The organism is Bacillus cereus group sp. RP32 (genome assembly GCF_040459735.1).
In the GTDB taxonomy this organism is placed as follows: Bacteria; Bacillota; Bacilli; order Bacillales; family Bacillaceae_G; genus Bacillus_A; species Bacillus_A wiedmannii.
The window spans coordinates 1,040,320-1,097,736 of record NZ_JARVHO010000001.1; the positions used below are offsets into that span (position 1 = coordinate 1,040,320).

Sequence of the window (57,417 nt, forward strand, 5' to 3'; positions counted from 1 at the left end):
GTTTTACAGGAATGAACATTGAACCGTTCCTTGTGAACTTAGATATAGCTGGCATTGCAGTGTCAAGTGGCTCGGCGTGTACAGCTGGTTCGATTGATCCATCACATGTATTAGTAGCGATGTTCGGAAAAGACTCCGATCAAATACGTTCATCCGTACGCTTTAGTTTTGGACTTGGAAATACGAAAGAGCAAATTGAGAAAGCGGCGTACGAAACAGTGAAAATCGTGAAGCGATTAACACAAAATTAGCATGGGAGGTGACATGATGAACAAACTACCTCAAGAAACACGCGTTGTCATCGGGATGTCCGGTGGCGTCGATTCATCTGTAGCAGCTCTTTTATTAAAAGAGCAAGGTTATGATGTAATCGGAATTTTTATGAAAAACTGGGATGATACAGATGAGAATGGTGTCTGCACAGCAACAGAAGATTACAATGATGTAATTGAAGTGTGTAACCAAATTGGCATTCCGTATTATGCAGTAAACTTTGAAAAACAATACTGGGATAAAGTATTTACGTACTTCTTAGATGAGTACCGAGCTGGTCGTACACCAAACCCAGATGTAATGTGTAACAAAGAAATTAAATTTAAAGCATTTTTAGAGCATGCGATTGCGCTTGGTGCTGATTATGTAGCGACAGGTCATTATGCACGCGTTGCTTATATGGACGGCGAATATAAAATGCTTCGCGGCGTTGATGATAATAAAGACCAAACGTATTTCTTGAATCAATTAAGCCAAGAGCAATTATCAAAAACAATGTTCCCATTAGGTGAATTAAAGAAACCGCAAATTCGTGAAATGGCGACAGAAGCTGGTTTAGCGACAGCGGCGAAGAAAGATAGTACTGGTATTTGCTTTATCGGTGAGCGTAACTTTAAAGATTTCTTAAGCAACTATTTACCAGCGCAACCAGGTGTGATGCAAACATTATCTGGTGAAGTGAAAGGGAAGCATGACGGTTTAATGTACTATACAATTGGACAACGTCATGGCCTTGGTATTGGTGGTAACGGTGATCCGTGGTTTGCTGTTGGAAAAAACTTAAAAGAAAACATTTTATATGTTGATCAAGGATTCCATAACGAACTTCTATATGGTGATGAAGTTATTGCTACGAATATCGGCTGGGTAAGTAATGAAGCGAAAGAAAAAGAATTTAAGTGCACAGCAAAATTCCGTTATCGTCAAGAAGACAATAAAGTAACGGTTCAAATCGTTGATGAAAATACAGTTCGTATTCTTTGTGACGAGCCAATTCGTGCAATTACACCAGGACAAGCAGTTGTTTTCTATGATGGAGATGAGTGCTTAGGCGGTGCTACAATTGATGAAGTATATCGTAGTGGTAAGAAATTGGATTATTTAGGATAAAATGAGAAGCCTCTGCCGATTAGCGGTTAGAGGTTTCTTTTACATAAAGCGAATTTTCGTTCGCTTGGAAAATACATTCTTTGTTATAATTTGTTGTAGAGGTGAAGGACATGTCAAACAAACTTGAAACAGGTATTCAATATATGCAAGAAGGAAACTGGGAAGAAGCTGCTAAAAATTTCACAGAAGCAATCGAAGAAAATCCGAAAGATGCGCTTGGATACATTAATTTTGCGAACTTATTAGATGCACTAGGTGATAGTGAAAGAGCAATTTTATTTTATAAACGTGCATTAGAATTAGATGATAAATCTGCGGCTGCTTATTATGGATTAGGAAATGTGTATTACGGTCAAGAGCAATTTGCAGAGGCAAAGGCTGTATTTGAACAAGCGATGCAAGCGGGATTACAATCAGCTGATGTAACATTTATGTTAGGTATTACACATGTGCAACTTGGAAATGATCGTCTTGCACTGCCGTTTTTACAAAGAGCAACAGAATTAGATGAAAACGATGTAGAAGCTGTGTTTCAGTGCGGACTTTGCTTTGCACGTTTAGAACATATTCAAGAGGCGAAACCTTATTTTGAAAAGGTATTAGAAATGGATGAAGAGCATGCAGATGCGTATTATAATTTAGGTGTTGCGTACGTATTTGAAGAAAATAACGAGAAGGCTCTTACTTTATTTAAGAAAGCAACTGAAATTCAGCCAGATCACTTTTTAGCTGGCAATGGTGTTCGTTTATTGGAGCAAGAAGCTGAATAAGATGAAAATATAGTTTAATGGGTAGTTATCCCTCATCTAAATAGGTGGGGGATGTACTGCTCATTAAAGTGAAACGAACCGGAAAGGAGAGGAAAGATGGGAAATCAACATGCAATGGATTTGTTTGAGGAAGAGAAAAAGTTTATAAAAGCGCAAGTTCTTCATACCATTTTCCACAACGAAGAAAACCTCTATTCCGTTGTCAGTATGAAAGTCATTGAGACGAATGAAACGTACGACGAAAAAAAAGTGATGATAAACGGTCATTTTCCCCGCATGCATGAAGATGAAGTGTTTACATTGACAGGGCATTTTAAAGACCATCCGAAGTATGGGAAACAATATTTAGTTGAAACGTTTAAGAAAGAATTGCCGCAAACAAAAGCAGGTATGGTGCAATATTTAGCGAGTGATTTATTTAAAGGGATAGGAAAGCGTACAGCTGAAAAAATTGTGGATCATCTTGGGGAACATGCCATTTCTAAAATTATGGATGATCCGGATGCGTTACATGGTGTTGTCAATAAGCAAAAAGCGCAAGAAATCTATGAGACAATTGTTGAACATCAAGGATTAGAGAAAGTAATGAGTTTTTTAAATGGTTACGGTTTTGGAACGAAGCTTTCTATTAAGATTTACCAGCAATATAAAGAGATGACATTAGAAGTGATTCGTAATAATCCATATAAGCTTATTGAAGAAGTGGACGGGATTGGATTTGGAAGAGCGGATGATATCGGACGGGCGTTAGGGATATCGGGTAATCATGATGACCGTGTACGTGCGGGTTGTTTTTATACGTTAGAGAATGTTTCACTGCAGCTCGGCCATGTTTATATGGGGAAAGATCAACTTGTAAGAGAAACGATGTCACTTTTAAATAATCAAGAAGGTAGAGTGACTGAGGAAGATATTATAGGTTGTGTTGAAATGATGCAAAGTGAAGGGAAAGTCATCATTGAAGAAGAACGAGTGTATTTAGCGTCGTTATTTTACTCTGAAAAAGGTGTTGTAAAGTCTATTCGCAGGCTTATGAATCAAGAGGAAACCCCTTCATTTCCTGAAGCAGAAGTGTTAAAGACGTTAGGTGAAATTGAAGAACAGCTGAAGGTGCAGTATGCACCGTTTCAGCAAGAAGCAATTCAAACGGCACTTCATAAGCCGATGATGTTATTGACAGGTGGACCAGGAACGGGGAAAACAACAGTTATTAAAGGAATTGTTGAAATGTACGCATCCTTGCATGGTGTATCATTAAATCCGAATGAATACAGTGATGATAATCCATTTCCGATATTATTAACGGCTCCAACAGGAAGAGCAGCGAAGCGAATGAGTGAATCTACCGGGCTCCCTGCTTGTACAATTCATCGTCTGCTTGGTTGGACGCCAGAAGGGTCTTTCCAGCGTAATGAAACCGATCCAGTTCAAGGGAAGTTACTCATTATTGATGAGTTTTCGATGGTAGATATTTGGCTTGCAAATCAGCTGTTTAAATCATTGCCGACTAATATTCAAGTTATCGTTGTAGGTGATGAAGATCAATTACCATCTGTAGGACCTGGACAAGTGTTGAAAGATTTATTGAATGCAGGTGCAGTTCCAACAGTAAAGCTTACTGAAATTTATCGTCAAGCGGAAGGCTCATCTGTTATTCAACTCGCTCATGCGATAAAAAATGGAACGCTCCCGCCAGATTTAGCGCAAAATCAAAAAGATCGTTCATTTATCGGCTGTACAGGAGCTCAAATTGTTGAGGTTGTTAAGAAGGTTTGTGAAAATGCTAAGACAAAAGGGTTTAGCGCAAGAGATGTACAAGTACTGGCCCCGATGTATCGTGGCCCTGCCGGTATTAATGTACTAAACGAAGCGTTGCAAGAAGTGTTTAATCCGAAAAGGGAAAAGAGTAAAGAAATTGCTTACGGTGATGTTGTATACCGAAGAGGCGATAAAGTACTGCAACTCGTTAATCAACCGGAGAGCCAAGTGTTTAATGGTGATATCGGAGAAATTGTTTCGGTGTTTTATGCGAAAGAGAACGTTGAACAACAAGATATGATTATCGTTTCATTTGATGGAATTGAGGTAACGTATACAAAGCCAGACTTAAATCAAATTACACATGCCTATTGCTGCTCGATTCATAAATCGCAAGGTAGTGAGTTTCCGATTGTGATTATGCCGATAGTGAAAAGTTACAATCGTATGTTACGTCGTAATTTAATTTACACTGGTATTACAAGAAGTAAAAAGTTCCTCATTATTTGCGGGGAGGAAGCAGCTTTCCAATCTGGTGTAAATCGCCTTGATGATGCAATGCGTCAAACGACTTTAGCTGGTCGTTTGCAAGAATCACAAGGAGAAGTACAGATGGTAACAGTTAATGGCGAAGAAATGGACGTGGAAAACATTTCACCGTATGATTTCATGTAACAAGGTGAAATTATATAGTGAAACTTTCAAACATATAACGTTGAAAGGCTCCAGCAATGTATAAATGAATGCGGTTTGGACATAATGGCGAATAGAATCTGGGAGACTGTAAGGAGATGAAAGCCATATGTTCATTTGTCCAAATTGCAAAGGGAAAGACATTGGGAAAATAGGTGTCAACCAATTTTATTGCTGGAATTGTTATATCGAATTATCGGTTTCAAAGGGGAAAATCCATACGCATCAAGTAGAGGAAGATGGTTCATTAAGCTCTCTTGATGATTTATTTGATGAGAACGAAAGAACGATTGGATAACGAAAAGGGGGATTTACTTTGAATCTACGCAATTCATTAATCGCATTAGGTGTTGGAGCTGCAGCATATCAATATGCTCGCAAGCAAGATGTATTTTCAAAACGCAATATGAAAAAAGCACGTAAGATGATTAAATCTTATTTATAAGCGTAAAAAACTCCCTTCATTATAAGGGAGTTTTTTTATGCACTTGTATGCAAATATAAAAGTCCGATTTCAGAGAAGAGATAAGATAGGCCGTAACATCCAACGCCAAGCATTCCGTAATGAAATAATTGCTTCGCCCTTTCTTTTCGTGAGGAATGAATAAAGAAACCTTTCCAAATACCAAATCCGATACAAACCCATTCAAGAATCATAAAAAGTGCTGATAATACGAGCATAAATAAAACCATTATGAGCCCTCCTGATTATATTGTTTCATGCTGCGTTCTCAGGGGTGGTTGTCCTTATTATGTTATGTATATGTACGTCTTTACAAAACAGTATGGTCTGCACGAAAAGATTTTAAAACTTTTGCACATAACCTAACCTATTTATTTTCAAAATAAAGGTGGAGGAGGTTTTTCGTGTGAAGAATCTTAAAATCATTTGGATATATCGTTTAGGGTTATTGTTACTTGTATTTCTTTGTTTGCTCGTCTTTTTAAAAATTAAGCCGCTATGGGCACCGATTATTTTTGTATTTAAAGTGGCAATTACACCGTTTCTTATTGCGTGTTTTATTGCGTATTTATTGCATCCTTTAATTGAAAAAATTCATAAAGAAGGGATGCCGCGCACACTCGCTATTTTGCTTATTTACATCCTTTTCTTTGGTGGGATTGGTTATGGAATTTATAAAGGAACGCCAATTGTTATTAAGCAATTACAAGAGATTAATGAACAATTTCCGCAGTTTACAAAAATGTATGATTCTTGGATGGATGGCGTTACGGAACAAACAGCGAACTTCCCGTCCTTTATTCATGAAAAGGTGAAACAAATTTTTGGTGGAGTAGAAACGAAGATACAATCACTTTTAAATAAAGTGATGAGCACAGCCCGTGGCGTATTGGACTCGTTGCTTATTATTTTCTTAATACCGTTCATTGTATTTTACATATTAAAAGATTACGGTGAGTTTTATAATATTTTTTGGAAACTAGTCCCGAGTAAGTGGCGTAGTACAGGGCAAATACTGGCGAAAGAAATTGATAAGTCACTCGGAAGTTATATTCGAGGACAGTTATTTGTTTGCTTAGTATTAGGGGGAGTATCTGTTCTTTCTTTTTGGTTTATCGGTATGAAATATCCATTATTACTCGGCATTATTATTGGGGTAACGGATATAATCCCGTACTTCGGTCCTATTTTAGGGGCGATTCCGACATTGATGATTGCGGCAACGGTATCAACGAGTTTACTCATTAAGGCGGGAATTACGATTGCTATTTTGCAATTTTTGGAAAGTAACATTTTATCACCTTACATCGTTGGTAAGTCACTTCGTATGCATCCGGTTATTATTATGCTTGCATTATTAGTTGGGGGAGAAGTGGCAGGAATTGTAGGGTTATTAATATCAGTTCCTGTTTTAGCGGTCATTCGTACGGTGATCGTTCATGTAAGGCCTCTTTGGAAAAAAGAAGATGTGTAATATGATAGCCCTCTGCTTATAAAAGTAGAGGGCTATCATTATTTAGAGAGTTGCTCGTGTATTTGTTGAACGAGAGAGCTTACATCATTTGTTTGAATATGTTTTATTTTTTTCCATTCATTATCGTACATAAATATAATTTGATTGCTGAAAAGACGCTTTTGCACTTTTAGATTAGAAATGTTTGCAAAAGAGTACTCTTCAAATATTGGGTTCTTACTTACATCTGGTCCATAAAAGAAGAGCCGTTTGTTTGTTAAAATTAACAGTCCTGGTCTTGCAACGGAACGATAAATAAATATATTTAATGAACATGCAGTGTAAAATAATATCGTTTCGTCAGTCGTTAATATGTTTTTAGCCTTGTTCAATAAAGTTGTCATTTTGCTCGCTTCTTTATTATTGATAATTTAATTATAACAAAAATATAATATTTCGAAAAAAATATAGAGGTAGTACAATTTATTAATAAATGCATAATATATTGAAAGGCTGTTAAGAATGAATAGTAGAATAACTATGGTTAATGCAATATAAATGATTATCTACATTGACAAACTTAAGAGAATTCTATTATATTTAGTCATATAATACATTAAATCAATGACGGAAAAAGTACGTTACAGTCCATTTATAGAGAGAAGCTTCCATATGGCTGAAAGAAGCTTTAAATGAAGGGTAACAGAAAGCTAATCCTGAGAGCAGCTAATCACTGCCGTCTTGCCACGTTACGGCACCATGAGGTGATGAATTGATTGTTATAATAATCAATTCATAATTAGGGTGGTATCGCGAGTTAACTCTCGTCCCTTTTATAGGGGCGGGAGTTTTTTATATTTAAGGAGGAAAATACAATGAAACAACTAACAGGCGCACAAATTCGTCAAATGTTTTTAGACTTTTTCCAAGAAAAAGGACATGCAGTAGAACCTAGTGCATCACTAGTTCCGCATGAAGATCCATCTCTGTTATGGATTAACAGTGGTGTAGCGACATTAAAAAAATATTTTGATGGACGTGTAATCCCGCAAAATCCACGTATTACAAATGCTCAAAAATCAATTCGTACAAACGATATTGAAAACGTAGGGAAAACAGCTCGTCACCATACATTCTTTGAAATGTTAGGAAACTTCTCAATCGGTGATTACTTTAAAGAAGAAGCAATTACTTGGGCTTGGGAATTCTTAACGAGCGACAAATGGATCGGATTCGATAAAGAATTACTATCAGTTACAATCCATCCAGAAGATGAAGAAGCATTCACAATTTGGAATGAAAAAATGGGTGTTCCAAAAGAGCGCATCATCCGTTTAGAAGAAAACTTCTGGGATATCGGTGAAGGACCAAGCGGACCGAATACAGAGATTTTCTATGACCGCGGAGAAGCTTACGGTAATGACTTTAGTGACCCAGAATTATATCCAGGCGGAGAAAACGAGCGTTACTTAGAAGTATGGAACCTTGTATTCTCTCAATTTAATCATAATCCAGACGGTTCATATACACCGCTTCCTAAGAAAAACATCGATACAGGGATGGGTCTAGAGCGTATGACATCTATCGTTCAAGATGTACCTACAAACTTTGACACAGACTTATTCATGCCGATGATTGGCGCAACAGAATCAATTTCTGGTGAGAAGTATCGTGATGGTGACTTAGAAAAAGATATGGCGTTTAAAGTAATTGCTGACCATATCCGTACAGTAACATTTGCTGTAGGTGACGGTGCTCTTCCATCTAACGAAGGCCGTGGTTATGTATTACGTCGTTTATTACGCCGCGCGGTTCGTTATTCGAAGAAATTAAACATCAACCGTCCATTCATGTTTGAATTAGTGCCGGTTGTTGGAGAAGTAATGAAAGACTTCTACCCAGAAGTACTTGAAAAGAAAGGTTTCATAGCAAAAGTTGTGAAAAACGAAGAAGAGCGTTTCCATGAAACACTTCATGATGGGGAAGCAATTTTAGCTGAAGTTATCACAAAAGCAAAAGAAGAGAAAACAACTGTTATCTCGGGAGTAGATGCGTTCCGTCTATATGACACATACGGTTTCCCGATTGAATTAACTGAAGAATATGCAGAAGAAGCTGGTATGACAGTTGATCAGGAAGGCTTTGAAAGTGAAATGGAAAAACAACGTGAGCGTGCACGTGCTGCTCGTCAAGACGTTGATTCTATGCAAGTTCAAGGCGGTGTCCTTGGAGAAGTGAAAGTAGCGAGCGAGTTCGTTGGTTACGGTACAGTTGCAACAGAAAGTAACGTTGTTGCACTTGTGAAAAACGGTGAATACACAGATAGCTTACAAGCTGGTGAAGAAGGGCAATTAATGCTTGATGTAACACCATTCTATGCTGAGAGCGGTGGACAAATTGCAGACCGTGGTTACCTTCTTGCTGACGGCTTGAAAGTACTTGTAAAAGACGTACAAAAAGCACCAAATGGTCAAAACTTACACAAAGTTGTTGTTGAAGAAGGTACATTAACGAAAGATTCGGCTGTGAAAGCTATTATCGACACGAAAAACCGCAGTAGCGTTGTGAAAAACCATACAGCAACTCACTTACTACACCAAGCATTAAAAGACGTACTTGGAACGCATGTTAACCAAGCAGGTTCTCTTGTAACTTCTGAACGTTTACGCTTTGATTTCTCTCACTTCGGTCAAGTACAAGCTGACGAATTAGAAAAAATTGAGCGTATGGTAAACGAGAAAATTTGGGAAAGTATTGATGTTGAGATTTCTCAAAAAGCAATTGAAGAAGCGAAAGAAATGGGCGCAATGGCATTATTCGGTGAAAAATATGGTGATGTTGTACGCGTTGTACAAGTAGGCGATTACAGCTTAGAGCTTTGCGGTGGTTGTCACGTTGATAACACAGCTTCAATCGGTATTTTCAAAATCGTTGCTGAGTCTGGTATCGGTGCAGGAACGCGTCGTATTGAAGCAGTAACTGGTAAATCTGCATACGAATTAATGAACGATCAAGTAGGTTTATTAAAAGAAGCAGCAGGAAAAATGAAAACAAATCCGAAAGATATTTTAACAAGAGTGGATGGTTTATTTGCTGAAGTAAAACAACTTCAAAAAGAAAACGAATCTCTTGCTGCAAAATTAAGCAATATTGAAGCTGGAAACTTAACTGATTCAGTAATGACAGTTGATGGAGTAAACGTATTAGCAGCGAAAGTAAACGTTGCAGATATGAACAACTTACGTACGATGATGGATGACCTGAAAAATAAATTAGAGTCTGCAGTTGTCGTATTAGCGTCTGTAAATGATGATAAAGTAAACATCTTAGCTGGCGTAACGAAAGATTTAATTAGCCAAGGTTACCATGCTGGTAAACTTGTGAAAGAAGTAGCTTCTCGTTGTGGCGGCGGCGGTGGTGGCCGTCCTGACATGGCTCAAGCAGGCGGTAAAAACCCAGCGCAAGTTGAGGAAGCTTTAGCATTTGTACAAGAGTACGTTAAATCTGTTTCAAAATAAAGAGATAGTAGTGTACAATGGTAGGGAGAGGAGAAGTTCTTCTCCCTATACTTACTATATAAGTGAGGTGCTTGAAATGGACGGTTTTGATAAAACAATGAAGTTTAGCATTCAAGATGAAAAACAGAGTGTCCATGTAAATGATGTACTTTTAACTGTGTATGATGCACTTCAAGAAAAAGGCTATAATCCGATTAACCAAATCGTCGGTTATTTATTAAGTGGAGACCCAGCATACATACCTCGCCATAAAGATGCACGAAGCATCATTCGCAAGCTTGAACGTGATGAGTTAATTGAAGAGCTTGTGAAGTCGTACTTGAAACATCATCGTGAGGAGTAGTTTATGCGGATATTAGGTTTAGATGTAGGTACAAAAACAGTCGGAGTTGCAATGAGCGACGAAATGGGCTGGACAGCGCAAGGGCTGGAAACAATCAGGATTAACGAAGAACGAGGCCACTTTGGTTTTGACCGTATTTCTGAGTTAGTAAAGCAGTACAATGTGGACAAAATAGTAGTAGGTTTACCTAAAAATATGAATGGTACAATTGGCCCACGTGGTGAAGCGTGCCAGCAATTTGCAGAAAACCTGCGAAATCTGTTACAATTAGAAGTTGTAATGTGGGACGAGCGTTTGTCAACGATGGCAGCGGAACGTCTGCTCATTTCAGCTGATGTGAGTCGTAAGAAGCGAAAACAGGTAATCGATAAGATGGCTGCAGTCGTAATCTTACAAGGGTTTTTAGATAGTAAATAAGAGGTGACCAAAATGGAAGAAAATCAAATTACAATTGTAGACGAAAAAGGTAACGAACATTTATGTGAAATTATTTTCACTTTTGATGCTGAAAAATTTGGAAAAAAATCATACGTAGTCTTCTCTCCAATCGGTGAAGTAGACGAAGATGGAGACCCAATTTATGATGCAATGGCTTATGAGCAAAATGAAGAAGAGGGCGGAAGTTTACTTCCAATCGAATCTGAAGAAGAGTGGGAAATGGTACAAGAAATGTTCAACACTCTAGCTGATGAGCAAGAAGCTGAATAATAAGTACTGAAAAGGTGGACGACATATAGTCCATCTTTTTTTATATGTAAAATGAAAGATTTTTTGTCGAAACTGTGTAATCCTTTGTAGTATAATGAGACGGATTGTAGAAAAATAAAGTGTCTATCTAAAAAAGATAAATAAATTTATTGTGTTTTTATATCGTGTTGTGTAGAAAGATATACATACGGTCTACAATTTAATTGAGGAGGAAGAGTGTTGATAGAGAATCAAGTGAAAAAAAAGCGTAGACGTCTTTTTTTATTTTCGATTATTGCACTGCTTTTAGTTTGTGGTTCAGTCTATGCGTATATTTCATCCGCATTAGGACCAGTTGATAGCGGGAATAAAAAAGAGGTTGAAGTAGAAATTCCAAAAGGATCATCTACTAGTAAAATTGGTGAGATTTTAGAAGAAAAAGGTGCTGTGAAAAACGGTACAGTTTTTAGTTTTTATACAAAGGCTAAATCGAAAAATTTACAAGCGGGTACATATTTATTAAATCCTTCAATGAGTGCCTCAGATGTTATTGAACAAATGTCATCTGGTAATGTACATCGTCCAGCTCTTTATAAAGTGACGATAAAAGAAGGTGCACAAGTAACTGAAATTGCAGAAACGGTTGCAAACGAATTAAAGTGGAATAAAGATGATGTCGTACGTCAATTGAACGATAAAGCATTTATTCAAAAAATGCAGCAAAAGTATCCGAAGTTGTTAACGGATAAAATCTTTGATAGCAATATTAAATATCCATTAGAAGGTTATTTATATCCTGCGACGTACTCTTTCTATAAAAAAGATACGACGTTAGAAGAAATTATAATTCCAATGCTTGAGAAAACGAATGCAATCATTGTTCAAAACGAGGCGAAAATGAAAGCGAAAAACTGGGATGTTCATCAGCTTTTAACATTGTCTGCACTTATTGAAGAAGAGGCAACAGGCTTTACAGATCGTCAAAAAATCTCTAGTGTCTTTTATAATCGTTTGGAAAAAGGTATGCCCCTGCAAACTGATCCAACGGTATTATATGCACTTGGAAAGCATAAACAACGTGTATTATACGAAGATTTAAAGATAAACTCACCGTACAATACGTATGTTGTGAAAGGATTGCCAGTTGGTCCGATTGCAAACTCTGGTAAACATTCAGTGGAGGCGGCGTTAGAACCTGCGCAAACAGATTATTATTATTTCTTAGCTGCACCAACTGGTGAAGTGTACTATGCGAAAACATTGGAAGAGCATAATGCATTAAAACAAAAATATATTACGAAAAAACAGTGAAATGGAGAGGGATAGCGAAAAAGGTCGCACATCCCTCTTTTTTGTGGTAAAATATATCGGGTTAAAAACTGGCAGAAGAATCGTTTTTAATATCAAAACGGGACGTACAAGCTAAAGGTGAAACTGGCTTGTATTTTTATTGCATTCTATGTGTGAAAAGACGTCATAGAGGCACTTCTCCATGTAAATAAGGAGGACTATTATGGAGGATGCAGTTAACGAGTACCTATTATCATTTATTGATCCAAAAGATAAATTAATTCTTGAAATGGAAGATTATGCGAAAGAAAATCATGTGCCGATTATGGATCGACTTGGAATGGAATTTATGTTGCAATTTTTACGTTTAATTGGACCAAAAAGCATTTTAGAGCTTGGTACAGCAATTGGTTATTCTAGTATTCGTATGATGCAAGCTATTCCAAATTCTCACATTGTGACAGTTGAACGCAATCGCGAGCGATATGAAAAAGCACTTGAATATATAGAATGTTCACCAGTTAAAGAGCGTATTTCCGTTATTTACGGTGATGCGTTAGAAACAGGCGAGCAAGTAGAAAAACATGGAACGTTTGACGTTATTTTTATTGATGCAGCAAAAGGACAATATCGTCGCTTTTTTGACTTATATGAACCGTTATTAAACCCTGGTGGTGTAATTATTTCAGATAATGTTATGTACCATGGCCTTGTAACGACAAAAGAGAAAATTGAAAACAGACGTACACGTGGTTTAATTCGTCGTATTAAGACGTACAATGAATGGCTTATGAACCATGAAGGATATGATACAACGATTTTCCCAATTGGTGATGGAGTAGCTGTTAGTAAAAAGAGAGGGTGACCAAGGTATGAAGAAACCTGAATTGTTAGTAACGCCAAAAGCAGTAGTGGATATCGAACCTCTTGCGAAAGCAGGAGCAGATGCGGTAATGATCGGTGAGCAAAAGTTTGGTTTACGTTTAGCAGGGGAATTTTCACGTGAAGATGTGAAACAAGCTGTGAAGATTGCGCATGAAAATGGTGTAAAAGTATACGTAGCAATGAACGCTATGTTCCACAATGATAAAGTAGACGAATTAACAGATTATGTTGCATTTTTAAACGAAGTAAGTGTAGATGCAATTGTTTTCGGAGACCCAGCAGTATTAATGGCGGTCCGAGAAGTAGCACCAAATATGCAATTGCACTGGAATACAGAAACAACAGCAACAAACTGGTTTACTTGTAACTACTGGGGACAAAGAGGAGCAAAACGAGCTGTATTAGCTCGTGAGCTTAGCTTAGATGAAATTGTTGAATTAAAAGAAAATGCTGAAGTGGAACTTGAAGTACAAATTCACGGTATGACTTGTATGTTCCAATCGAAGCGTTCCTTAGTAGGAAACTACTTTGAGTATCAAGGACGTAATCTTGACATTGAAAAGAAAAAATATGAAGAGAATATGTTCTTATATGACCCAGAGCGTAACAATAAATATCCAATTTATGAAGATGAAAATGGTACTCACATTATGAGTCCAAACGATATTTGTTTCATCGATGAGTTAGAAGAACTAATTGACGCTGAAGTCGCTAGCTTAAAAGTTGATGGTGTACTAAAAAGCTCTGCATACATTATTGAGGTAACGAAGAAATATCGTAAAGCAATTGATTTATGTGTAGAAGATCGTGATGCGTATTATGACGTGAAAGACGATTTATATAAAGAGATAGAAGAAATGCAACCAGTAAATCGTCCGTTAGATACAGGATTCTTCTTTAAAGAGACGGTTTACTAAACGAGGAGGGTGTAGGAAATGACTGTACAAGAAATTTCACGAGTGATCGATGGCAAACGCGTTATTGTGAAGAAACCTGAACTGTTAATCCCTGCGGGTAACTTAGAAAAATTAAAAGTAGCTATCCATTACGGGGCAGATGCTGTATATTTAGGTGGACAAGAATTTGGTCTTCGTTCGAATGCAGGTAACTTTACACTGGAAGATATGGCAGAAGGTGTTGAATTTGCAAAAAAATATGGAGCGAAAATATATGTAACAACAAATATCTTTGCACATAATGAAAATATGGACGGGCTAGAGGAATATTTAAAAGGGATTGAAAAAGCTGGCGTAACGGGAATTATCGTTGCTGATCCGCTTATTATTGAGACTTGTAAACGTGTAGCGCCTTCTGTTGAAGTGCATTTAAGTACACAACAATCACTATCCAACTGGAAAGCAGCACAGTATTGGAAAGAAGAAGGTTTACATCGTCTTGTATTAGCTCGTGAAGCAAGCTATGAAGAAATGAAAGAAATTAAAGAAAAAGTGGATATTGAAATTGAAGCATTCGTCCATGGTGCAATGTGTATCGCATATTCAGGCAGATGTACGTTAAGTAACCATATGACAGCACGTGACTCTAACCGTGGTGGTTGTTGTCAATCTTGCCGTTGGGACTATGATTTAGTTCAAACAGTATCACAACATAAAGATGCAAAAGAGCTTCCTCTATTCCAAGAAGAAGATGCTCACTTTGCAATGAGTCCAAAAGACTTAAATTTAATTTTATCAATTCCGAAAATGATTGAAATTGGAATTGATAGCTTAAAAGTTGAAGGACGTATGAAATCAATTCATTACGTAGCGACTGTAGCAACGGTATACCGTAAAGTAATTGATGCGTATTGTGCGGATCCGGATAATTTTGAGTTTAAACAAGAATGGTTAGATGAGCTTGATAAATGTGCAAATCGTGATACAGCTCCGGCATTCTTTGAAGGGGTTCCAGGACATCAAGAGCAAATGTTTGGAAATCATAGTAAGAAAACAACGTATGATTTCGCTGGTTTAGTGTTAGATTATAATGAAGAAACGGGCATTGTAACGATTGAGCAACGTAATCATTTCAAACCAGGACATGAAGTCGAGTTCTTTGGACCAGAAATAGAAAACTTTACGCAGACGGTGGAGAAAATTTGGGATGAGGATGGAAACGAATTAGATGCAGCGAGACATCCGTTGCAAATCGTGAAATTCAAAGTGGAACAACCAGTGTATGTGAATAATATGATGCGCAAAAGCATACTTCAATAAGAAAGAGTGATAGTCGAATGGGGACGAATAAGCCTGTTGTAATTGGAATTGCTGGTGGTTCGGGATCAGGTAAAACGAGTGTAACGAAAGCGATTTTTGACCATTTTAAAGGTCATTCTATTTTAATCTTAGAGCAAGATTATTATTACAAAGATCAAAGCCATTTACCAATGGAAGAGCGTTTAAAAACAAATTATGATCATCCGCTTGCGTTTGATAATGATCTGTTAATTGAACATTTGCAGCAGTTGCTTGCATATGAGCAAATTGATAAGCCTGTATATGACTATACATTGCATACGCGTTCAGAAGAAGTTATTCCAGTTGAGCCGAAAGATGTAATCATTTTAGAAGGAATTCTTATTTTAGAAGACCCACGTCTTTGTGAGTTAATGGACATTAAGCTATTCGTTGATACAGATGCAGATCTTCGTATTTTACGCCGCATGCAGCGTGATATTAAAGAGCGCGGTCGTACGATGGATTCAGTAGTTGATCAATACGTAAGTGTTGTACGTCCAATGCACAATCAATTTATTGAGCCTTCTAAGAAATTTGCGGATATTATTATCCCTGAAGGTGGACAAAATCATGTTGCAATTGATATTATGGTGACAAAAATTGCAACAATTCTTGAACAAAAAGTAAATTTGTAATAGCATAGTAAAAGATATACGATAGGAAGGGATTTTTTCCTTTCCTATCGAATACAATGAAACATGCAACCTCATCTATATATAGGTGAGGGCATATTTATATCAACTTTCCATACATATCTTCTTTATATAAAGAAGAATTGGGAATACGGGGTTGTATGTGACAACTCCGCTAGTACAGGCGTGCTAGAAACCTCCGCTATACATATAAGTGGGGGAGTTTTCATATGGAACTCCTCTTTTTTTTCGGGGGATTGGTATATAAAAGGAGTGGAAAATATGGCAACAGAAAAAACATACCCTATGACGCAAGAGGGTAAGCAAAAGCTAGAGAACGAACTTGAAGATTTAAAAACGGTAAAACGTAAAGAGGTTGTAGAGCGCATTAAGATTGCACGTAGCTTCGGAGATCTTTCTGAGAACTCTGAGTACGATGCAGCGAAAGATGAGCAAGCGTTCGTAGAAGGACGTATTACACAATTAGAAAACATGATTCGTAACGCAGTTATCATCACAGATAACGGCGAAGAATCTACAGTTGTTACATTAGGTAAAACAGTAACATTTAAAGAGTTGCCAGGTGGAGATGAAGAATCTTACACAATCGTAGGTAGCGCAGAAGCAGATCCATTTGAAGGAAGAATTTCTAACGATTCTCCAATTGCAAAAAGCTTATTAGGTAAGCAAATTGGTGAGAAGGTAGCAATCCAAACTCCAGGTGGAGAAATGCAAGTAGAGATTATCTCTGTAAAATAATAAAAAATCACTCGTGTAAAAGCGAGTGATTTTTTTATTTGTATAAAAGATGAAACACTCCGTCCAAACTATAATAGACGAGGTGTTTTTTTATGAAAATAAAACGGAGAATTACAATTGTTTTAATTTGTTTTATGTGTATCATGTTTATTTTACTTTGTCGTTTAATTCAAATACAAATTATAGATACAGAATCATTTACAGATCGTAAGATAAATTTAATTGAAAAAAGTGTTACACAACGGACGCAGTCCATTACGGTAGATGATGGAAGAGGCCATTTTATAGATCGGAACGGTAAGGAAATAGGTGAGAAAAAGTATCCTGTTTTAATTGTTTTTCCATTTCTACAAATAAAAAATGACATGTTAGAGAAAATTGCGCATATCATTGGTGTGTCGAGACAAGAGATTGAAAGTCAAATGAAAGACAAGAAAAGTGCATTTATCATGCAAAGGGGAAATGGTCCATTTCGATTGGCACGAGAGCAGATGGAGAAGGTAAATCAATTAAATGTATTAGGTATTGTAGCAGCTGAAGTTCGTTTACGGCAAACTGGCAGGGTGAATCATTTAATTGGCGATGTGGGGGAGAATGAACGAGAATTTCAAAAACGATACGGAGAAGTAAGAAAAATTTCAAGGCAAACGCCAATTGGCATTTCAGGATTGCAGCAATCATTTGATGAATTTCTTTTGACCGATGGAGAGGCAAAAGTATTGTATCAAGTGGACCGACAAGGAGAACCGATTTTTGGAAAACAAGCGAAATATACTGCGCCTGGAAATCCGTTTTATCCAGTGACGATTCAAACAACTTTACATAACAGGTTACAGCAAAAAGCAGAAGAAGTGGTTGAAGCAAGCGAAATAAAGAAGGGGGGATTAGTATTACTTGATGTAAAGAAAAATGAAATTTTAGCGATGGTCAGTAAACCATCTGTACAGGTGAAGGATGAGCGTTTATATACAACTACACTTGAAAATCAAATGTTAACACCACATTTTCCCGGTTCTGTTTTTAAAACAATAGTTGCAGCGGCAGTGATTGATCAAAATGAAAATGTGTTTAATCGTACATTTAATTGTAATCAAGATTTATATGGTGAAGACCATCCACAAGTTATGATGGGTACACTTAGTTTTAAAGAGAGCTTTGCTAGAAGCTGTAATAGGACATTTTCAGAGTTAGGTAATGAGCTAATACAAAAGGATAAGATGGTGTTAGAAACTTACGTAGCAGCGTTAGGAGGCGCTGGTAAGGTTGGATGGAAAGGTTCTGTATTTCATACAACTCATTTTGAGCAAATACCAGAGGAGAAGAGGGTTACGATTTGGGGTAGTGAAGGAAATAAGAATAGTAAAAAGGCGGTAGCGCAAACCGCGATTGGACAGAAAGATGTACGTATGTCACCTCTAGCGATTGCAAATATGATGGCGACGATCGCTAGGGATGGAGAAAAGATGGAAGTGAAAGCTGTGGAAAAAATAATGTATAAAAATGGAACGGACTTTTATACGTTTGAAGACCATACAATTGGCGGGAAACAGCTTTCGTATGAAGCGGTTAAAACATTACAAGAGTTATTAAGGAGCGTTGTAACAACGGAGAAAGGAACAGGAGCCGCATTCAGGTCGTTGCCACTAAGTGTTGCCGGAAAATCTGGGACAGCGCAAACAGGAAAAGGGACGAAAGTGAATCGTTGGTTTGCAGGTTATTTTCCATATGAAAATCCAAGATATGCTTTAGTTGTCGTGGATATAGAAACGAATAGTAATGTAAATGAAGTTACACCTATTTTCAAAGCTATCGTAGAATCAATCTATCGATTAGAGAATGAAAAGTAATCTTGCAATTCATATTGAAATGTTTTCATTTCGTGAAAATATTATTGTAAATGTTCAACCTTTCTAGATTTAATGTTACAATAGCAAGTATGAAAAACTGCATGGAGGTTTGAAGAATGGCAGGAGGATCTAGATTCCAACAGAAACAACAAAAACGTCGTCAAAACGGTGTTTTAAATATTGCAATTGCAATTGTATTAATATTAGTAGCTATTGTATCATATCAATTGTTTGTTCCTGAAAGAAAAGAGCAAGCGTCTTCTAGTGATAAAAAAGTAGCTCAGCAAACAACGAAAGAGAATAAAGCTGAGAAAGCTAAAGGCAAAGAAGAGCCGAAGAAGAACGAGCAAGATAAGACAGAGGCTAAGAAGCAGGAAGAAGAAGAGAAGCAAAAGGCTGAGGAAGAACAGAAAAAAGCTGAAGAAGAAGCGAAAGCTAACGAGAAAGCACCAGCTGAAAAAACACAGTCACAGGCAACAGATGCTTATACGAAATCTTCTTGGAAGCCAGTAGGTACAGAGCAAGGTGCAACACCTGCGATGACGTTTAAAAAAGGTACAGCAGATTGGAATGAGATGAATCAAGCTATTTCAGCTGCAATTGACGTTCCAGTAAATCAATTAGTTATCCATAGAATTGGAAATAACGGTAAGAATAAAGCTTACGGTAACGTACAAGATAAACAATCAGGTAAAAAATATTATGTGAATATTGATTGGGTAGACAATGAGGGCTGGAAACCAGTACTTGTTCAAACTCTAAACTAAAAAAGAGAGGCTCCTTAGGAGCTTCTCTTTTTTAGTTAGCGTAATTTCTTTAATTTAAAATGAACAACCGCGCTATAATATGGTCTTTTGCTTTCAGGATCCATAACCATTTGATGCGAGATGTGATGAACTTCAAGCATAAGTGCTTTATTATTATCGATTTGTTCGCTAATTTTTCGTTCCAAAGAAGCTAAGTCTCCTGCTTCGAAAAACTCTACTTTATCTTCTAACATTTCAAAGGTAAATGACACGAAGACGACCCCTCTCCTATGCAATCAACTATAGTGTAACAAAGAAAAGAATGAAATACCATGTACATTTCAATTGACATTTTTAGAAAGAGGGAATATCATACTGATAAAACCGATAAGAAAAAGGGGAATTTTTATGGGGACAGAATTTAATGGTTTATTTGATGAGTGGGCTCATACGTACGACTCATTTGTACAAGGCGAAGATATACAATATAAAGAAGTTTTCGCCCATTATGAGGACATTCTAGAGGATGTAGTTAACAAGTCATTTGGTAATGTATTAGAATTTGGTGTTGGTACTGGCAATTTAACAAATAAATTATTATTTGCTGGCCGCACAGTTTACGGTATAGAACCGTCACGTGAAATGCGCATGATTGCAAAAGAGAAATTGCCAAAAGAATTTTCTATTACAGAAGGTGATTTTCTTTCGTTTGAAGTCCCAAATTCAATTGATACCATAGTAAGCACCTACGCATTTCATCATTTAACAGATGCTGAAAAAAATGTAGCGATTGCGAAGTATAGTCAATTGCTAAACAAAGGTGGTAAAATAGTGTTTGCTGATACGATATTTGCAGATCAAGATGCATATGATAAAACTGTTGAAACAGCAAAACAAAGAGGTTTCCATCAGTTAGCAAACGATTTGCAAACGGAATATTATACACGTATTCCAGTCATGCAGTCTATTTTTGAAAACAATGGCTTCCATGTAACGTTTACGAGATTAAATCATTTCGTTTGGGTAATGGAGGCAACTAAGCAATAGAAAGAGGGATTAGATTGAGAATTGCTGTAATTGGAGCAATGGAAGAAGAAGTACGTATTTTACGTGACAAATTAGAACAAGCAGAAACAGAAACGGTTGCGGGTTGTGAATTTACGAAAGGACAATTAGCAGGACATGAAGTAATCTTGTTAAAGTCTGGTATTGGTAAAGTAAATGCAGCGATGTCAACGACAATTTTATTAGAAAGATATAAGCCTGAAAAAGTAATTAATACTGGTTCAGCTGGTGGCTTCCATCATTCTCTAAACGTTGGAGATGTAGTTATTTCAACAGAAGTTCGTCATCATGACGTAGATGTAACAGCATTTAACTATGAGTATGGTCAAGTACCAGGAATGCCTCCTGGATTCAAGGCTGATGAAGCATTAGTTGCATTAGCTGAGAAATGTATGCAGGCAGAAGAAAATATTCAAGTTGTAAAAGGTATGATTGCAACAGGTGATTCATTTATGAGTGATCCGAACCGCGTTGCAGCAATTCGTGATAAATTTGAAGACCTTTATGCAGTAGAAATGGAAGCAGCAGCTGTTGCACAAGTATGCCACCAATATGAAGTTCCGTTTGTTATTATTCGTGCACTTTCTGATATTGCTGGTAAAGAATCAAATGTTTCATTTGATCAATTTTTAGATCAAGCAGCTCTTCATTCTACAAACTTTATCGTAAAAGTACTAGAAGAGTTAAAGTAATGTAACAAAAAGGCAACTGTCTCATATAAAGAAAATACATACAGTTGCCTTTTCTTTATTGGCAAATAAGGGGGAGAACACGATGAATGTATATCGTGGAGTTCATGAGTTGATTGGTCATACACCAATTGTAGAAATTACTCGTTTTTCACTTCCAGAAGGGGTCCGTTTATTTGCAAAGCTTGAATTTTATAACCCAGGTGGAAGCGTTAAGGACCGTTTAGGAAGAGAATTAATCGAAGATGCGCTAGAAAAAGGGCTTGTTACCCAGGGTGGAACAATTATTGAGCCAACTGCTGGAAATACTGGTATTGGACTGGCACTTGCAGCGTTACAACATGATTTACGCGTTATTGTTTGTGTACCAGAGAAATTTAGTATTGAAAAACAAGAATTAATGAAAGCACTAGGCGCAACGGTCGTGCATACACCGACTGAGCAAGGAATGACCGGCGCAATTGCAAAAGCAAAAGAATTAGTAAATGAAATACCGAATTCATACTCTCCAAGTCAGTTTGCGAATGAAGCAAACCCGCGTGCTTATTTCAAAACACTAGGTCCTGAACTTTGGTCGGCACTTAACGGAGAGATTAACATATTTGTTGCAGGAGCAGGAACTGGTGGTACATTCATGGGGACTGCATCTTATTTGAAAGAAAAAAATGTAGATATAAAAACGGTTATTGTGGAACCAGAAGGATCCATTTTAAATGGTGGTAAAGCTGGTTCGCATGAAACAGAAGGGATTGGCCTTGAATTCATCCCGCCATTTTTGAAAACATCTTATTTTGATGAAATTCATACAATTTCTGATCGAAATGCATTTTTACGAGTAAAGGAATTAGCGCAAAAAGAAGGACTGCTTGTTGGGAGCTCTTCAGGAGCAGCATTTCATGCAAGTTTACTTGAAGCAGAGCAAGCGGCGCCAGGTACAAATATTGTAACGATTTTTCCTGATAGTAGTGAGCGTTATTTAAGTAAAGACATATACAAAGGATGGGAATAAAAAATGAGAGCAAAGACAAAGTTAATTCATGGTATTCGCATAGGAGAACCTTCAACTGGATCTGTAAATGTACCGATTTATCAAACAAGTACGTACAAACAAGAAGCAGTTGGTAAGCATCAAGGATATGAATATTCACGTACAGGCAACCCAACACGTGCAGCTTTAGAAGAAATGATTGCAGTATTAGAAAACGGTCATGCTGGTTTTGCATTTGGTTCAGGAATGGCAGCTATTACAGCTACAATTATGTTGTTCTCAAAAGGTGACCACGTTATTTTAACAGATGATGTGTATGGTGGAACGTACCGCGTTATCACGAAAGTATTAAATCGCTTCGGTATTGAGCATACATTTGTAGATACAACCAACTTAAAGGAAGTTGTAGAAGCAATTCGTCCAAACACGAAAGCGATTTATGTGGAAACACCAACGAACCCATTATTGAAAATTACTGATATTAAGAAAATATCTACTCTTGCTAAAGAGAAAGATTTATTAACAATTATCGATAACACATTCATGACGCCATATTGGCAGTCGCCGATTACTTTAGGAGCAGACATTGTACTTCATAGTGCAACGAAATATTTAGGAGGTCATAGTGACGTAGTTGCAGGCCTAGTAGTTGTAAATAGCCCGCAATTAGCAGAAGACCTTCACTTTGTACAAAACTCAACAGGAGGCATTCTTGGCCCACAAGATAGCTTCTTACTACTTCGTGGCTTAAAAACATTAGGAATTCGAATGGAAGAGCATGAAACGAATTCACGCGCAATTGCCGAGTTTTTAAATAACCATCCAAAAGTAAATAAAGTATATTACCCAGGTCTTGAGTCACATCAAAACCATGAACTTGCAACAGAACAAGCAAATGGATTTGGTGCTATTATCTCATTTGATGTAGATAGTGAAGAAACATTAAATAAAGTACTAGAGAAATTACAATACTTTACACTTGCTGAAAGTTTAGGGGCAGTAGAAAGTTTAATTTCTATCCCATCTCAAATGACACATGCATCAATCCCAGCAGATCGCCGCAAAGAATTAGGAATTACAGATACATTAATCCGTATTTCTGTCGGTATTGAAGACGGTGAAGATTTAATTGAAGATCTAGCACAAGCGTTAGCATAATAAAAATGCACTGCTAATATAAGGCAGTGCATTTTTATTACATCATCTTGTGAAATATTTCACAAAATAGACATACACAAATGAAATTATTTCATGTATATTAAGTTCATGAAATGTTACTCACGAACAATCTTGTGAAATGTTTCACAAACAATGAGGTTCATGTAGGAAAGCAACTCTATTTTTTTACGCTAATCGGGACTTATTATGACCTATAGGGTCTCATTTAGTCCATGATAGCAGAATAGGAGGAATTTACATGGTAGTCAAAGAGAAAGTTGTAAATGAAATGCAGGAAGTAAAAGAGATGATTGATACGTTAGTGAATAACGGTCGAAAGGCTTTACAAGCATTAGAAGGTTTTACACAAGAGCAAATTGACAACATTGTTCACGAAATGGCATTGGCAGGTGTGGATCAACATATGCCGCTTGCGAAGTTGGCTGTTGAAGAAACGGGTCGTGGTGTATATGAAGATAAATGTATTAAAAATATTTTTGCTACTGAATATATTTGGCATAGCATAAAAAAAGATAAAACAGTAGGGATTATTCACGAAGATCCTCATGAAGAAATAATAGAAATTGCAGAACCTGTCGGTGTAGTAGCTGGGGTAACGCCAGTAACGAATCCAACGTCGACAACAATGTTTAAAGCATTAATCGCGATAAAAACGAGAAATCCAATTATTTTCGCATTTCATCCTTCAGCACAAAACTGTTCCATTGCAGCGGCGAAAACAGTATATGATGCAGCGGTGAAGGCGGGGGCACCAAAACATTGTATTCAGTGGATTGAAAAACCTTCTGTCGAAGCAACGAAACAATTAATGAACCATGAAGGTGTTGCGCTTGTTTTGGCAACTGGAGGAGCAGGTATGGTGAAATCAGCTTATTCTACTGGAAAACCAGCGCTAGGTGTAGGTCCTGGTAATGTACCATGCTATATAGAGAAATCAGCGCATATAAAACGAGCTGTTAATGATTTAATTTTATCAAAAACATTTGATAACGGTATGATTTGTGCATCAGAACAAGCAATCATTGTAGACAAGGAAATTTATGATGATGTGAAAACAGAAATGATTGCAAACAATTGTTACTTTGTAGCAGAAGAAGAGAGAAGAAAATTAGAAAAGCTAGTTATTAATGAAAATACATGTGCAGTAAATAGTGATATTGTAGGGAAATCAGCGCAGTACATTGCCGCATTAGTTGGAATTACTGTGCCTGAAAATACAAAAATGCTTGTAGCTGAAATACAAGGTATCGGAGCAGCATATCCACTATCTCGTGAGAAACTGAGTCCAGTATTAGCGTGTGTAAAAGCAAATTCATTAGAAGAAGGATTTACATATTGCGAAGAAATGTTAAACCTTGGTGGTTTAGGACATTCAGCAGTCATTCATTCTACAAATAAAGAAGTACAAAAACAATTTGGATTACGTATGAAAGCTTGCCGTCTTATTGTAAACGCCCCTTCATCACAAGGTGGAATCGGTGACATATATAATGGATTTATTCCATCACTTACGCTTGGTTGCGGCTCGTATGGGAAAAACTCAGTTTCTCAAAACGTAACAGCGACGCATTTATTAAATATAAAAAGGTTGGCAAATAGAAAAAAGAATATGCAGTGGTTCAAATTACCACCAAAAATTTATTTTGAAAAACATGCGACAGCATATTTAGCAAATATGCCTAACATTTCACGTGCATTTATTGTAACGGATCCAGGAATGGTTGAGCACGGATATGTAGATACGGTTACGCATTATTTACGTAAACATGCAAATGATGTAAAAGTCGAAGTTTTCTTTGAGGTCGAGCCAGATCCATCAGATGAAACTGTGTTTAAAGGTGCGGAAATGATGAGAAGTTTCAAGCCAGATGTAATTATCGCACTTGGTGGTGGTTCAGCTATGGATGCAGCGAAAGGGATGTGGCTTTTCTATGAGCACCCAGAAACAACATTCTATGGAATTAAACAGAAGTTTTTAGATATAAGAAAACGTACATGTAAATATCCGGAATTAGGAAGTAAGGCGCAGTTTGTTGCCATTCCAACAACATCAGGAACAGGATCAGAAGTGACACCATTTGCGGTTATTACAGATAAGAAAAATAATATAAAGTATCCGCTCGCGGATTATGAATTAACACCAGATGTAGCAATTGTTGATCCACAGTTTGTAATGACAGTACCACCACATGTAACAGCAGACACTGGTATGGACGTATTAACGCATGCAATCGAGGCGTATGTGTCTGTTCTAGCAAATGACTATACAGATGGATTAGCATTAAAGGCCATTGATCTCGTATTTAAATATTTACCAAGAGCATTTAAAGATGGAAATGACGAAGAAGCGCGAGAAAAAATGCATAATGCTTCTGCAATCGCTGGGATGGCATTCGCAAATGCTTTCTTAGGTATTAATCACAGCTTAGCACATAAAATTGGACCGGAATTTCATATTCCGCATGGGCGTGCGAATGCAATTCTTATGCCGCACGTAGTTCGCTATAATGCTATTAAGCCAAGAAAACACGCGTTGTTCCCAAAATATGAGCACTTTGTAGCTGATGAACGTTATGCACATATTGCGAGAATGCTTGGGCTTCCAGCAGGCTCGACAGTAGAAGGTGTGGAATCGCTCGTCCAAGCAATTATTGAGCTTGGAAAAAGCTTAAATATAAATATGAGTATTGCAGGACAAGGAGTTGCTAAAGACCAATTTGAAGAGGTTGTTGGATTATTAGCAGAAAGAGCTTTTGAAGATCAATGTACAACAGCTAATCCAAAATTACCTCTCATTTCAGAGTTGAAAGAAATTTATATGGAAGCATATAAAGGGGAGTAATGGTTATGAAAGAGTCGCAATAAAGCGGCTCTTTTTCATTTGGAAAACATCTCCCAGAATGGCTGTATTTACTGGTCTTTAAGTTTAATAGAATATGATACAGTGAAATAGGGGAGTGAGAATATAATGAAAGAATTACAAGGAAAAATAGAAGATTATACTCGGTTCGGACAAATCCTTCTCGCTGTAAGTACATTGTTAATGGTTGGCTTATTGATTCCGAATGGATCAAAAGAAACAATACAATCTTTTGTTATGATGGGGAGCACCATTATATTTTTAAGTTTATCATTCTTTTTCTTTCAGCGTGTGAAAGTGATGCGAGATCAGTTAGAGGGAAATGAATGTGAGTAATATTATGAAATAGAGCACTACGAAAAGAACGAATCTTTTTGTAGTGCTTTTTGTTTTTGAAAAAAATGTATGCGGTTTATATTGACAATGATAATCCTTATCAATTAAAGTAGAATAGTAGTTAATGATTATCATTATCAGTTAGAGGTGAAAGAATGAAAAAATCTATTACGCTATTCACAGCGATTTTATCTATTTTTTTCTTGTTAATAGGTTGCAATGCAAAGGGAGACGAAAAAGCATCTGCAACAAAAACAGAAAAAGGAAAAGAGAAAATCGAAGTTACCGACCTGTCAGGAAGAAAGGTAACATTCGATAAAGTGCCAGAGAGTTTTGCAACATTAAGTATGGGGGACATGAATATTATTCATGCTTTAGGGGGAAAAATAGTAGGTCGTCCGGATGCAAAAATAACTCTTCCAGAGGATTTAAAGAAAGTACAAGTAATCGGGAATGCACATCAACCGAATTTTGAGCAAATCGCTAGTTTAAAACCGGATGTACTTATTGCTAACAATGGGTTTCAAAAGAATGTTCCAACGGTTGAAGGACAAGGAACGAAAGTAATGATTTCTTCTGCGAATTCTGTACAAGATATTCAAAAGAATATTGAACTATATGGAACGATTATGAAGAAAGAAGATAAAGCAAAAGAACTTAACCAAAAAATCAATGATCAAATGAAGACATATGAGAAAAAAAGCGATGTGAAAGCATTGTTAGTGTATGGAGCACCAGGTACTTATTTAGCAGCATTACCAACATCTTTATCAGGTGATATTTTAGAAAAAACAGGCGGGAAAAATATTGCAGCTGATTTTCCGGAAATGAAGGAATATCCGCAATATGCGCAGCTAAGTATAGAACGTATTATTGAGGCAAATCCAGATGTGATTTATTTAATTACACATGGAGATCCAAATAGCGTTAAAAAAGCATTTGAAGGCGAAATGATGAAAAATGAAGCGTGGAAAAATTTGGATGCAGTAAAACAAAATCGTGTAGTTATTTTGCCACCAGACTTATTTGGATCAAATCCTGGAACAAAAGTTACAGAAGCAATGGACTTTATGTATAAAAGTATACAAGATGTAAGGAAATGATACGTATGGAAAGTAGTGAAGTAGTAAGGGAAAAGGAACATCCTTTTGCGAAAAAAAGATGGATAATAGCAGTTACTTTAGTTGTATTAACGATTCTAGGTCTTTTTTACGGTCTTTTCGCAGGAAGCCTATCCTTTTCTTTACGAGAAATTCTAACAGGGATACAAGATGAAGGTTCGACGGTTCATCGAATTGTATGGGACCTTCGTATACCGAGAGTGCTCGTTGGATTTATAGTAGGAACATGTTTAGCAGCATCTGGTGCACTGCTGCAAGGGGTTATGAGAAATCCTCTTGCAGACCCTGGTATTATCGGGGTTTCATCTGGAGCAGGCCTTGTAGCAATTGTAATTATGATTTTATTCCCTCAGCATATGGCGTTTTTACCGCTCGGAGCGTTTATAGGAGCTTTCATAACGGCGATGGTCATTTATGCTTTATCATGGCAAAAAGGGGCGCCGCCTTCAAGGATTGTCTTAGTAGGTGTATCAATCAATGCATTAATTGGTGCAGCGACGTCAGCGTTAATGTTATTACATAGTGACAAAGTACAATCGGTGTTACCTTGGTTAGCAGGTGGCATTGGTGGTGTAAGTTGGGCACATTTAAACATGATTATTTATTATGCAATATTCGCTATTATATTAGCCTTCTTTGGTATAAAGCATATTCGAGTATTAATGCTTGGAGATGAAATGGCGAAATTATTAGGTCATAACGTGGAGAGAAGCCGGTTTTATTTAATAGTAGTAAGTACACTATTAGCTGGAATTGCAGTTAGTGTTTCTGGTCTTATTGGATTTGTCGGTCTTGTTGTACCACATATGTTACGTTTATTAGTTGGAAATGACTATAAATATTTACTGCCATTATCATGCCTTGGCGGAGGGATATTACTTGTTTTCGCGGATGCGATAGCTCGAAGTTGGTTCGATCCAATTGAATTGCCTGTTGGTATTTTATTATCCTTCTTAGGCGGTCCGTTCTTCTTATATTTAATTCATAGAGGAGGAAGACAACGTGATTTCCGTTAATAAAGTGTTTTACGCACATTCTGAAAGATTTCAAATGCAAAATATGAATGTACATATTAAAGCTGGAGAGGTCGTTAGTTTAATTGGACCGAATGGATCAGGGAAATCTACTTTGCTTCGTTTAATGGCAAGACTACTTAAACAAAGCGAAGGGGATATCATTTTAGATGGAAAAAGTATTCATACGATGAAAAGTGCCGATGTAGCGAAGCAATTAGCGATGTTACCACAAATGCATGATCATCAATTAGATTTAACAGTGAAAGAATTAATCGAATTTGGAAGGGGACCTCATAAATCATGGAGAGGTGGCTTAAATAAAGACGATGAAGAAATTGTTGATTGGGCATTGTCTGTTACAAATCTTGAAGGGTATGAATATCGTCTTTTACAATCTTTATCAGGAGGAGAAAGACAACGTGCCTGGATTGCAATGACGCTAGCACAACGTACAAATGTCTTATTATTAGATGAGCCAACAACCTTTTTAGACATCGTTCATCAGTTGGAAGTAATGGAACTTGTGAAACGGTTAAACGAGGAGTTTGGCATGACAATTGTAATGGTTTTACATGATATTAACCAAGCGGCTCAATATAGTGATCGTTTACTCGTATTAAAGCGAGGGCAGCTTCAGTATGACGGTATACCAGAAGAAGTGTTATGTCATGAAATGTTTCAACGTGTGTTCGGCATAGAGGTAGATATTTTTCAAGGAAGTGACAAGCCATTTTTCACACCAAAACGAATTTCTAAAAAAGGAGGAGCAAGATGCGAACAGAAGAATGTATTACCACTGAGTTAGTAAGAGAATTTGTTATGGCAGCTCACGGAGATTTAGAAAAAGTACAAGAACTGTTGGCTGAATCGCCAAGCTTACTTCATGCCTCTTACAATTGGGGCGGATCAGATTGGGAAAGTGCGTTAGGAGCAGCGGCACATGTAGGTCGTAAAGATATTGCTCTCTATTTACTAGAAAAGGGTGCTCGAATGGACATTTTTGCGGCCGCGATGCTTGGAGAATTAGAAGTTGTACAAGCTATTTTAGTAGCACAACCAGAAGCATTGCGTGCATCGGGTCCACATGGTATTTCCCTTCTTCAACATGCACGAATGGGTGGAGAAAAAGCACAGCGTGTATTTGAGTACTTAACGGTGCTCTCTTAATGACCGCAAAGGTTCTTATGTGCGGTAAACTTTTCACTTTCATATAATTGAAAAGTTTACCGCCCGTTAGAACGGGATAAGTATCTAGTATATTTGAAAATCCTACACCCCCCTCAATTGTAGTTTTCTTTATGCTAGTTATGATATGGATGCAGTAGACAATGTTTGTCTACTGTCTTTTTTTAATTCTTTAGAGATTGAATATTCCGTATTTAGTTGTTAGTTCATTTATCCCACTATTTGTGGGCAGTAAAACTCCCACCTCAAAATTCAGCTAGAGAAAAAAAGTTAGGCGGGAGGTCCACTGTCCGTAAATATCCGATTGGTGAAGGCTAATAATGAGTGAGGATGAACAAAACCCCCCACTGATTAAAGTTTCACTTTATAATAGATAGTAACATTTAGTATACATACAAAACATGATCGTGTAGTTAAGTACAAATTCGCGGAAAGGAGTGCAGAGATGTTTCATACAGATCGTTTACAAATTCGCAAATATACAATGGATGATTTGCAGTTCTATGCTTCGCTATGGGGAAATGAGAAGGTAATGCGCTATATTGGAAATGGGACGTTAAAAACATATATGCAATGTAAAAAAAGTTTGGAGGAGTGGGTAATTCCTAGCTATAAAAACGGTCTTGGTTTATTTGTATTGATTGAAAAGGAAACGGGAATACGAATTGGTCATGCAGGGTTAGTAAAGCAGCAGATAGATGGAAAAGAGGAAATTGAAATTGGTTATTGGTTATCACCTCAGTATTGGGGAAAAGGGTATGCGAAAGAAGCAGCGGCAGCATTTCGAGACTATGGCTTCCAAGCGTTACGAATGAATAAATTAATTTCTCTTATTAATCCGGATCACCCCGCCTCAATCTTTGTTGCTAGAAAAACAGGGCTTAGTTATGAGAAAACAACTTCATTTCATGGGATGGACGTTCTCGTTTATTCCATTAAACGCGTTGGATGAAAAAAGGTAAATTGCATCTTTTGAAGAATGGTATATAAAAATAAAGGGGGGATTACATGTATATTTATCATAATGGCCTTATTATTCGTGAGGGAACGAATGGTGTGCCAGCATATGCAATTAAAACTTTATTCGAAGATGCTGGTTGGAGTAATGATAATATCCCTTCTTGGCAAATTGAAAAATTCACGATAGCATTTGAAAATTCAACATGGGCATTCACAATTTGGGATGAAGAAGAGATGATTGCGATGGTTAGAGTCATTTCTGATGGAATCATGATCGCGAACATAGTAAATTTAGTTGTGAAATGTGAATATAGAGGGAAGGGATTAGGTAAGAAACTTGTCGCTCTTTGTTTGCAAAAGTTGCCACATGGAGACTGGTTTGCACATACATCTGCGAGTAATTTTGATTTTTATAGAAGTTGTGGTTTTGAGGTGAGAGAGTTATCGAGAAATGGAACATGTGCGTACTACGGGTATCAAGTAGCAAAAAAAGATGGGCACCGATAAAAGTAAGATAGTGTAAAAAAGGATCGCTATTTTAATAATATAAACTGAACTGAGACTCATTTTATGATAAAATAAAAGAAAATTCTGTTTATTAAACGGGGGATAAAAATGAATGTAAAAGTTGGGGATGTATTTAAATACGAAAGAAGATTTACTGAGGAAGAGGTTTTTGAATTTGCAAATATTACAGGAGATAAAGGTAGGCATCATATGGAATATGATGAAAATGGACGTTTAATGGTTCATGGTTTATTAACTGCTAGTATTGGAACGAAAGTAGGAGAAGAATTACATTACATAGCAAGAGAATTAGTAAGTGAGTTTATTAGACCGGTTTTTACAGGAGATACGATCACTTGTGAATTAACTTTAACAAATATTGAACAGATGGAAGGATATAAAAAGGTTTCAATCGAGTCAGTTTATCGCAATCAACATGAAAAGACTGTACTAGTTGGGACAAGTTATGGCGTTATAAGGGGATAAAAAAGAAGCCTGATTTACAGGCTTCTTTTTTATTTAATAAACACGTTTTCGATTTTCTGCATGACTAGAGATGAGTAATAATGCAGTTTCTTCTCCTATATTACGAACAATATGAGGAACACATGCATTCCAAGAGAAAGAATCACCTTCTTCTACAATTGCAATATCTTCTCCATGTTGAACTTCTAGTTTTCCGCGTAATACAAGGTGACATTCTTCCCCTTCATGGGCATTTGGTATATTTTCTTTCGGAAACCCAGCAGGAATTTCCACGAGATTTAGGCGAAGGCCACCTTGCTCTGCAACATGTTCAATTCTTTGTTCATCTTTTCCGTATACACTGTATTTACGCTCTACCTTTTTGACAACTTTCAACCGATCTTTTTGTTCTAATAATAAATAGGGAAGGGGAACGTTTAAAAAATTGGAGATTGTTTCTAAAGTTGAGATAGATGGTGATGTTTTATTATTTTCAACCTGACTCATAAATCCTTTAGAAAGACCTGTTCCCTCACAAATTTGTGCGATTGTTATGCCTCTACGTTGACGAATTTCACGTATTGCAGAACCAATATTCATAAAATCAAGCTCCTTTTTGTAAACAACTATTTGTATCATAGCAAAAAAAATATATTTTTTCCCAGTGAAAATGAATTGACGAATAAAAAAAATTAGTGTATGTTTTGTAATGTGAATAAAAGTTTTGTATAAGAAAACTATAAAGGAGAGAATGAAATGAATCAACATATCGGTAACTTAATTATTCGTATCGTGTTAGGGGTAACATTCTTTATGCACGGTTTAACAAAATTCCAATCGGGGATTGACAATATTGCAGGGTGGTTTACAAGCATTGGTTTACCAGGAGGTCTTGCATACGGTGTAGCAACAGCGGAAGTAGTTGGTGGTATATTGTTAATTCTAGGTTTAGGTGTAAGATATATTGGATTATTATTTGCACTTGTAATGGTTGGAGCAATTGTAAAAGTAAAATGGTCAGCTGGTTTATTAGGAGATGGAAAAAATCCTGGCTTCGAATTAGAACTTGCATTGTTAGCAATGGGTGCGTACTTATTTGTTGCGAAAGCAGACGGTTTTGTAGATAATTTCTTAAAAGAGAAAATGTCAAAGAAGAACTAAATTAAATGGGGGGCTAACAAGATGAGTTTTCAACTTCATCCCGATACAACACTTGATGTTGTTCATTTATATGTATCAAATATAAAGAAATCACTAGAGTTTTATACAGAAGTACTAAGTATGAAAGTACTAAAAGAAGATGAAATGGTCGTTACATTTGGGAATGAAAATAACGAACCACTCCTTATCATTGAAGAAAAGAAAGAAGCTTTACCAAAGCAAAGAGGGAGAACGGGGTTATATCATTACGCAATTTTACTACCAAGTAGACAGGATTTAGCGAATATTCTTCGTCATCTTGTAGAAATGGTATATCCACTGCACGGCGGAGCCGACCATTACTTTAGTGAGGCCCTTTATTTAGCTGATCCAGATGGAAACGGGATTGAAATTTATCATGATCGCCAAAAAGAAGTTTGGCGTGATGAGAATGGAGAACTACCATTTGTTAGTAACCCGTTAGCTGGTGAAGAATTATTGCAGCAAGGAATTGCGTGGAATGGTTTTCCAGCTGGTACTGTGATGGGGCATATTCATTTCCATGTAGCTGATTTGGAAGAAGCGAAACGTTTCTATGTGGATGGTCTTGGTTTTGAAGTAACAATCCCAGCTCGTAATGGCGCGTTGTTCGTATCGGCAGGTGGCTATCATCACCATATCGGTTTAAATACGTGGCAAGGTGAAGGAATACCGCCGCAAATGCCAAATTCTGTTGGCTTGAAATATTTCACAATTGTACTAGCAGATGAAAAACAAAAAGAGCAAGTATGTGAAAGCTTAAAAAATATTGGCAAGATTGCTACGTACAAAGATGGAATATTACAAGCCCAGGATCCATTTGGACATTGTATCCATTTCAAAATTAAAGGAGAAGCCTAAAAAGGCTTCTCTTTTTTTTACTTTCTTATAATTGCTTTTTCGTTTTGTAAAAATAGTTCATCAAACTGCTTTGCAAGCTCAAAATCTAGTTTCGTTAAACCTTTTGCATTCCAAGATGACAAAGTAATAATGACTGCTTTATACTGGATAAGGATAAATGGATGGTGATTACGTTCTTCTGATAGTTTGGCGGCTTCGGAGACAAATTCGACTCCTTTTAAGTAGTCGGAAAACATATATTTTCGTTCAATCCATTTTTCATCTTTTATCATCCATTTATCCACCTTTAATAATTCCCCTTGAACTTCTTCTTCAGTTAATCGTAGCATCATTTTTCACATCCTTTACATGCAGTAGTGCAAGACCATTGTTAATAAGGCGTGTTACAGCTTCGTCAGTTGTGAAAGTAGAAAGTTGTTGTAATAATGCTGCTGATGTTTCGTGTCCTTTGTTATGCTCTAAAAGTAATTCTAATATTTCAAGGCGAAGCAGCCATTCTTTCGGATAAAATTTATTTAATACCTCTTGAATTGCTACTAATTGATCGACATGTGCGTCGTGTAAAATACCTCCACCTCGAATATCACGAACTGTTTGATACATACGATCCAGCTCAGTTAATGCAAGAGGTGCTGGAGTTTCCTCTGTTTCTTCATCAATTGGGAAAAATGATGCTGCATCTGCTGCTCCTGGGAATACTGAAATGATTTGTGAGCCAACAGCCATATCAAATGCGCCCCATGAAGCATCAAATAATACGCGGGCGTTATAAGTAACTGTGCAATCGATAAAGGAAATAAGAGCAATTTTCTTATCGTTTTTTATAATATCTGTTACTTTTCCTTTTACATGAATACCACTTGCAAAAGTAAACTCAGCAATATTTCCAATTGTAATTCCTAATGATTGTAGTTGTTCATCTGTACAATTTTCTAATGCAATATTTTCAGTGAGTAATCCAATTGGTGTTCCAAAGCCGTCACTGTGTATAGATGTAGAATGATTCGCTAGTTGTTTATTATGAATTGCTAATGCAGTTGGTGAATTTGTTCGCATGTAAATCACTTTACCTGCATCGTTTTCAATTATCTCGCTGAATGTACCTGTAATCTGTAATCCACTAGTTAGTTCAGCAGTCGCATAGTTTTCAGAGCGAATCGCTTTTTCTAAACCTTCCTTTCCACCTGTTTTAAAGGCCATCGTTTCAGCAAATGTCTCAAGTGCTTCAGTCAGCTCTTCAAATGATTCACAAACAAATAGTTGTGGTTGCATTTTTGTTACGTCATAAGTTGTACCTGTACATGCCTCGATAGAGAATGGAACCTTTTCTACAGCGTCCGTTAAGCAATGTTTGCTTTCGCCAACAGAAGAAAGGAGACCAGCACCATATATTTTTGGAGCATCTATATTTCCGATTAACCCATATTCTACTGTCCACCAGAAAAGACGTGAAATTTGTTCAGCTTCTGATAAACCAGAAACTAATTTTTGTTTTTCAATTACAGTATTTTCAGCAGCGGCAACTTCGTCAGGAGTAGAAGTAGGGCTTTCTTTTACGATTGTTAATGTACGAACAGCTTCAAAAGCATCATGTTCTTCTTTTGTGGAGAAAGCTTTCGCACCAATTTGTCCAAAGCGTTTCACATACTTCGCATATGTAGGATCCAGTAAAATAGGTGCGTGTCCTGCTGCTTCGTGTACGATATCTGGAGCTGGTGTATACTCGATATTTTCTACTTTGCGAATATCTGTTGCGATTGGTAGTAATCCGTGTCCTTGGAAATCAAAGAATGCTACGCCGGGAATAAGTCCATCAATTGTTACAGCTCCCCATCCGCTTGGTGCTAAACAGTCATTCATTTCTTCTACCTTTGGAATTGCATCTATATTTATACCAGATGATTGTAGTCCGTTCACATAGGCTGGATGAGCAACGTCTTTTAAGAAACTATGATTTTGTCTCATAATGTAACGCCAAACAGCGTGATTCACCGGTGTATATTGATCATAATGCTGCGTGGATACGAATGGTTTTAAATGCGATGGAATTTCTGTTTTCTTTGTCATTTAGACATCCTCCTTGTTTTCTATAAAATTGAATATTGGTTGGGTATAGCTGGAACCACCACCTTTCAAAATTGTAAGCGCTTATAAAATTTTATCATAAGATTCGGAATTATTTAACATTTGTTTCTGTGAGAAATAGAAAAAGCCCCTATCGGAAAATCCGATAGGGGCGAAAGAATCGCGGTACCACCCTATTTGTAAGTGAAAACATACTTACATCTCAACTAATGATAACGGAAAAACTCCGTCTTTTCCTTCATGCGTACAAGCACTACGAAAAAGAAGCTCCAGAATTGTAATTCATACTTATATATGTGCTAATTTCCACCGACCATTAGCTCTCTGTAACAGGGATATAAGATATTACTGCGATTCTTTCAACGCGTATATATGAAATTGTGCAAAGGGACGGACGCAAAAAAGTCCCTATCGGAAAATCCGATAGGGACGATAAAAATCGCGGTACCACCCTAATTGTAAACAGAAAAATTGTTTACCACTCACTTTAAGATAACGGAAAGATCCGTCTTTCTCTTCATGCATTATGTGCACTACGGGAAAGAAGCTCCAGAATTGTAATTCACGCTTGTATATGTACTGATTCGCACCAACCATCAGTTCTCTGAGACAGGGATATAAGTCGCTACTAGTATTCCTTCAAAGCCGATATATAATTCGTTCAACTAAACTATGTTTCGTATTATAAAACTATTTTTAAAAGATTGTCAACAATAATTTTATCCCGCTATTTGTGGGCAGTAAAACTCCTACCTCAAAATTCGGCCGGAGCAAAGAAGTTAGATGGAAGCTTTACTGTCCGTAAACGTCCGATTGGTGAGGGCTGATTAAAGTTTTACTTTATTTCACTTCTAAGTCAACATTTAAATTAGATGTATTTCCAGCTGCATCAGTTGCTACAATATGAATAGTATTTTTTCCTTGTTGTAATTGGTTACGATCGAAATAAATATCATAACTTTTCTCCCAAGGATTCAGAAACGCACTTTCCCACATACCATTTCCATTAATTTCATATTGCATTCTTACTGGAATACCAGGTGCAACCCAACCAGATTCTGTCATCCAATCTAGTAGGATATCGTCAACTTTCCCTCTAATAACAAGATTTTCTTGATCAATTTCGTGTGTTAACTTAGGGGCTGTTCGGTCGATAAATACAGCTCCTGTTTGTTTTGTTTCTCCACCAAAGGTAGAAGCGACAGCTTCGATTTGGTATAAGCCATCAGGCAACGGAGATCCGTCCGTTCTTGTACCATTCCATTTGAAAGATTTATAACCAGGTGTTTCGTTTTTACCTTGATATACCATGCCTTGATATGTCACGCGGTCTTTCGTAATTAAATTAGCATGAAAGGCTATGTCTTCAACTGGTGTAACTAAATAGTAATTGATTAGGTTGTCATCTAATATTTTGTCATTATTTGGGCTGAAAGTAGAATTAACGATTTCAACGCCATCAATACGCTTGTATTCTTTCGGATCGATGCTAAATGTAAATGGAATACGCATTTCTTCTTTTGTTCCTTGGTCTTTTACATACAGATTTCCTGTATATACGCCTTGTGGTAAGGAGCTATCTACAGTAATAGTAAAAGGCTTTTCGATGTTACTATTTGGTTTCAAACTAATCGAAGAAGGGAAAGAAGTCTGGATTTTTGTTTTTGTATCTAGTAATTCAATACGAGTTGAAAAGTTTTTCTTTTTGTTAGAAAGATTTTGTAACGTAATATTTTGTGTTAGTTTCACTTTGCCGCTATTTGGCTTAATAAGACCGAAACTTACATTGTTCGGTTTCACTAATGCATCTGTTTGAGCTGCTTTTGGAATGTTAATTAAACCTGAACCTTGTGCCATTACAGGATATGTATTTTCATTGACATCTTTTAATGTTTTTGCAGTGTTGGCAAGAGCAGATTTCAATTGTTCTGTCGTCCAATCAGGATGCATTTGACGTAGTAAGGCAACGGCTCCTGCTACTTGTGGCGCAGCCATACTTGTTCCGTTGTGAGATTCATAGCCACCCCTTGGTACCGTACTAGTAATTTGTACGCCAGGTGCAACAACATCAGGTTTTATGAGCCAACTTCCTTGTGATGGTCCTCTGGAACTAAAGTTACCAATAAGTTCTGTTTTGTTCGGTTGTCCAATTTTTATATTTTTCTTTCTTTTTGTAATTAAATTTTTCAACTCTTCACCATTTGTATTTGATAGTTGCATAACTGGAAGAGCTATCTCTTCACGGCCAAAATATTCAGGCATAATATTAATTTCTTTTTCATTAGAAATTAGTAGCACCCCGATAGCTCCAGCTTGTTTCGCTTGTTCTGCCTTTACTAACGTGCTTGAAGTTCCTTGTAAAACAAGGGCGAACTTCCCTTTCACATCTTGTTTAGCGTAATCACTTGAATTACCGTAGCCAACATAGACAAGCTGAGCATCGTTTCCTACTTGGAAATCTGCTTTTGATAACGGTAATCCTTGGTAAGATTTATTAGAACCAGCTACTTGGAATGTCGGGAATGGAATAGAAACAGTAGATGCACCAACAGAGATGACACTACTTGCATTACCAGGAGCATCAACAGACCAAGGCTTTGGTCCATCGTTTCCATTTGAAACGACTGCAGTAACACCAAGTTTTGCTGCGCGTTCTAACGTCATTGTTACAGGTTGATCAGGGACATTCAAATCTTGACCGAGAGATAGATTTAAAACATCTGCACCATCTTGAATAGCGCGCTCAATACCTTGAATAATATCATCGGTCGTACCAGTGCCACCATCATTCATAACACGGTAAGCGAGTATAGAAGCGTTCGGAGCAACCCCTTTTATCTTTCCGTTACCAGCAATAATCCCTGCAACATGGGTACCGTGGACATTTCCATCCATCGGATCATTATCTTCATCGACTGTATCGTAGCCGCCGATATAATTTGCTTGTAAGTCAGGATGTGTATAGTCTACACCTGAATCGATAACAGCGACTTTCATTCCTTTTCCATCAAGCGGTTTGCCAGATGGATCTTTTAGTTTCCATGCTTCAGGAGCACCGATTGTCGGCCCGCCGACATTTGGCGCTTCTTCGTTAGTAGCACTTTTTGCTGTTTCATGTAATTTATATGTTAAGTTCGGATAAATTGCCTTTACTTCAGGTAAAGAAGCTAAAGCAGCAACTTGATCTCCTGGGATAGAAATAGAGAATCCAGAAAATAACGTACTATACGTTTCTTTTATTTTTGCTTTCGGTGCTTTTTCTTTAATTTTCTTTGTTGTATCCTCTTGTGCCTTTTTTAGTTGTGCATGGTATGATTGCGCATTGCCATTTTTTAAATCTGGAGCATGCTGAATGTTACTTTGTGAAGCGAGCGGAGCATGTTGCAACTCTACAATGACTGAAATTTCTTTTGCTGTTTTTGTTTCAACATTTTGCGCAATTTTGTTTTCTCCCCATTGTTCAATATTTGCTTTTAACTGTGGGCTAAATTGCTTCTCCTTTTGCAGCGATTCAGCATGTGCGCTTAAAGCTCCGAAACTAGAAAAGACGAGCGCCATACTTAATAGTGTAGATGCAGTTTTTTTCATTGAAACTCCCTCTAACAAAAAAGTGCCAATATTCCGAAAAGTTATCTTGCATTTTTATTATGAAATATAAAATCGAATGTTGGCTAAAATATACTTTCGACATAATTCATACCAATCCTCTTTGAATTAAAAATTTCTTGGTAAATTTTTTGATATTATGTCGAATGGCTAATATTCAGCGAGAAAAGCAAATCTTTATTGCATATAAATCCACAACATTTATGCAATTAATCTGGAGCAAAACTCGCATATAGTAAGCGGAATATGAGGAATGCTATAAAAAATGGAGGAACGTATGAAAAAAATTATCGTGAGTAGTAGTGTAGCTTTATTCATTTTTTTATCTTCAATTTTTAGTGCTAGTGCGGAACATAATGGGACGAAAGTTGCTTTTATTCGTCATCATGACCTTTGGATTAAAATTGATGAAAAAGAAAAACAAATAACAAAAGGTGAGTACATAACAGGGCCGAAGTGGTCTCATGATGGAGAGTGGATTGCCTATGCGAAAGGAAAGAAGCAAAACACATTGGAATTGTACCGACTGGAAGATGGAAAGAAAGTTAGCCCATTTCAATCTGAAGTATCAAATTATCAATGGTCACCGACAGAGAATACAATTGCATTTGTATTTGCGAATACGTTAAATACGTTTGACGTTCAAAAAAAGAATGCTGATTTTGAAAATGTATCAGCTGGTGTAGGTGATTATGCATGGTACCCTGATGGAAAGAACTTTCTTATATCATCTGAAGCACACTTACTTCCAACAGGATGGACAGGAGCCCAGCTATATGAAGTGCAAAAAGATGCACATATGAATCCTCACAAAATGAAGCATTTGTATGCATTGCCAAATGAGCATGATGATTTTCTAGCGCTAGTTGCAAGTGGATTTGAGTGGTCATCAGATCGAAAGTGGATTTCATTTTTAGCGGTACCGACAGCTTCATGGTCAGCTGATAGTAATACGCTTTGCTTAGTTCGAGCAGATGGCAGCCGGTTTGAAAAGATAGATCAAATGTTATTAAACACACAATGGTTCAAATGGGCGCCATCCAACAATATTTTAGCTTATATTGAAGGAAGTGGAAGAGTTGCGTTAGAGAATAAACATTTAAAAGTAAAAGAATTGCCGGCACTTCAGCAGAACACTTTTACGCCGAAAGGATATGTCGATTGGGATTTTGCATGGAAGAACGACAAAGTAATTATCGTTTCGAGGACAAAAGAGGCAGGAATAGAAACTCCGCCGGAAAAAAGACCACTGCCATCTTTATACGAAATCGATAGTACAAGCGATAAACAATATCAAATTACAAAGCCACCTCATAAGCAAGGTGATTATCATCCAATCTTTATAAAGAAGAGCAATCACTTAATATGGATACGTTCAGACCGTAAGAAAGCCAATGTATGGCTTGCCAATAGTGATGGAAAGCAAGAAAAGAAGTGGATTGAAAATATAGATGTACCAGAGTGGTATTATGAGAAATGGAATTGGGAAAATGTCATTTCGGTAAAAGAAGAATAAAAACCTGCCTAAAAGATAATTTTAGGCAGGTTTTTATTGTTATTTATGCGTTTTATTTGGCTTTTTTTTCGCTGGGTTTCCGTTCCCTTGGCGCTTTCTATTTTGTTCATCTTTTGCTTGTTTTTCATGCAGTGTATCTAAAAAATCATTCGAGTTACTCATTTTTATATCGCTCCTTTCATTTCGTCCTAATTACTATAACCATTTAGGAGGATAATCATGAGATAAAAGTTAAGCACTTAATTTTCTTCGATAGTATACGTAAAATATGCCATACGTAATAAATAGCATAAATAAAATTTGTAGCTCTACATTTTCTTTTAAAATAGTTGCGACAGAAGGTGGTAAGTAAGGTGACGCATTGCTCGTTTCTACACCTAACCATTTGTTTAAGAGGTTAATGATACAAAACATAAAAACACCAGACCAGCTTGCAATAATGGCTTTCTGCTTAATTTTTGTTTCCCGTTCATCATCTGTAATCCAAGGATTAGCAGTTTTATCACTACTAAAAAATCCGTTTATATATACCCATATGATCATTCCGATTAAGATGGTTATCCATTTCATATTTGTGATTCCCCTCTCTCTTGTAAAAAGTATTTTACATAAATAATTGTAATATTTACTAATTGTTTATGTCAAATCTTTTTTACATATCGGTTTTTTATATAGCAGGAATAATGGATGAGATAGGGAAGAAATTATGTTGAAGGATTTCATAGAGAGAGGAGGGTGGGTATGAAACTCGTCTTTGTTCGGCACGGTGAAGGAGAACATACAAAGGACTTGCCGTCAAGTTTACAAGTGTTGCATCCACCATTAACGGATGAGGGAAGGAATCAGGCTAAATTACTTCAATGCAATGTGCCATTGCAAGAAACGGATATATTAATTGTTAGTCCTACACGTAGAACTTTACAAACGGCGACAATATGGAGTGAGAAGGTAGCTTGTCAAAAAATCGTCCATCCATATGTATCCCCGCGTATTTTTCCTTATCGAGAAGGAGCGAAAACATTACCATGTGATCACATAGTAGATCAGGGAATAATAACAAATTTATTTCCACATTTTTCGATAGAGAAAAACACAAATCAGCAGTTATGGACGGAAGGTATAAATACTATTTCAGAACATAGCTTTCAGCAAATAGTAGATGAATTTCTTCTTTGGTGTTATGAGCTAGGTGCGGAAAGAATTTGTATTGTATCTCACGACGGGACGATTACAGCATATAGGCAATATTTACAGAAAGTCGTGTTAACTAGATCTGATTTTTTGCAGGAAACGGGTATATATGAAATGAATCTATCCCTTAAAAGTTTGATTGATGAGATCTAATGATAGGATGGAGGGTGTATATTGAATGTTGCATTAGTAGTTGGTTTTAATTCTGATTTAGAGGCGCAATCAATCCGAGCCTCTCTTGAATATTTTGGAGCAAGAGTTATAACATATTGGATTGGTAGACCGAAAGATTTTATAGAAGTTATTTCCAGTAAGAATTTATTTAATGATATCAATTATATTATTTTTGCTTTCATGGTGAGGAAGGAAAGTTTGTCATGGAAGAGTTAGGTGAAGATATATATGAACAAGATGAACCGAGAGGATACTTTGGTGCAGAAGAAATTTATAAATATGCAAAATTGCATAATACACATATTGTAAATAGCGGGTGTACGTTAGGGGAGCAAAAACTAGCAGAATCTTTTTTACGTAGTGGGGCGAAATCGTATATTGGATCGATAGATTATGTAGATGGGAATGCAGCACTTATGTTTACAATACGCTTATTTTATGGGCTTATTAGCTATGAAAAAACGTTAGAAGATGCTTTTCAAGAGGCGAAATTAATCGATGAGGAGACACATACATTTCAATTCTATAAATAGAAAAAACACGTTTATTCTATATTCGAATAAACGTGTTTCACATTTAACTCACATTTTTTTTACATTTTCTTCAATGAAAACCATTATCACTTATGGTATGATATGTTCAAGTTTTTACAGGTAATAGAAGTTACTATATAAACGTTAGTTTTTAATGTTTCATACACATGTCACGAATTATTCATAATTAACATTTGTAAAATAAGTAACTAATGTTATTATATTAACTGTAACTAACTTAATTACAACTTTAGGAGGAAGATATGGTTATTCAATTTTTAAGAGAAAACAAAGCAGTTTCTTTTGTGTTAGCGGTAATCCGCGTGTATCTTGGTTACACATGGTTAATGGCTGGAATCGGTAAACTACAAGGAAAAGGATTCGATGCAACTGGTTATTTACAAGGTGCAATTGAAAAATCTAAAGGGGCACAACCGGCTGTTCAATCTTGGTGGGCATCATTTTTACAAGATTTCGCAATTCCAAACGTTGATCTATTTAATACACTTGTAACATGGGGAGAAATTTTAGTCGGAATTGGTTTAATTGTAGGCTGTTTAACAAAAACAGCGGTCTTTTTTGGCCTTGTAATGAACTTTTCCTATATGCTTAGTGGGTCAATCGGTGTAAACCCTGAAATGGTTATTCTATCAATGTTCGTTCTAGTCTCTGGCATGAATGCTGGTAAATTTGGAATAGATGGTTTCGTTATTCCGAAAGTATTAGGATCAAAAACTCAAAAACGCCAAAAGCAAGCTGCTTAATATATGAAAGCGGGTATCTCAAAATGAGATACCCGCTTATGTTATTTTTCAACTTTGATTGGATTGTTCTTAAAGAATTCTTTTACATAACCTACAAATTCTTGTGGCTCTTGACGAAATGGTGCATGATAACCTTTTTCGATAATATGGAAAGTACTATTTTTTAAGAATTGATGATATGTTTCTCCTTCTTTCCAAGAAACGCTACTATCATTTCTTCCCCATATAATTAAGGTTGGTTGATTCAATTCATTTGCATTGATTTGAAGACGTCTAGGCCATAATTTCATTTTATTGTAATGCTCTTCATCATTACGTTTAAATTTCACTTTGCTTTCATCGTAATCTGCAATAGCAGAGACGGTATTTAAAGCGGTCGACAATTGCGGTTTTGGTGAACCTTGTTTATTAACGAGTGTATGCGGACCGCCTGTAGCATCAGTTAAAATAAGGTGAGTAACGGCTTCGGGATATAAATACGTTAAATTAAGGGAAATTTCTCCACCCATTGAGTGTCCCAGTATTGCAAACGAATCATAACCTAGTTTTTTCATTAATTTATAATACAAATTTGCATGGATTGGGAAAGAATAATAAAAATCCATCGGCTTAGATGAGCGCCCGAAGCCTAAAGCATCTACAGAAATAATTGTATGATCTTTCGCTAAGTCTGAATAAATCTTTTGAAAACCATCTGAAGATCCTCCAAATCCATGAATCATAAGTAAAGGTGGCTTTTCGTTACCAATCTGTTTAAAGTAAATGGTTTGACCATCTATTTCTACCATCTTTTCCTCGGTAGCTAGTTTTGCTGTAAGTGTATTTTTCACTTGTTTTACTTGTTCTACTGGCTTTTCTGCTGCACTACATCCTACTAATAGTGTAAGAGTAAGACAACCTACCATAAAATAGCTAAATCGCTTCAATTAGGTGTCCCCTTTCTAACATAACGCTGTATCTATCATAGCAAATAGCATATTACGATTTCCAGGAAGTTGGCTACCATTTTTTATCATAAGAGGTGAAAGGAGCGTTTCTTGGAAATTTTCTGTTTGAAGAAATTTACGGAATGAAAATTGTGAATATGGGACATCAATCCTTACTGTGCCACTCCAACATTCGGATATCTCTTTGAATAATTGTATAGCATCCGTCTCTTGCTTTGCGATAAGCGGATTGACGCATAATATATTACCTTTTTGTATACATAAGGAAAAAGCTTCTATATAGTTATTTCTCTCAATTTTAAAAGAGTGGCTCATTCTTGGTAATAGCAATGAATAAAGGAAAGAACGATTAGTACCAGTTGTAATTTGATCGAGAGAAATAAGTGATACAAGATCTTGTTCTTTCACTTGTTGCGTATGAGTAATATGTGTTTTAGTAGTTTGTTTCTCAAAACGATGAATCGTCGTTACTGTTTGAAATCCGCATGATGTATAAAGAGGCTCGCCAGCTTTTGTTGCAATAAGTGCAATTGGTTGTTTTGGATGGGTTTGTTCTAAGCAACGATTAAGCAAAATACGCCCGATGCCCTGGCCTTGAAAATTAGGATGGACGATTAACATGCCAATAGTAGAAAAACTATCTTTAAAAGGAAATACTCCTCCAGCTGCAATCAGTTTATTTTCATGCATATAACCGATAAGTGTGCCAAGAGAAAGATACATTTCGAATTGTTTTTTCATAAATGCTTTATCTTGTAACCATCCAATAGCTTTACAAAGGTCGAGTAAATCAAAAATAAAAGATTCATCTAGCTTTATTGTTTTCATAAATACTCCCCACATTTCTATTAATTTTCATAAAAGTAGATTGAAAATGTTAAATAAGAGATTTACGTTAAATGAAATCCAACTTGTTTATATTTTAATTGTAAAGGGAAAGAAGGCTGATACGAACAGACAAACTTATACAAATTATAACTGATATTTACATAAGTTAACAAAAAATTTACATATAACTAATTTTCTCTTAATAGTCTTCTATTAAATTTGATAGTGGGAAATGAATAACCTAATTAGGGGGACAAGACAGTGAAAAAGTTTGTGAAAAAAGCATGGCCATTTGCAGTTGTGGCGTCGTTAGCAATTACTTCGGTGGCAACATGGAATTTTACACGTTCTAGTGAAGTAAATGCAGATGAGAGCGGAAGCAATGCAAAGATTAAAAATGTTATTGTGTTAATTGGGGATGGTATGGGTCCTTCATACATGACGGCTCATCGTTATATGAAAGATAATCCGAAAACATTCGAGATGGAATCTACAGAGTTTGATAAACATCTTGTAGGAACACAAAAAACATATCCGGAAGATGAACATGAAAATATCACAGACTCTGCATCAGCAGCAACAGCTATGTCAGCAGGAATTAAAACATATAATGCGGCAATTGCAGTTGATAATGATAAAGCAGAAGTGAAAACTGTTCTTGAACAAGCGAAGGAAAAAGGAAAATCAACGGGACTCGTTGCTACTTCTGAGATTACACATGCAACACCAGCTGCTTTCGGTGCGCATGACATTAGTCGTAAAAATATGGATGCAATTGCAAATGATTATTTTGATGAGAAAGTTAAAGGGAAGCATAAAGTAGATGTTATGCTTGGCGGCGGCGTAAAAAACTTTGTTAGAACAGATCGTAATCTTACAGAAGAGTTTAAGAAATCTGGTTATAGCTATGTAACGGATCGCAATCAATTGTTAAATGATAAAAATGATCAAATTCTTGGTTTATTTGCACCAGGCGGTTTAGATAAAATGATTGACCGTAATGAGAAGACACCTTCATTAGAAGAAATGACAAATGCAGCAATTGAGCGTTTGAACAAAAATAAAAAAGGTTTCTTCTTAATGGTTGAAGGAAGTCAAATCGACTGGGCTGGACATGATAATGATATCGTTGGTGCAATGAGTGAAATGGAAGACTTTGAAAGAGCATTTAAAGCAGCGATTGAGTTTGCGAAAAAAGATAAAAATACGTTAGTCGTTGCAACGGCAGACCATGCTACTGGTGGATTATCTTTAGGTGCGAATGGTGAATATAACTTTAAAGTAGACCCAATTAAAGCTGCAAAACGCACACCAGACTTCATGGCAAATGAAATTGCAAAAGGTGCGAATGTAGAAGAAACATTGAAAAAATATATTGATTTACAATTAACACCAGAAGAAATTAAAGCGGTAAATGATATTGCTCCTTCAAAAGATGTAACAAAGATTGATAACGCGATTGAGGATATTTTCAATAAGCGTTCAGTTACAGGCTGGACAACAGGTGGACATACAGGGGAAGATGTAAACGTATATGCATTTGGCCCAGGTAAATACTTGTTCTCTGGCGTTCAAGAGAATACAAATATCGCTAAACGTGTCTTTGATATTGTTGGCGGTGGCGATCCGAATAAAGGAAGACGCTAATTATAAATGAGAGTGAGGCGAAATGCCTCACTTTTCTTTTTAGGAGATGGGAAGATGAGGGCTTTTTTCATGGGAATAGGATTCCTTCTAATAGGTGTATTATTGCTAGTTGGATGTCAATCCAAGGAGGGTCATATAGAACAAAAATCTACTACTACAAAAACTGAGGAAAAGGTACAAATAACGAAAGAAGAAGAAAAATTGATTCAAGATGTTATGGAGAAATTTGTACTGACGACAAATGAAAAAAATCTTGCTGAACATATGGAGTTATTTTCAAAAAAGATGCCTAGTGCTGAGGATTTAAAAACACAAAAAGAAGCAGCTTTTCAAAAAGGAAATAAGAAAATTGAATTGGAACATATAGATATGAAAGCTAGTAAAGCAGGGTATGTTGTTGTTGAAACAAAGGAAAAGGAAATAGATGGAGAGGTCACTCTTCAGAAGAAAGTACAGTATGCGCTTGGAAAAGAAGAGGGTGGCTGGAAAATTGAAGAAGTTCGCACGATAGGGAAGAAATAAATTGAAACTTTAATTAGGAAGTTTTACTGCTTGTAAATAGCGAAATAAAAAAGGTTCTCATTGGCGAGAACCTTTTTTTATAGTGGTAACATAATTTGATTTGAACATGCTTCGATATCATCAATATCTTGGCGAATGGTTGCCATTTTATTATCAAGATCTTCAGCCTTCATTGCCGCATCATGAAGTTCATCTTTTAAATACTCAGGTATTTTCCCTTCATACTTATAGTAAAGTTTATGTTCTAAACTTGCCCAGAAGTCCATTGCGAGCGTACGTAACTGAATTTCTGCAAAGACTTCTTTTGTACCAGAATTCAGTGATAAAGGATATTTAATAATCATGTGTAAACTTTTATAGCCATTTCCCTTTGGATTGGCGATATAATCTTTTACCTCTATGATTTCCATATCTTCACGCTTTTGAATGACTTCTTTCAAATGATAGATATCTTCTACGAAGCAACATGTAATACGAATGCCGATGATGTCTTGTAAATGCGTTTGGGCATTTTCAACTGTCGGTAATAAATTTTTACGTTCAAGCTTTTTAATAATACTTTCAGGTTGTTTTAATCTTGTTTTTATATGTTCAAACGGGTTGTAATCCTCTAAAAATTGAGCTTCCCGGTTCATAATTTCAAATTTAGTTTTTAACTCTTCTAAAGCAAATGTATACGGTAGTACAAAAGCTTTCCAGTAGTTAACTGTTGATTGATTATATTCCATTTATATACACACCTTTTCCTATTTACAAGTGAGGTTGTTATTATACTAAACACCAAATCATGTAGGCGCAAGCAGCAAATGATGAGATCATAAAACGATATTTAGTTTTCATACTTTCAGCTCCTTTCGATTAAAATTTTATATAAATAAACGTGATTGTTAATAAGTTCACTATGTACAATTCCTATAGTAATAGATTCGTGTGAATTTCGTATGAACTAATTGTTTCAGATTTTTGTCTTTTTTTTGTAATTGACAAATAGAATAAACTTATATAACATACAAATCGTAATCATTACGTTTTAGTTTGCGATCTTTGAAAGAAAGGGGAATTACATATGCGTGTAAATATTACATTGGCTTGTACAGAGTGCGGTGATCGTAATTATATTTCTAAAAAGAATAAACGAAACAATCCAGAGCGCATCGAACTAAAAAAATATTGTCCACGATTAAAGCGAGTAACGATACATCGTGAGACGAAGTAGAAGACTAGAGATATCTCTAGTCTTTTTTGTTTATAGTCATTTAGTTTTATTTGTTATAATTACCTTAAATTGTAATGGAGGAGAGGTATGATGAATCAAAAAGATAAAGAAAGAAAAGAGCAAGTGGCTCATATGATTGATATTCCAGATGATTATAGGCTTGTCGTAGATGATCAAGAAGGTGTGGATGACCCATATCATCTATTATGGTGGGAACATAAAGAGGATGAGGAGAGAACGATACAAATTACGCTGAATAGACATACTGGTAATTTAATCGAATTTAGTATAGATGATAAAAAATATTTTTCGAGTTCGAGTGGTAAGGAAGCGATAGGAGAGAATAAAGCAAGAGAGATTGCAAATGCATTCTTAAAAAAATATACAAAAGAAGAATATGAATTTTATATATATGTAACGGTTAAGGACGACAGGCGTGGTCGGAAAGAAGTAAATTATATGCAAGAAGTAAATGGCTATCCATTACCGAATACAGGGTGTGTTGTGCGAGTTCATCCTTCAGGTAATGTTGTGCATTTTCGTTATAATGGACAAAAAGCTATCGAGAAAAAACCGTTATGGCCAAGTGAAATTGTTGAGGAGAACGTCGTTTTAGAAAATTTGAAAGCTAGACAAGATATGAGACTTGTATTTGTAGATTTAACACACTCTTCATGTGAGTATGAAAATGGAGAAGAAGTAACAGGGAACCATCTTGTATATGAACCAGAACCTAGTCATGCGTTTATTAATGCAAGTACAGGTAAAGATTTATTTGGGCCCGATCATTATAAATTGCCTTCAACTGTAGCTGTTGAAAAACCGAAAAAAGGTAGCCGGCCAGACGATATATTCGATTTGTTTGAATGGAATAAAGAAAATTTTACAAAAGTAGCTGAGACGGAAAATGATGATGAAATAAGAATGAAATTTGTTCCGAAAGAGGAATTACAAAAACAGAAAGAAGAAAAGAATCCATATTTAATGAATGAATTCTTTAAAAAGCATTTACCGATGTTAAAATATAATAATTTAATTGGCATTACGGTTGATAAATCTACCAATGAATTAACTGGTTTTATAAAACTGACAGACGATAAAGAAGTAAAGCAAATATTTCCTAGAGAGGAATGTTTACAAAAAGCACTTCAATTTTTGGAACAAGTTATTCCAGATGTCACACAATATCTACGTCTTTGGGAAGAACGTGAAGAAGCAGAAGATGGGATTGAAAGATTTACCTTTTCCGTATATGTGAATGGCATTCCGGCAGAGTATAAGCAATTTATGGTTAATATCAATGCGGAAAATGGGGCTGTGGTGCATTATTCCGGAGAGTCTAGCAACCTTATAAAAGAATTGCTTACATACGAAACAACACCAAAAGTAAAAAAGGAAAAAGCGTTAGCAATATACAGAGGGGCCATGCGAGTTAATTTAGAATGGTTTTTAGAAAATGACGTAGAGGAAACGAACTACGAACTACTGTATAAACAAACGACGGATGAAAATTATAAAGAATCCTTCGATTGTAGTCGAGAAATTCGTTATATTGATGCGCATACGGGGGAAAAGATTTGGAGTGAATAGTTTTATGAAAAGCCAATCGAGAATCTCGATTGGCTTTTAGTTATATGAATAAGAGATATTAGTGGATTTTAAGTATGCCTTTTTGAGCTTCATACCAATCATATATATTTCCATCCGAACCTACTGCAAAGTTGTAAACGCGTTGGCGCTCGCCCTCTCCACGTGCATAGAAAACATCGTATAGTTTAATTCCGTTGATTATTCCGATAGGTTCAGTTGTGGCGCCATAGTGTAGTTGAGCTGTTTGAGGTCCCATCGTTTTTTCTAAGATTTTTATGGCATCCTCACTTGTGAATGTAGTAATATCGGCGGGTTTGTTTATTGGTTCATTCGATTGTTTCCCAGTTTGTTTATTAACTTGTTGATTTTCTTGTGTATTTTTAAATTCTGATTCAGTTAATGTGCTACCCTCACTCCCATTAACAATAATTTCTCCTGTTTGTTTATGAACAGAAAAGGTGAAATCAGCACGATAATTATCAAATTGAGGCGTGAAAGTATAGTAATCAGTACCCAGTTTATTATTAATTTTATTTTTTGCCGAGCTTTCACTAGGTAGAAGATTGTATGTAACTTCATTTTCATCTAATGTTCCGAATTTTTGGATGAGGATTTCTTTAGCCTTGCTTGCTGTTATGTTTATATTTGTAGCGTTGTCTTGTTTTTCTTTAATTTTTGTCTGTTCTTCAGGTTTTACTGGATCTTCAGGCATTGCTTGGTTTTTAGTTTTTGTTTGATTTTTAGCTTTTTCCTGTTCTTCGGGTTTGTTCTTGTTTTCGGTGTTTGTATTATCTTTTGTTGTCACAGTTTCCTTTTTGTTGTTATCAGTTTGTGTATTTGTATTTTGTTGTTCACAGGCTGAAAGTAGGAAGAGTGATAAAATGAGTACGATAGAGTTTCTGATTTTTACAGTTGAGTATGGCATGAAAACACCTCTTTCTAATTTTTTGCACTTTGTAAATTATAATATAATGAAAATGTAATTCAAGCGATAGGGTTCATTTAGTTCTCCAATAAGTTAAGGGTTCCATATTTGCTTAGTACAGACACAAACAACCTCACGCCCACATACACATAGTAAAGACCACTATTTTGGCGGAGGTGAAAGGTTTGAGTCTATTCGCCGCAATTGGATATATGGTTCGAGAAGTGTTTGTCTTTGTTTCTTATGTGAAGAATAATGCGTTTCCGCAGCCGTTATCATCAGACGATGAGAGAAAGTACTTAGAGTTAATGGAGCAAGGTGATGCTCAAGCGAGAAATCTGTTAATTGAACATAATTTACGGCTTGTAGCTCATATCGTTAAAAAATTTGAAAACACAGGGGAAGATGCAGAAGATTTAATTTCAATTGGTACAATTGGGCTCATTAAAGCGATCGAGAGCTATTCGGCAGGAAAAGGCACAAAACTTGCGACGTATGCAGCACGCTGTATTGAAAATGAAATTTTAATGCATTTACGTGTACTGAAAAAAACGAAAAAAGACGTTTCACTTCATGATCCAATCGGGCAAGATAAAGAGGGGAATGAAATATCGCTTATCGATATATTAAAATCAGAGTCTGAAGATGTAATTGATATGATTCAGCTTAGTATGGAGTTAGAAAAGATTAAAGAGTATATCGATATTTTAGACGAACGAGAGAAAGAAGTAATCGTGAAGCGTTTTGGACTGGGGCTTGATAAGGAGAAAACGCAACGAGAGATTGCGAAGGCACTTGGTATTTCCAGAAGCTACGTATCAAGAATTGAAAAGCGCGCTTTAATGAAAATGTTCCATGAATTTGTAAGAGCTGAGAAAGAGAAAAAAGCGAAAGAATAATGTACATTGCAAGCAGCCATATTTTAAAATGGGCTGCTTTTCTTTTTGTAAATAAGGAAAGAAAAAGAGTTGTGTTCAGAAGAAATCTATGTTCACTGTTGAAAATGACGGATTCTATCTGTAATATTAGAGGGTGCTAAACAATTTAAGAATAATACCATACTTAGTTTTCCGCATGTATAATGAAACAGTTCTATATGATATGTGGGAATAAGAACCAATTTTACATATGATATAGAAGGAAAAGAAGGGGAAGCTAAAGTTATAGACTGATTAGGAGGTTTCGCAATTTGCGACGTACATTATATCGACTTATGATCGAACTTACAAATGGTCGTTTTACTTCTTATATATTACGTAAATTTGCACAATCTCGTTTGAGCTCTATCATTATTCCATCGTATGCGAAAGTTTTTCAAATTAACCAAGATGAGATGGAAAAGGGTTTGAAGGAATATAGAACATTGCATGAATTATTTACGCGTAAGCTAAAAGAAGGAAAGCGTAGTGTTGATACAGATGCATCGAGTATCGTTAGTCCTGTTGATGGTGTTTTTGCTGATCACGGTCCTATTGAGGACACAAAAACATTTGATATTAAAGGTAAGCGTTATTCAATCGTGGATATGCTAGGTAATGAAGAACGTGCAAAGCGATATGCAGGTGGTACATACATGGTTATTTATTTAAGCCCAAGTCATTATCATCGTATTCATAGTCCGCTTTCTGGTTCTGTGACTGAAAGGTTTGTACTTGGTAGAAAGTCATATCCGGTAAATGCAGCTGGTATGGAATATGGGAAAGAGCCATTGTCAAAAAATTATCGCTCTGTTACAGAAGTAAATAGTGACGGTGAACATATGGCACTTGTAAAAGTAGGAGCTATGTTTGTTAATAGTATTGAGCTGTTGCATGAAAGAGACACTGTTCAAAAAGGTGAAGAAATGGCATACTTTACATTTGGCTCAACAGTTGTGTTATTGTTTGAAAAAGATATGATAGAAGTAGTGCAGGAATTGAAGAGTGGACAAGAGCTTCGTCTTGGTGAAAAAATTGCTACTCGTTCGGCTCATAAGTAAAGAAAACATTTTATAACTGTAAGCAAGAGTTATGGACAAAGATGCTTAATGATGAAATTCCCTAGATGGGAGTACTTGTTTATTCGAGAGCCATCGCAGGATGGCTCTTTTTACAAGTTAGCTCATTAAAATTTCACTTTATATGTAATCAAGATGATTTGACAAGCTTGTCCTCTAATGAGCGTCTAATCATTTCTTGTTTTATAAGTAAAATGAAGTCGGGATTTAATTTTAGTTCTTTTGCTTTATAATAAGACTCAGTGAGTAACTCAGTAGACAACTGTTCCATATATTTTGTTTTCAAGGTGAGTCACCTCCTAATAATTTAAGGATTGATTCGTTGTTGCATTTAATGTACCAAAAAAATATGACAGTCACAAACGAGTGGTTATCCACATACCTAGGTGGATAAAATGTGTATATATTGTTAGTAAATTCCAAATTAGCTGAAAAATTAATGTGGAAAATGTGTACAATTTTATCCACAGGTCATATATCGAAATATGTTGTCGAAAAATTTTTATGAAAACTCCTCAAAGAGGTGAAAGAAATTGAAGCTATTTTTACCAAATGAATATGTGAAAAATGTATATCATGTTCAACCAGAAGATTTGAAAAAACGTGGAATTAAAGGTGTCATTACTGATTTAGATAACACGTTAATTGAATGGGATCGTCCAAATGCAACGCCACAACTTGAAGAATGGTTTTTGAAAATGAAAGAGCAAGGTATTCAAGTAACGGTCGTTTCAAATAATAATGAGCAACGTGTGAAAGACTTTGCTGATCCATTAGGTATTCCATTTATTCATAGTGCGCGTAAACCATTTGTTCGCGCGTTTAAGCGTGCGATACAAGAGATGCGTTTACAACCAGATGAAGTTGTAGTAATTGGAGATCAGTTACTAACGGATGTTTTAGGTGGAAACCGAGTGGGACTTCATACAATTTTAGTTGTACCGGTAGCACAAACCGACGGATTAGTAACGCGCTTTAATCGGAAAATTGAACGAAGAATTATGAGAAATATGAAGAAAAAAGGTTTAATTAACTGGGAGGAATAAAGTTTGACTGAAACAATTAAATGTATTGGTTGCGGTGTAGAAATTCAAACAGAAGATAAAAACGAAGTGGGATATGCTCCTACCTCATCTTTAGAGAAAGAACAAGTAATTTGTCAACGCTGTTTTCGCTTGAAACATTATAACGAAATTCAAGATGTATCATTAACAGATGATGACTTCCTACGCATTTTAAATGGAATTGGAAAATCGGATGCGTTAGTAGTTAAAATTGTAGATATTTTTGATTTTAATGGTAGCTGGTTACCTGGCCTACATCGTTTCGTGGGAAATAATAAAGTATTACTTGTTGGAAATAAAGCTGATTTAATTCCTAAGTCAGTAAAACATGATAAAGTAAAGCATTGGATGCGCTATAGTGCAAAGCAGCTAGGATTAAAGCCAGAAGATGTCTTTTTAATTAGTGCAGCAAAGGGACAAGGGATTGCTGAGTTGGCAGATGCTATTGAGTATTACCGCGGCGGAAAAGATGTTTACGTTGTTGGATGTACGAATGTAGGAAAATCAACATTTATTAATCGTATGATTAAAGAATTTAGTGATGAGACTGAAAATGTAATTACAACATCTCATTTCCCAGGAACAACACTTGATTTAATTGATATTCCGTTAGACGAAGAATCTTCTTTATATGATACGCCAGGTATTATTAACCACCATCAAATGGCTCATTATGTTGGAAAAGAAAGCTTAAAGCTTATTACACCAACAAAAGAAATTAAGCCAATGGTGTTCCAATTAAATGAAGAACAAACATTATTCTTCAGTGGATTGGCACGTTTTGATTATGTAAGTGGTGGTCGTCGTGCATTTACTTGTCACTTCTCGAATCGTTTAACAATCCATCGTACAAAGCTTGAGAAAGCAGATGAATTGTATAAAAATCATGCTGGGGATTTACTAAGCCCGCCAACACCAGAAGAATTAGAAAATATGCCAGAGTTAGTGAAATACGAATTTAATATTCGTGAACCAAAAACGGATGTTGTATTCTCTGGATTAGGATGGGTTACGGTAAACGAACCGGGAGCAAAAATTGTTGCACACGTACCAAAAGGAGTAAGTGTTTCGCTACGTAAATCTTTAATTTAATATGGAGAGGGATTTATGAAACAATTATATGGTGTAATCGGAAATCCAATTGGACATTCATTATCGCCTGTTATGCATAACGATGCATTTGAACACTTGAATATGGATGCCCATTATCATGCATTTCTTGTTAAAGAGGAAGTGCTAGGGGAAGCAGTAAGAGGTTTAAAAGCATTAGGTATTTCAGGATTTAATGTAACCACTCCGCACAAAGTTGCTATTATGGATTATTTGGATGAGATTGACCCGCTAGCAAAACAAATTGGTGCAGTAAATACAGTGGTTCATAAGGATGGGAAATTGATTGGCTACAATACAGATGGAATTGGTTTTGTCCGAGCGCTGCAGTCAATTAGTAGTGAACCACTTCAGGAGAAACGTATTTTATTGCTTGGCGCAGGTGGTGCTAGTCGAGCTATTTATTTTTCTCTTGCTGATGTAGGTGTGAAAGAGATTGATGTAGCTAATCGTACAGTAGATAAGGCGAAAGAACTTATTGCTGCATGTACAGCTACTGTTCATTCTGTTCCTTTATCTTTAGAAAAAGCAACAGAAGAACAAGGGAATTATGATATTATCATTCAGACGACAACAATAGGTATGCATCCACGCGTCGAATATACGCCATTACAAATTTCTTCGTTAAAAAAAGGGACGATTGTATCAGATATAATTTATAATCCATTTGAAACGAAAATTTTATGTGAGGCAAAAGAGCAAGGTGCGATGATTCAAAATGGTATTGATATGTTTGTTTATCAAGGTGCACTTGCATTTGAAATGTGGACAGGGCGTGTACCGAATATCGATAGAATGAAACAATTAGTTATAAGAAAGCTTGGAGGCTAACATATATGTTAACAGGAAAACAAAAAAGATTTTTACGTGCACAAGCACATCATTTAACACCAATTTTTCAAGTAGGAAAAGGCGGAGTAAATGAAAATATGATTAAACAAATCGCAGATACTTTAGAAGTTCGTGAACTATTTAAAGTAAGTGTGCTACAAAACTGTGAATTCGATCGTCGTGAAGTTGCAGAAGAACTTGCAAAAGGCGCACGTGCTGAAATCGTTCAAGTAATTGGAAGTACAATCGTTTTATACAAAGAATCTAGAGAAAATAAACAAATTAAACTTCCTCGATCAAAAGACTAGCATATGCTATTTTTTTATCGTTAGTGCGTAATGATGTAGAGAGCGAAACCAATTGAACTTTTATTAACAGTGAACTCTCTTCGGATAGGAATGAAGAGAGTTACTGTAGGTAAAAGGAAGGGGCGTTTCTTTTGAGAAAAATTGGCATCATTGGCGGTACATTTGATCCGCCACATTATGGGCATTTGCTAATTGCAAATGAAGTATATCATGCTTTGAATTTAGAAGAAGTATGGTTCTTACCGAACCAAATTCCACCGCATAAACAAGGACGGAATATTACAAGTGTAGAAAATCGCTTACAAATGTTAGAGCTTGCGACTGAGGCGGAGGAACATTTTTCTATTTGTTTAGAAGAGCTAAGCAGGAAGGGCCCATCTTATACGTATGACACTATGTTACAATTGACGAAGAAGTATCCGGATGTGCAGTTTCACTTTATTATTGGTGGAGATATGGTTGAGTATTTACCGAAGTGGTATAACATTGAAGCGTTACTCGATCTTGTGACGTTTGTTGGGGTTGCAAGACCTGGTTATACATTGCGTACGCCTTATCCTATCACCACTGTGGAAATTCCGGAGTTTGCAGTTTCTTCATCTTTATTGCGTGAGAGATATAAAGAGAAGCGAACATGTAAATATTTACTTCCTGAAAAAGTACAGGTGTATATCGAGAGGAATGGGTTG

62 protein-coding genes, 1 pseudogene and 3 other annotated features (2 of these 66 cut by a window edge) are annotated in these 57,417 nt (G+C 36.3%); of the genes and pseudogenes, 49 read left to right on the forward strand and 14 right to left on the reverse strand.

From position 1 onward, the window contains the following. The 6 genes from QCI46_RS05350 to QCI46_RS05375 form a co-directional block, all read left to right on the forward strand. A protein-coding gene (locus QCI46_RS05350; protein ID WP_353839752.1) for a cysteine desulfurase family protein crosses the window boundary here: on the forward strand, positions 1-251 show its end. It extends 895 nt beyond the left edge of the window; the window shows 251 of its 1,146 coding nt (coding positions 896-1,146); its start codon lies off the left edge, out of view; its stop codon occupies positions 249-251. Between the two features lie 16 nt (positions 252-267). Beyond that, on the forward strand, positions 268-1,383 hold the full coding sequence (gene mnmA, locus QCI46_RS05355) for a tRNA 2-thiouridine(34) synthase MnmA (RefSeq protein WP_001038022.1): 1,116 nt from the start codon (positions 268-270) through the stop codon (positions 1,381-1,383). Positions 1,384-1,493: 110 nt separating this feature from the next. Beyond that, the gene (locus tag QCI46_RS05360; RefSeq protein WP_000066386.1) at positions 1,494-2,153 is read left to right on the forward strand and encodes a tetratricopeptide repeat protein; all 660 of its coding nucleotides are present in this window, start codon (positions 1,494-1,496) and stop codon (positions 2,151-2,153) included. Positions 2,154-2,249: 96 nt separating this feature from the next. After that, positions 2,250-4,586: an SF1B family DNA helicase RecD2 gene (gene recD2, locus QCI46_RS05365; RefSeq protein ID WP_353839753.1), complete on the forward strand. Its 2,337-nt coding sequence runs from the start codon at positions 2,250-2,252 to the stop codon at positions 4,584-4,586. Positions 4,587-4,713: 127 nt separating this feature from the next. Further along, the gene (locus QCI46_RS05370) at positions 4,714-4,902 is read left to right on the forward strand and encodes a hypothetical protein (protein WP_000469281.1); all 189 of its coding nucleotides are present in this window, start codon (positions 4,714-4,716) and stop codon (positions 4,900-4,902) included. 18 nt (positions 4,903-4,920) lie between these two features. Then, complete coding sequence (locus QCI46_RS05375; protein WP_001053553.1) at positions 4,921-5,049, forward strand: YrzQ family protein; 129 nt, start codon at positions 4,921-4,923, stop codon at positions 5,047-5,049. A 35-nt stretch (positions 5,050-5,084) separates the two neighbouring features. On the opposite strand, the gene QCI46_RS05380 is transcribed toward QCI46_RS05375, so the two are convergent. Further along, positions 5,085-5,297 carry a hypothetical protein gene (locus QCI46_RS05380; protein ID WP_327958365.1) on the reverse strand — a complete coding sequence of 71 codons (213 nt, stop codon included), beginning with the start codon at positions 5,295-5,297 and terminating at the stop codon, positions 5,085-5,087. A gap of 176 nt (positions 5,298-5,473) precedes the next feature. Here QCI46_RS05380 and QCI46_RS05385 point away from each other — a divergent pair, with 176 nt between their 5' ends. Then, positions 5,474-6,541 (forward strand): AI-2E family transporter, encoded by a 1,068-nt coding sequence (locus QCI46_RS05385; protein ID WP_353839754.1) that lies wholly within the window; start codon positions 5,474-5,476, stop codon positions 6,539-6,541. A 38-nt stretch (positions 6,542-6,579) separates the two neighbouring features. Here QCI46_RS05385 and QCI46_RS05390 read toward each other — a convergent pair whose 3' ends face one another. After that, positions 6,580-6,924: a PH domain-containing protein gene (locus QCI46_RS05390; protein WP_064474724.1), complete on the reverse strand. Its 345-nt coding sequence runs from the start codon at positions 6,922-6,924 to the stop codon at positions 6,580-6,582. Between the two features lie 211 nt (positions 6,925-7,135). Continuing rightward, positions 7,136-7,355, forward strand: a binding site (T-box leader). 40 nt (positions 7,356-7,395) lie between these two features. On the opposite strand from QCI46_RS05390, the gene alaS reads away from it, so the two are divergent. From alaS to QCI46_RS05450, 12 genes are all read left to right on the forward strand, one after another. Continuing rightward, positions 7,396-10,038 (forward strand): alanine--tRNA ligase, encoded by a 2,643-nt coding sequence (alaS, locus tag QCI46_RS05395; protein WP_353839755.1) that lies wholly within the window; start codon positions 7,396-7,398, stop codon positions 10,036-10,038. A 76-nt stretch (positions 10,039-10,114) separates the two neighbouring features. Next, positions 10,115-10,381 carry an IreB family regulatory phosphoprotein gene (locus QCI46_RS05400; protein WP_000348590.1) on the forward strand — a complete coding sequence of 89 codons (267 nt, stop codon included), beginning with the start codon at positions 10,115-10,117 and terminating at the stop codon, positions 10,379-10,381. A 3-nt stretch (positions 10,382-10,384) separates the two neighbouring features. Further along, positions 10,385-10,798: a Holliday junction resolvase RuvX gene (gene ruvX / locus QCI46_RS05405; RefSeq protein ID WP_001221204.1), complete on the forward strand. Its 414-nt coding sequence runs from the start codon at positions 10,385-10,387 to the stop codon at positions 10,796-10,798. Positions 10,799-10,810: 12 nt separating this feature from the next. After that, positions 10,811-11,089, forward strand: coding sequence for a DUF1292 domain-containing protein (locus QCI46_RS05410; RefSeq protein ID WP_000392245.1), 279 nt, complete (start codon positions 10,811-10,813; stop codon positions 11,087-11,089). 219 nt (positions 11,090-11,308) lie between these two features. Further along, a complete protein-coding gene (gene mltG / locus QCI46_RS05415; RefSeq protein WP_064474726.1) occupies positions 11,309-12,379 on the forward strand; it encodes an endolytic transglycosylase MltG in 1,071 nt (356 codons plus the stop codon). Between the two features lie 202 nt (positions 12,380-12,581). After that, positions 12,582-13,223 carry an O-methyltransferase gene (locus QCI46_RS05420; RefSeq protein WP_000389088.1) on the forward strand — a complete coding sequence of 214 codons (642 nt, stop codon included), beginning with the start codon at positions 12,582-12,584 and terminating at the stop codon, positions 13,221-13,223. Positions 13,224-13,230: 7 nt separating this feature from the next. Next, on the forward strand, positions 13,231-14,160 hold the full coding sequence (locus tag QCI46_RS05425) for a peptidase U32 family protein (RefSeq protein ID WP_000742789.1): 930 nt from the start codon (positions 13,231-13,233) through the stop codon (positions 14,158-14,160). 18 nt (positions 14,161-14,178) lie between these two features. After that, the gene (locus QCI46_RS05430; RefSeq protein ID WP_327958374.1) at positions 14,179-15,459 is read left to right on the forward strand and encodes a peptidase U32 family protein; all 1,281 of its coding nucleotides are present in this window, start codon (positions 14,179-14,181) and stop codon (positions 15,457-15,459) included. 17 nt (positions 15,460-15,476) lie between these two features. Next, the gene (gene udk, locus QCI46_RS05435) at positions 15,477-16,115 is read left to right on the forward strand and encodes a uridine kinase (RefSeq protein WP_000537083.1); all 639 of its coding nucleotides are present in this window, start codon (positions 15,477-15,479) and stop codon (positions 16,113-16,115) included. 279 nt (positions 16,116-16,394) lie between these two features. Further along, positions 16,395-16,871 (forward strand): transcription elongation factor GreA, encoded by a 477-nt coding sequence (greA, locus tag QCI46_RS05440; protein WP_000179964.1) that lies wholly within the window; start codon positions 16,395-16,397, stop codon positions 16,869-16,871. Between the two features lie 92 nt (positions 16,872-16,963). Continuing rightward, complete coding sequence (locus QCI46_RS05445; RefSeq protein WP_353839756.1) at positions 16,964-18,718, forward strand: peptidoglycan D,D-transpeptidase FtsI family protein; 1,755 nt, start codon at positions 16,964-16,966, stop codon at positions 18,716-18,718. Between the two features lie 116 nt (positions 18,719-18,834). Further along, the gene (locus tag QCI46_RS05450) at positions 18,835-19,485 is read left to right on the forward strand and encodes a YrrS family protein (RefSeq protein ID WP_353839757.1); all 651 of its coding nucleotides are present in this window, start codon (positions 18,835-18,837) and stop codon (positions 19,483-19,485) included. Between the two features lie 35 nt (positions 19,486-19,520). Here QCI46_RS05450 and QCI46_RS05455 read toward each other — a convergent pair whose 3' ends face one another. Continuing rightward, the gene (locus tag QCI46_RS05455) at positions 19,521-19,736 is read right to left on the reverse strand and encodes a YrzA family protein (RefSeq protein WP_000010984.1); all 216 of its coding nucleotides are present in this window, start codon (positions 19,734-19,736) and stop codon (positions 19,521-19,523) included. A 136-nt stretch (positions 19,737-19,872) separates the two neighbouring features. Here QCI46_RS05455 and QCI46_RS05460 point away from each other — a divergent pair, with 136 nt between their 5' ends. The 13 genes from QCI46_RS05460 to QCI46_RS05520 all read left to right on the forward strand — a co-directional run bounded on the left by QCI46_RS05460 (position 19,873) and on the right by QCI46_RS05520 (position 31,856). Then, complete coding sequence (locus QCI46_RS05460) at positions 19,873-20,511, forward strand: class I SAM-dependent DNA methyltransferase (protein WP_076540356.1); 639 nt, start codon at positions 19,873-19,875, stop codon at positions 20,509-20,511. A 14-nt stretch (positions 20,512-20,525) separates the two neighbouring features. Continuing rightward, positions 20,526-21,221: a 5'-methylthioadenosine/S-adenosylhomocysteine nucleosidase gene (gene mtnN, locus QCI46_RS05465; protein ID WP_001217038.1), complete on the forward strand. Its 696-nt coding sequence runs from the start codon at positions 20,526-20,528 to the stop codon at positions 21,219-21,221. An 82-nt stretch (positions 21,222-21,303) separates the two neighbouring features. Beyond that, positions 21,304-22,227, forward strand: coding sequence for an O-acetylserine dependent cystathionine beta-synthase (locus QCI46_RS05470; RefSeq protein ID WP_048562250.1), 924 nt, complete (start codon positions 21,304-21,306; stop codon positions 22,225-22,227). Between the two features lie 3 nt (positions 22,228-22,230). Continuing rightward, on the forward strand, positions 22,231-23,364 hold the full coding sequence (locus QCI46_RS05475; protein WP_353839758.1) for a bifunctional cystathionine gamma-lyase/homocysteine desulfhydrase: 1,134 nt from the start codon (positions 22,231-22,233) through the stop codon (positions 23,362-23,364). Between the two features lie 259 nt (positions 23,365-23,623). Then, a complete protein-coding gene (gene adhE, locus QCI46_RS05480) occupies positions 23,624-26,227 on the forward strand; it encodes a bifunctional acetaldehyde-CoA/alcohol dehydrogenase (RefSeq protein WP_353839759.1) in 2,604 nt (867 codons plus the stop codon). Between the two features lie 126 nt (positions 26,228-26,353). After that, complete coding sequence (locus QCI46_RS05485) at positions 26,354-26,581, forward strand: YrhC family protein (protein WP_097860386.1); 228 nt, start codon at positions 26,354-26,356, stop codon at positions 26,579-26,581. A 155-nt stretch (positions 26,582-26,736) separates the two neighbouring features. Further along, complete coding sequence (locus QCI46_RS05490; RefSeq protein WP_353839760.1) at positions 26,737-27,684, forward strand: ABC transporter substrate-binding protein; 948 nt, start codon at positions 26,737-26,739, stop codon at positions 27,682-27,684. A 5-nt stretch (positions 27,685-27,689) separates the two neighbouring features. Beyond that, positions 27,690-28,718, forward strand: a complete 1,029-nt coding sequence (locus QCI46_RS05495; RefSeq protein ID WP_048562428.1) for a FecCD family ABC transporter permease — start codon at positions 27,690-27,692, stop codon at positions 28,716-28,718. Further along, the gene (locus QCI46_RS05500) at positions 28,705-29,523 is read left to right on the forward strand and encodes an ABC transporter ATP-binding protein (protein ID WP_048562253.1); all 819 of its coding nucleotides are present in this window, start codon (positions 28,705-28,707) and stop codon (positions 29,521-29,523) included. The genes QCI46_RS05495 and QCI46_RS05500 overlap by 14 nt, the downstream gene beginning before the upstream one ends. After that, the gene (locus QCI46_RS05505) at positions 29,490-29,885 is read left to right on the forward strand and encodes an ankyrin repeat domain-containing protein (RefSeq protein WP_001258431.1); all 396 of its coding nucleotides are present in this window, start codon (positions 29,490-29,492) and stop codon (positions 29,883-29,885) included. Before QCI46_RS05500 ends, QCI46_RS05505 begins: the two co-directional genes overlap by 34 nt. A gap of 391 nt (positions 29,886-30,276) precedes the next feature. Beyond that, a complete protein-coding gene (locus QCI46_RS05510; RefSeq protein ID WP_353841836.1) occupies positions 30,277-30,855 on the forward strand; it encodes a GNAT family N-acetyltransferase in 579 nt (192 codons plus the stop codon). A 56-nt stretch (positions 30,856-30,911) separates the two neighbouring features. Then, entirely contained in the window at positions 30,912-31,370 is a 459-nt protein-coding gene (locus QCI46_RS05515) for a GNAT family N-acetyltransferase (RefSeq protein WP_000276112.1), read from the forward strand. A 108-nt stretch (positions 31,371-31,478) separates the two neighbouring features. Further along, positions 31,479-31,856, forward strand: a complete 378-nt coding sequence (locus QCI46_RS05520) for a hotdog family protein (protein ID WP_001101452.1) — start codon at positions 31,479-31,481, stop codon at positions 31,854-31,856. A gap of 33 nt (positions 31,857-31,889) precedes the next feature. Here the strand turns inward: QCI46_RS05520 and QCI46_RS05525 are convergent, their stop codons facing one another. Then, a complete protein-coding gene (locus QCI46_RS05525) occupies positions 31,890-32,435 on the reverse strand; it encodes a helix-turn-helix domain-containing protein (RefSeq protein WP_001020697.1) in 546 nt (181 codons plus the stop codon). A 156-nt stretch (positions 32,436-32,591) separates the two neighbouring features. Between QCI46_RS05525 and QCI46_RS05530 the strand changes: the two genes are divergently transcribed. Together QCI46_RS05530 and QCI46_RS05535 are read left to right on the forward strand one after the other, a co-directional pair. After that, complete coding sequence (locus QCI46_RS05530; RefSeq protein ID WP_001071550.1) at positions 32,592-32,996, forward strand: DoxX family protein; 405 nt, start codon at positions 32,592-32,594, stop codon at positions 32,994-32,996. Between the two features lie 21 nt (positions 32,997-33,017). Then, entirely contained in the window at positions 33,018-33,875 is an 858-nt protein-coding gene (locus tag QCI46_RS05535; protein WP_000009823.1) for a VOC family protein, read from the forward strand. A 17-nt stretch (positions 33,876-33,892) separates the two neighbouring features. On the opposite strand, the gene QCI46_RS05540 is transcribed toward QCI46_RS05535, so the two are convergent. The 3 genes from QCI46_RS05540 to QCI46_RS05550 form a co-directional block, all read right to left on the reverse strand. Continuing rightward, positions 33,893-34,207 carry a 4a-hydroxytetrahydrobiopterin dehydratase gene (locus tag QCI46_RS05540; protein ID WP_046957588.1) on the reverse strand — a complete coding sequence of 105 codons (315 nt, stop codon included), beginning with the start codon at positions 34,205-34,207 and terminating at the stop codon, positions 33,893-33,895. Beyond that, on the reverse strand, positions 34,188-35,942 hold the full coding sequence (locus tag QCI46_RS05545; protein WP_353839761.1) for an aromatic amino acid hydroxylase: 1,755 nt from the start codon (positions 35,940-35,942) through the stop codon (positions 34,188-34,190). The genes QCI46_RS05540 and QCI46_RS05545 overlap by 20 nt, the downstream gene beginning before the upstream one ends. Before the next feature lie 162 nt (positions 35,943-36,104). Continuing rightward, positions 36,105-36,332: a binding site (T-box leader), on the reverse strand. Between the two features lie 50 nt (positions 36,333-36,382). Then, positions 36,383-36,612 (reverse strand) — a binding site (T-box leader). Between the two features lie 188 nt (positions 36,613-36,800). Beyond that, positions 36,801-39,548: a S8 family peptidase gene (locus QCI46_RS05550; RefSeq protein ID WP_353839762.1), complete on the reverse strand. Its 2,748-nt coding sequence runs from the start codon at positions 39,546-39,548 to the stop codon at positions 36,801-36,803. Between the two features lie 295 nt (positions 39,549-39,843). On the opposite strand from QCI46_RS05550, the gene QCI46_RS05555 reads away from it, so the two are divergent. Beyond that, positions 39,844-41,082, forward strand: a complete 1,239-nt coding sequence (locus QCI46_RS05555; protein WP_353839763.1) for a TolB family protein — start codon at positions 39,844-39,846, stop codon at positions 41,080-41,082. A gap of 39 nt (positions 41,083-41,121) precedes the next feature. Here the strand turns inward: QCI46_RS05555 and QCI46_RS05560 are convergent, their stop codons facing one another. Both QCI46_RS05560 and QCI46_RS05565 read right to left on the reverse strand, forming a co-directional pair. Beyond that, positions 41,122-41,244: a DUF4023 domain-containing protein gene (locus QCI46_RS05560; RefSeq protein ID WP_000071861.1), complete on the reverse strand. Its 123-nt coding sequence runs from the start codon at positions 41,242-41,244 to the stop codon at positions 41,122-41,124. 69 nt (positions 41,245-41,313) lie between these two features. Next, on the reverse strand, positions 41,314-41,652 hold the full coding sequence (locus QCI46_RS05565) for a hypothetical protein (protein WP_000871283.1): 339 nt from the start codon (positions 41,650-41,652) through the stop codon (positions 41,314-41,316). A 171-nt stretch (positions 41,653-41,823) separates the two neighbouring features. Here QCI46_RS05565 and QCI46_RS05570 point away from each other — a divergent pair, with 171 nt between their 5' ends. The 3 genes and pseudogenes from QCI46_RS05570 to QCI46_RS05580 all read left to right on the forward strand — a co-directional run bounded on the left by QCI46_RS05570 (position 41,824) and on the right by QCI46_RS05580 (position 43,744). Next, a complete protein-coding gene (locus QCI46_RS05570) occupies positions 41,824-42,426 on the forward strand; it encodes a histidine phosphatase family protein (RefSeq protein ID WP_353839764.1) in 603 nt (200 codons plus the stop codon). Between the two features lie 18 nt (positions 42,427-42,444). Beyond that, a pseudogene (locus tag QCI46_RS05575) lies at positions 42,445-42,980 on the forward strand (delta-aminolevulinic acid dehydratase). A 263-nt stretch (positions 42,981-43,243) separates the two neighbouring features. Then, the gene (locus QCI46_RS05580; RefSeq protein WP_000236605.1) at positions 43,244-43,744 is read left to right on the forward strand and encodes a DoxX family protein; all 501 of its coding nucleotides are present in this window, start codon (positions 43,244-43,246) and stop codon (positions 43,742-43,744) included. Between the two features lie 41 nt (positions 43,745-43,785). Here the strand turns inward: QCI46_RS05580 and QCI46_RS05585 are convergent, their stop codons facing one another. Together QCI46_RS05585 and QCI46_RS05590 are read right to left on the reverse strand one after the other, a co-directional pair. Beyond that, positions 43,786-44,670 (reverse strand): alpha/beta fold hydrolase, encoded by an 885-nt coding sequence (locus QCI46_RS05585; protein ID WP_353839766.1) that lies wholly within the window; start codon positions 44,668-44,670, stop codon positions 43,786-43,788. Positions 44,671-44,685: 15 nt separating this feature from the next. Beyond that, complete coding sequence (locus QCI46_RS05590) at positions 44,686-45,519, reverse strand: GNAT family N-acetyltransferase (RefSeq protein WP_353839767.1); 834 nt, start codon at positions 45,517-45,519, stop codon at positions 44,686-44,688. A 261-nt stretch (positions 45,520-45,780) separates the two neighbouring features. Here QCI46_RS05590 and QCI46_RS05595 point away from each other — a divergent pair, with 261 nt between their 5' ends. Together QCI46_RS05595 and QCI46_RS05600 are read left to right on the forward strand one after the other, a co-directional pair. Continuing rightward, positions 45,781-47,166 carry an alkaline phosphatase gene (locus QCI46_RS05595; protein ID WP_353839768.1) on the forward strand — a complete coding sequence of 462 codons (1,386 nt, stop codon included), beginning with the start codon at positions 45,781-45,783 and terminating at the stop codon, positions 47,164-47,166. 54 nt (positions 47,167-47,220) lie between these two features. Beyond that, positions 47,221-47,688, forward strand: a complete 468-nt coding sequence (locus QCI46_RS05600) for a hypothetical protein (protein ID WP_353839769.1) — start codon at positions 47,221-47,223, stop codon at positions 47,686-47,688. A gap of 77 nt (positions 47,689-47,765) precedes the next feature. Here the strand turns inward: QCI46_RS05600 and QCI46_RS05605 are convergent, their stop codons facing one another. Beyond that, on the reverse strand, positions 47,766-48,416 hold the full coding sequence (locus QCI46_RS05605) for a GTP pyrophosphokinase (RefSeq protein WP_000456215.1): 651 nt from the start codon (positions 48,414-48,416) through the stop codon (positions 47,766-47,768). Between the two features lie 338 nt (positions 48,417-48,754). Here QCI46_RS05605 and rpmG point away from each other — a divergent pair, with 338 nt between their 5' ends. Together rpmG and QCI46_RS05615 are read left to right on the forward strand one after the other, a co-directional pair. Continuing rightward, positions 48,755-48,904, forward strand: coding sequence for a 50S ribosomal protein L33 (gene rpmG, locus QCI46_RS05610; RefSeq protein WP_353839770.1), 150 nt, complete (start codon positions 48,755-48,757; stop codon positions 48,902-48,904). 90 nt (positions 48,905-48,994) lie between these two features. After that, positions 48,995-50,494: a YcdB/YcdC domain-containing protein gene (locus tag QCI46_RS05615; protein WP_353841837.1), complete on the forward strand. Its 1,500-nt coding sequence runs from the start codon at positions 48,995-48,997 to the stop codon at positions 50,492-50,494. 58 nt (positions 50,495-50,552) lie between these two features. Here QCI46_RS05615 and QCI46_RS05620 read toward each other — a convergent pair whose 3' ends face one another. Continuing rightward, positions 50,553-51,419 (reverse strand): hypothetical protein, encoded by an 867-nt coding sequence (locus tag QCI46_RS05620; protein WP_353839771.1) that lies wholly within the window; start codon positions 51,417-51,419, stop codon positions 50,553-50,555. 185 nt (positions 51,420-51,604) lie between these two features. On the opposite strand from QCI46_RS05620, the gene sigK reads away from it, so the two are divergent. Further along, positions 51,605-52,318, forward strand: a complete 714-nt coding sequence (gene sigK / locus QCI46_RS05625) for an RNA polymerase sporulation sigma factor SigK (protein WP_000051382.1) — start codon at positions 51,605-51,607, stop codon at positions 52,316-52,318. A 290-nt stretch (positions 52,319-52,608) separates the two neighbouring features. Beyond that, on the forward strand, positions 52,609-53,397 hold the full coding sequence (locus tag QCI46_RS05630) for a phosphatidylserine decarboxylase (protein WP_001255007.1): 789 nt from the start codon (positions 52,609-52,611) through the stop codon (positions 53,395-53,397). A 148-nt stretch (positions 53,398-53,545) separates the two neighbouring features. Here QCI46_RS05630 and sda read toward each other — a convergent pair whose 3' ends face one another. Further along, positions 53,546-53,701 (reverse strand): sporulation histidine kinase inhibitor Sda, encoded by a 156-nt coding sequence (sda, locus tag QCI46_RS05635; RefSeq protein WP_000853283.1) that lies wholly within the window; start codon positions 53,699-53,701, stop codon positions 53,546-53,548. 247 nt (positions 53,702-53,948) lie between these two features. Between sda and QCI46_RS05640 the strand changes: the two genes are divergently transcribed. The 5 genes from QCI46_RS05640 to nadD all read left to right on the forward strand — a co-directional run. Beyond that, entirely contained in the window at positions 53,949-54,461 is a 513-nt protein-coding gene (locus QCI46_RS05640; RefSeq protein ID WP_000765310.1) for a YqeG family HAD IIIA-type phosphatase, read from the forward strand. 3 nt (positions 54,462-54,464) lie between these two features. Next, complete coding sequence (yqeH, locus tag QCI46_RS05645) at positions 54,465-55,571, forward strand: ribosome biogenesis GTPase YqeH (RefSeq protein WP_048541493.1); 1,107 nt, start codon at positions 54,465-54,467, stop codon at positions 55,569-55,571. 15 nt (positions 55,572-55,586) lie between these two features. Continuing rightward, positions 55,587-56,420 carry a shikimate dehydrogenase gene (gene aroE, locus QCI46_RS05650; protein WP_353839772.1) on the forward strand — a complete coding sequence of 278 codons (834 nt, stop codon included), beginning with the start codon at positions 55,587-55,589 and terminating at the stop codon, positions 56,418-56,420. A 5-nt stretch (positions 56,421-56,425) separates the two neighbouring features. Further along, on the forward strand, positions 56,426-56,728 hold the full coding sequence (yhbY, locus tag QCI46_RS05655) for a ribosome assembly RNA-binding protein YhbY (RefSeq protein ID WP_048541496.1): 303 nt from the start codon (positions 56,426-56,428) through the stop codon (positions 56,726-56,728). Between the two features lie 131 nt (positions 56,729-56,859). After that, positions 56,860-57,417 carry the 5' portion of a nicotinate-nucleotide adenylyltransferase gene (nadD, locus tag QCI46_RS05660; protein WP_001226041.1) on the forward strand. 12 nt of this gene lie beyond the right edge of the window, so the window shows 558 of its 570 coding nt (coding positions 1-558); it begins with the start codon at positions 56,860-56,862; its stop codon lies off the right edge, out of view.

Excerpts from the sequence above, each read along its gene's own strand:
- QCI46_RS05520 (WP_001101452.1), top strand. The coding sequence starts at position 31,479 with ATGAATGTAAAAGTTGGGGATGTATTTAAATACGAAAGAAGATTTACT.
- greA (WP_000179964.1), top strand. The coding sequence starts at position 16,395 with ATGGCAACAGAAAAAACATACCCTATGACGCAAGAGGGTAAGCAAAAG.
- QCI46_RS05590 (WP_353839767.1), bottom strand. The coding sequence starts at position 45,519 with ATGAAAACAATAAAGCTAGATGAATCTTTTATTTTTGATTTACTCGAC.
- QCI46_RS05445 (WP_353839756.1), top strand. The coding sequence starts at position 16,964 with ATGAAAATAAAACGGAGAATTACAATTGTTTTAATTTGTTTTATGTGT.
- QCI46_RS05525 (WP_001020697.1), bottom strand. The coding sequence starts at position 32,435 with ATGAATATTGGTTCTGCAATACGTGAAATTCGTCAACGTAGAGGCATA.
- ruvX (WP_001221204.1), top strand. The coding sequence starts at position 10,385 with ATGCGGATATTAGGTTTAGATGTAGGTACAAAAACAGTCGGAGTTGCA.
- QCI46_RS05485 (WP_097860386.1), top strand. The coding sequence starts at position 26,354 with ATGAAAGAATTACAAGGAAAAATAGAAGATTATACTCGGTTCGGACAA.
- QCI46_RS05460 (WP_076540356.1), top strand. The coding sequence starts at position 19,873 with ATGGGGACAGAATTTAATGGTTTATTTGATGAGTGGGCTCATACGTAC.
- QCI46_RS05550 (WP_353839762.1), bottom strand. The coding sequence starts at position 39,548 with ATGAAAAAAACTGCATCTACACTATTAAGTATGGCGCTCGTCTTTTCT.
- QCI46_RS05430 (WP_327958374.1), top strand. The coding sequence starts at position 14,179 with ATGACTGTACAAGAAATTTCACGAGTGATCGATGGCAAACGCGTTATT.
- QCI46_RS05555 (WP_353839763.1), top strand. The coding sequence starts at position 39,844 with ATGAAAAAAATTATCGTGAGTAGTAGTGTAGCTTTATTCATTTTTTTA.
- QCI46_RS05560 (WP_000071861.1), bottom strand. The coding sequence starts at position 41,244 with ATGAGTAACTCGAATGATTTTTTAGATACACTGCATGAAAAACAAGCA.
- QCI46_RS05545 (WP_353839761.1), bottom strand. The coding sequence starts at position 35,942 with ATGACAAAGAAAACAGAAATTCCATCGCATTTAAAACCATTCGTATCC.
- QCI46_RS05390 (WP_064474724.1), bottom strand. The coding sequence starts at position 6,924 with ATGACAACTTTATTGAACAAGGCTAAAAACATATTAACGACTGACGAA.
- QCI46_RS05580 (WP_000236605.1), top strand. The coding sequence starts at position 43,244 with ATGGTTATTCAATTTTTAAGAGAAAACAAAGCAGTTTCTTTTGTGTTA.
- QCI46_RS05515 (WP_000276112.1), top strand. The coding sequence starts at position 30,912 with ATGTATATTTATCATAATGGCCTTATTATTCGTGAGGGAACGAATGGT.
- QCI46_RS05425 (WP_000742789.1), top strand. The coding sequence starts at position 13,231 with ATGAAGAAACCTGAATTGTTAGTAACGCCAAAAGCAGTAGTGGATATC.
- QCI46_RS05450 (WP_353839757.1), top strand. The coding sequence starts at position 18,835 with ATGGCAGGAGGATCTAGATTCCAACAGAAACAACAAAAACGTCGTCAA.
- recD2 (WP_353839753.1), top strand. The coding sequence starts at position 2,250 with ATGGGAAATCAACATGCAATGGATTTGTTTGAGGAAGAGAAAAAGTTT.
- aroE (WP_353839772.1), top strand. The coding sequence starts at position 55,587 with ATGAAACAATTATATGGTGTAATCGGAAATCCAATTGGACATTCATTA.
- QCI46_RS05530 (WP_001071550.1), top strand. The coding sequence starts at position 32,592 with ATGAATCAACATATCGGTAACTTAATTATTCGTATCGTGTTAGGGGTA.
- QCI46_RS05400 (WP_000348590.1), top strand. The coding sequence starts at position 10,115 with ATGGACGGTTTTGATAAAACAATGAAGTTTAGCATTCAAGATGAAAAA.
- QCI46_RS05535 (WP_000009823.1), top strand. The coding sequence starts at position 33,018 with ATGAGTTTTCAACTTCATCCCGATACAACACTTGATGTTGTTCATTTA.
- QCI46_RS05615 (WP_353841837.1), top strand. The coding sequence starts at position 48,995 with ATGAATCAAAAAGATAAAGAAAGAAAAGAGCAAGTGGCTCATATGATT.
- QCI46_RS05470 (WP_048562250.1), top strand. The coding sequence starts at position 21,304 with ATGAATGTATATCGTGGAGTTCATGAGTTGATTGGTCATACACCAATT.
- QCI46_RS05505 (WP_001258431.1), top strand. The coding sequence starts at position 29,490 with ATGCGAACAGAAGAATGTATTACCACTGAGTTAGTAAGAGAATTTGTT.
- QCI46_RS05410 (WP_000392245.1), top strand. The coding sequence starts at position 10,811 with ATGGAAGAAAATCAAATTACAATTGTAGACGAAAAAGGTAACGAACAT.
- rpmG (WP_353839770.1), top strand. The coding sequence starts at position 48,755 with ATGCGTGTAAATATTACATTGGCTTGTACAGAGTGCGGTGATCGTAAT.
- QCI46_RS05490 (WP_353839760.1), top strand. The coding sequence starts at position 26,737 with ATGAAAAAATCTATTACGCTATTCACAGCGATTTTATCTATTTTTTTC.
- QCI46_RS05620 (WP_353839771.1), bottom strand. The coding sequence starts at position 51,419 with ATGCCATACTCAACTGTAAAAATCAGAAACTCTATCGTACTCATTTTA.
- QCI46_RS05370 (WP_000469281.1), top strand. The coding sequence starts at position 4,714 with ATGTTCATTTGTCCAAATTGCAAAGGGAAAGACATTGGGAAAATAGGT.
- QCI46_RS05605 (WP_000456215.1), bottom strand. The coding sequence starts at position 48,416 with ATGGAATATAATCAATCAACAGTTAACTACTGGAAAGCTTTTGTACTA.
- adhE (WP_353839759.1), top strand. The coding sequence starts at position 23,624 with ATGGTAGTCAAAGAGAAAGTTGTAAATGAAATGCAGGAAGTAAAAGAG.
- yhbY (WP_048541496.1), top strand. The coding sequence starts at position 56,426 with ATGTTAACAGGAAAACAAAAAAGATTTTTACGTGCACAAGCACATCAT.
- QCI46_RS05495 (WP_048562428.1), top strand. The coding sequence starts at position 27,690 with ATGGAAAGTAGTGAAGTAGTAAGGGAAAAGGAACATCCTTTTGCGAAA.
- alaS (WP_353839755.1), top strand. The coding sequence starts at position 7,396 with ATGAAACAACTAACAGGCGCACAAATTCGTCAAATGTTTTTAGACTTT.
- QCI46_RS05565 (WP_000871283.1), bottom strand. The coding sequence starts at position 41,652 with ATGAAATGGATAACCATCTTAATCGGAATGATCATATGGGTATATATA.
- QCI46_RS05600 (WP_353839769.1), top strand. The coding sequence starts at position 47,221 with ATGAGGGCTTTTTTCATGGGAATAGGATTCCTTCTAATAGGTGTATTA.
- mnmA (WP_001038022.1), top strand. The coding sequence starts at position 268 with ATGAACAAACTACCTCAAGAAACACGCGTTGTCATCGGGATGTCCGGT.
- QCI46_RS05570 (WP_353839764.1), top strand. The coding sequence starts at position 41,824 with ATGAAACTCGTCTTTGTTCGGCACGGTGAAGGAGAACATACAAAGGAC.
- QCI46_RS05380 (WP_327958365.1), bottom strand. The coding sequence starts at position 5,297 with ATGGTTTTATTTATGCTCGTATTATCAGCACTTTTTATGATTCTTGAA.
- QCI46_RS05540 (WP_046957588.1), bottom strand. The coding sequence starts at position 34,207 with ATGATGCTACGATTAACTGAAGAAGAAGTTCAAGGGGAATTATTAAAG.
- udk (WP_000537083.1), top strand. The coding sequence starts at position 15,477 with ATGGGGACGAATAAGCCTGTTGTAATTGGAATTGCTGGTGGTTCGGGA.
- QCI46_RS05360 (WP_000066386.1), top strand. The coding sequence starts at position 1,494 with ATGTCAAACAAACTTGAAACAGGTATTCAATATATGCAAGAAGGAAAC.
- QCI46_RS05475 (WP_353839758.1), top strand. The coding sequence starts at position 22,231 with ATGAGAGCAAAGACAAAGTTAATTCATGGTATTCGCATAGGAGAACCT.
- QCI46_RS05420 (WP_000389088.1), top strand. The coding sequence starts at position 12,582 with ATGGAGGATGCAGTTAACGAGTACCTATTATCATTTATTGATCCAAAA.